Origin of the sequence: Mycolicibacter senuensis, from assembly GCF_002101885.1 — a bacterium.
In the GTDB taxonomy this organism is placed as follows: domain Bacteria; phylum Actinomycetota; class Actinomycetes; order Mycobacteriales; family Mycobacteriaceae; genus Mycobacterium; species Mycobacterium senuense.
On record NZ_LQPS01000033.1, the window covers coordinates 1 to 56049 of the forward strand.

The 56049-nt window shown below is 67.6% G+C and carries 56 protein-coding genes and 2 pseudogenes (1 of these 58 only partly in view); 28 read left to right on the forward strand and 30 right to left on the reverse strand.

Features of this window, described 5'->3' with window-relative positions; all coding sequences use genetic code 11:
* Positions 1 to 187 precede the first annotated feature (187 nt).
* A complete protein-coding gene (locus AWC24_RS09000) occupies positions 188 to 1438 on the forward strand; it encodes an HNH endonuclease signature motif containing protein (protein WP_085084091.1) in 1251 nt (416 codons plus the stop codon).
* A gap of 86 nt (positions 1439 to 1524) precedes the next feature.
* Here the strand turns inward: AWC24_RS09000 and AWC24_RS09005 are convergent, their stop codons facing one another.
* The 9 genes from AWC24_RS09005 to AWC24_RS09045 are packed head-to-tail and all read right to left on the reverse strand — an operon-like array spanning position 1525 to position 11453.
* On the reverse strand, positions 1525 to 2349 hold the full coding sequence (locus AWC24_RS09005; RefSeq protein ID WP_085084093.1) for an alpha/beta fold hydrolase: 825 nt from the start codon (positions 2347 to 2349) through the stop codon (positions 1525 to 1527).
* A 10-nt stretch (positions 2350 to 2359) separates the two neighbouring features.
* Entirely contained in the window at positions 2360 to 3118 is a 759-nt protein-coding gene (locus AWC24_RS09010) for an alpha/beta fold hydrolase (protein WP_085084095.1), read from the reverse strand.
* Positions 3119 to 3136: 18 nt separating this feature from the next.
* Positions 3137 to 4126, reverse strand: coding sequence for a cyclase family protein (locus AWC24_RS09015; protein WP_085084097.1), 990 nt, complete (start codon positions 4124 to 4126; stop codon positions 3137 to 3139).
* Positions 4114 to 4950, reverse strand: coding sequence for a coniferyl-alcohol dehydrogenase (locus tag AWC24_RS09020; protein WP_085084099.1), 837 nt, complete (start codon positions 4948 to 4950; stop codon positions 4114 to 4116). Before AWC24_RS09020 ends, AWC24_RS09015 begins: the two co-directional genes overlap by 13 nt.
* Entirely contained in the window at positions 4947 to 6260 is a 1314-nt protein-coding gene (locus tag AWC24_RS09025; protein WP_085084101.1) for an LLM class flavin-dependent oxidoreductase, read from the reverse strand. Before AWC24_RS09025 ends, AWC24_RS09020 begins: the two co-directional genes overlap by 4 nt.
* Positions 6257 to 8002, reverse strand: a complete 1746-nt coding sequence (locus AWC24_RS09030; protein WP_085084103.1) for an FAD-binding protein — start codon at positions 8000 to 8002, stop codon at positions 6257 to 6259. Before AWC24_RS09030 ends, AWC24_RS09025 begins: the two co-directional genes overlap by 4 nt.
* Positions 7999 to 8949 (reverse strand): 3-carboxyethylcatechol 2,3-dioxygenase, encoded by a 951-nt coding sequence (locus tag AWC24_RS09035; RefSeq protein ID WP_085084105.1) that lies wholly within the window; start codon positions 8947 to 8949, stop codon positions 7999 to 8001. Before AWC24_RS09035 ends, AWC24_RS09030 begins: the two co-directional genes overlap by 4 nt.
* Entirely contained in the window at positions 8885 to 10588 is a 1704-nt protein-coding gene (locus AWC24_RS09040) for a bifunctional 3-(3-hydroxy-phenyl)propionate/3-hydroxycinnamic acid hydroxylase (protein ID WP_085084107.1), read from the reverse strand. The genes AWC24_RS09035 and AWC24_RS09040 overlap by 65 nt, the downstream gene beginning before the upstream one ends.
* Before the next feature lies 1 nt (position 10589).
* Positions 10590 to 11453: an alpha/beta fold hydrolase gene (locus AWC24_RS09045; protein WP_085084109.1), complete on the reverse strand. Its 864-nt coding sequence runs from the start codon at positions 11451 to 11453 to the stop codon at positions 10590 to 10592.
* Between the two features lie 137 nt (positions 11454 to 11590).
* Between AWC24_RS09045 and AWC24_RS09050 the strand changes: the two genes are divergently transcribed.
* The 5 genes from AWC24_RS09050 (at position 11591) to AWC24_RS09070 (ending at position 15981) form a co-directional block, all read left to right on the forward strand.
* Positions 11591 to 12292: an IclR family transcriptional regulator gene (locus tag AWC24_RS09050; RefSeq protein WP_085084342.1), complete on the forward strand. Its 702-nt coding sequence runs from the start codon at positions 11591 to 11593 to the stop codon at positions 12290 to 12292.
* Positions 12293 to 12321: 29 nt separating this feature from the next.
* Positions 12322 to 13962 (forward strand): FAD-dependent oxidoreductase, encoded by a 1641-nt coding sequence (locus tag AWC24_RS09055; RefSeq protein ID WP_085084111.1) that lies wholly within the window; start codon positions 12322 to 12324, stop codon positions 13960 to 13962.
* A gap of 97 nt (positions 13963 to 14059) precedes the next feature.
* A complete protein-coding gene (locus tag AWC24_RS09060; protein WP_085084113.1) occupies positions 14060 to 14491 on the forward strand; it encodes an Rv2576c family protein in 432 nt (143 codons plus the stop codon).
* A 96-nt stretch (positions 14492 to 14587) separates the two neighbouring features.
* Positions 14588 to 15382, forward strand: coding sequence for an Rv1363c family protein (locus AWC24_RS09065; RefSeq protein ID WP_085084115.1), 795 nt, complete (start codon positions 14588 to 14590; stop codon positions 15380 to 15382).
* The gene (locus tag AWC24_RS09070) at positions 15379 to 15981 is read left to right on the forward strand and encodes a twin-arginine translocation pathway signal (RefSeq protein WP_085084117.1); all 603 of its coding nucleotides are present in this window, start codon (positions 15379 to 15381) and stop codon (positions 15979 to 15981) included. Before AWC24_RS09065 ends, AWC24_RS09070 begins: the two co-directional genes overlap by 4 nt.
* Positions 15982 to 15984: 3 nt before the next feature.
* Here AWC24_RS09070 and AWC24_RS09075 read toward each other — a convergent pair whose 3' ends face one another.
* The 13 genes from AWC24_RS09075 to AWC24_RS09135 form a co-directional block, all read right to left on the reverse strand.
* Entirely contained in the window at positions 15985 to 16443 is a 459-nt protein-coding gene (locus tag AWC24_RS09075) for a hypothetical protein (protein ID WP_085084119.1), read from the reverse strand.
* A 38-nt stretch (positions 16444 to 16481) separates the two neighbouring features.
* Complete coding sequence (locus tag AWC24_RS09080) at positions 16482 to 16901, reverse strand: hypothetical protein (protein WP_085084121.1); 420 nt, start codon at positions 16899 to 16901, stop codon at positions 16482 to 16484.
* Between the two features lie 15 nt (positions 16902 to 16916).
* Positions 16917 to 17423 carry an Rv2253/PknI dimerization domain-containing protein gene (locus AWC24_RS09085; RefSeq protein WP_085084123.1) on the reverse strand — a complete coding sequence of 169 codons (507 nt, stop codon included), beginning with the start codon at positions 17421 to 17423 and terminating at the stop codon, positions 16917 to 16919.
* Between the two features lie 17 nt (positions 17424 to 17440).
* Positions 17441 to 18991 (reverse strand): MCE family protein, encoded by a 1551-nt coding sequence (locus tag AWC24_RS09090; protein ID WP_085084125.1) that lies wholly within the window; start codon positions 18989 to 18991, stop codon positions 17441 to 17443.
* Complete coding sequence (locus AWC24_RS09095; RefSeq protein ID WP_085084127.1) at positions 18992 to 20155, reverse strand: MCE family protein; 1164 nt, start codon at positions 20153 to 20155, stop codon at positions 18992 to 18994.
* Complete coding sequence (locus tag AWC24_RS09100) at positions 20152 to 21600, reverse strand: MCE family protein (RefSeq protein ID WP_085084129.1); 1449 nt, start codon at positions 21598 to 21600, stop codon at positions 20152 to 20154. Before AWC24_RS09100 ends, AWC24_RS09095 begins: the two co-directional genes overlap by 4 nt.
* On the reverse strand, positions 21597 to 22691 hold the full coding sequence (locus tag AWC24_RS09105) for an MCE family protein (protein ID WP_085084130.1): 1095 nt from the start codon (positions 22689 to 22691) through the stop codon (positions 21597 to 21599). The genes AWC24_RS09100 and AWC24_RS09105 overlap by 4 nt, the downstream gene beginning before the upstream one ends.
* 46 nt (positions 22692 to 22737) lie before the next feature.
* Positions 22738 to 23766 carry an MCE family protein gene (locus AWC24_RS09110; RefSeq protein ID WP_085084132.1) on the reverse strand — a complete coding sequence of 343 codons (1029 nt, stop codon included), beginning with the start codon at positions 23764 to 23766 and terminating at the stop codon, positions 22738 to 22740.
* Positions 23763 to 25064, reverse strand: a complete 1302-nt coding sequence (locus AWC24_RS09115) for an MCE family protein (RefSeq protein WP_407663479.1) — start codon at positions 25062 to 25064, stop codon at positions 23763 to 23765. Before AWC24_RS09115 ends, AWC24_RS09110 begins: the two co-directional genes overlap by 4 nt.
* A 63-nt stretch (positions 25065 to 25127) precedes the next feature.
* A complete protein-coding gene (locus tag AWC24_RS09120; protein WP_085084134.1) occupies positions 25128 to 26294 on the reverse strand; it encodes a thiolase C-terminal domain-containing protein in 1167 nt (388 codons plus the stop codon).
* Positions 26291 to 27481: an OB-fold domain-containing protein gene (locus AWC24_RS09125; RefSeq protein ID WP_085084136.1), complete on the reverse strand. Its 1191-nt coding sequence runs from the start codon at positions 27479 to 27481 to the stop codon at positions 26291 to 26293. Before AWC24_RS09125 ends, AWC24_RS09120 begins: the two co-directional genes overlap by 4 nt.
* An 8-nt stretch (positions 27482 to 27489) precedes the next feature.
* On the reverse strand, positions 27490 to 28695 hold the full coding sequence (locus tag AWC24_RS09130; RefSeq protein ID WP_085084138.1) for a CaiB/BaiF CoA transferase family protein: 1206 nt from the start codon (positions 28693 to 28695) through the stop codon (positions 27490 to 27492).
* Positions 28692 to 30218 (reverse strand): aldehyde dehydrogenase family protein, encoded by a 1527-nt coding sequence (locus tag AWC24_RS09135; RefSeq protein WP_085084140.1) that lies wholly within the window; start codon positions 30216 to 30218, stop codon positions 28692 to 28694. The genes AWC24_RS09130 and AWC24_RS09135 overlap by 4 nt, the downstream gene beginning before the upstream one ends.
* Positions 30219 to 30454: 236 nt before the next feature.
* On the opposite strand from AWC24_RS09135, the gene AWC24_RS09140 reads away from it, so the two are divergent.
* The 4 genes and pseudogenes from AWC24_RS09140 to AWC24_RS09155 all read left to right on the forward strand — a co-directional run bounded on the left by AWC24_RS09140 (position 30455) and on the right by AWC24_RS09155 (position 33743).
* Positions 30455 to 31213, forward strand: coding sequence for an SDR family NAD(P)-dependent oxidoreductase (locus AWC24_RS09140; protein WP_085084347.1), 759 nt, complete (start codon positions 30455 to 30457; stop codon positions 31211 to 31213).
* Between the two features lie 40 nt (positions 31214 to 31253).
* Complete coding sequence (locus AWC24_RS09145; RefSeq protein ID WP_013830406.1) at positions 31254 to 32114, forward strand: mycofactocin-coupled SDR family oxidoreductase; 861 nt, start codon at positions 31254 to 31256, stop codon at positions 32112 to 32114.
* A 40-nt stretch (positions 32115 to 32154) separates the two neighbouring features.
* Positions 32155 to 32340 (forward strand): annotated as a pseudogene (locus AWC24_RS09150) (ferredoxin); the annotation flags it as partial.
* A gap of 62 nt (positions 32341 to 32402) precedes the next feature.
* Entirely contained in the window at positions 32403 to 33743 is a 1341-nt protein-coding gene (locus tag AWC24_RS09155; protein ID WP_085084144.1) for a cytochrome P450, read from the forward strand.
* Positions 33744 to 33824: 81 nt separating this feature from the next.
* On the opposite strand, the gene AWC24_RS09160 is transcribed toward AWC24_RS09155, so the two are convergent.
* Together AWC24_RS09160 and AWC24_RS09165 are read right to left on the reverse strand one after the other, a co-directional pair.
* Positions 33825 to 35000, reverse strand: coding sequence for an acyl-CoA dehydrogenase family protein (locus tag AWC24_RS09160; RefSeq protein ID WP_085084146.1), 1176 nt, complete (start codon positions 34998 to 35000; stop codon positions 33825 to 33827).
* Positions 34984 to 36006, reverse strand: coding sequence for an acyl-CoA dehydrogenase family protein (locus tag AWC24_RS09165; protein WP_085084148.1), 1023 nt, complete (start codon positions 36004 to 36006; stop codon positions 34984 to 34986). Before AWC24_RS09165 ends, AWC24_RS09160 begins: the two co-directional genes overlap by 17 nt.
* 283 nt (positions 36007 to 36289) lie before the next feature.
* Between AWC24_RS09165 and AWC24_RS09170 the strand changes: the two genes are divergently transcribed.
* Genes AWC24_RS09170 through AWC24_RS09185 form a run of 4 tightly spaced genes read left to right on the forward strand, consistent with a single transcriptional unit; the run spans position 36290 to position 39834 of the window.
* The gene (locus AWC24_RS09170) at positions 36290 to 37387 is read left to right on the forward strand and encodes an amidohydrolase family protein (protein WP_174813697.1); all 1098 of its coding nucleotides are present in this window, start codon (positions 36290 to 36292) and stop codon (positions 37385 to 37387) included.
* A 28-nt stretch (positions 37388 to 37415) separates the two neighbouring features.
* Positions 37416 to 38558, forward strand: a complete 1143-nt coding sequence (locus tag AWC24_RS09175) for an amidohydrolase family protein (protein ID WP_085084153.1) — start codon at positions 37416 to 37418, stop codon at positions 38556 to 38558.
* Positions 38559 to 38951, forward strand: a complete 393-nt coding sequence (locus tag AWC24_RS09180; RefSeq protein ID WP_085084155.1) for a Rieske (2Fe-2S) protein — start codon at positions 38559 to 38561, stop codon at positions 38949 to 38951.
* A 16-nt stretch (positions 38952 to 38967) separates the two neighbouring features.
* Positions 38968 to 39834, forward strand: a complete 867-nt coding sequence (locus tag AWC24_RS09185) for an alpha/beta fold hydrolase (RefSeq protein ID WP_085084157.1) — start codon at positions 38968 to 38970, stop codon at positions 39832 to 39834.
* 5 nt (positions 39835 to 39839) lie between these two features.
* Here AWC24_RS09185 and AWC24_RS09190 read toward each other — a convergent pair whose 3' ends face one another.
* Positions 39840 to 40304, reverse strand: coding sequence for a hypothetical protein (locus AWC24_RS09190; protein WP_085084159.1), 465 nt, complete (start codon positions 40302 to 40304; stop codon positions 39840 to 39842).
* A 29-nt stretch (positions 40305 to 40333) separates the two neighbouring features.
* Here AWC24_RS09190 and AWC24_RS09195 point away from each other — a divergent pair, with 29 nt between their 5' ends.
* The 7 genes and pseudogenes from AWC24_RS09195 (at position 40334) to AWC24_RS09225 (ending at position 46757) form a co-directional block, all read left to right on the forward strand.
* Positions 40334 to 41641, forward strand: a complete 1308-nt coding sequence (locus AWC24_RS09195; RefSeq protein ID WP_085084161.1) for an NADH-ubiquinone oxidoreductase-F iron-sulfur binding region domain-containing protein — start codon at positions 40334 to 40336, stop codon at positions 41639 to 41641.
* A pseudogene (locus AWC24_RS09200) lies at positions 41638 to 41832 on the forward strand (ferredoxin); the annotation flags it as partial. The gene AWC24_RS09195 and the pseudogene AWC24_RS09200, both read left to right, overlap by 4 nt.
* An 11-nt stretch (positions 41833 to 41843) precedes the next feature.
* The gene (locus AWC24_RS09205; protein WP_085084165.1) at positions 41844 to 43508 is read left to right on the forward strand and encodes a thiolase C-terminal domain-containing protein; all 1665 of its coding nucleotides are present in this window, start codon (positions 41844 to 41846) and stop codon (positions 43506 to 43508) included.
* A 10-nt stretch (positions 43509 to 43518) separates the two neighbouring features.
* Positions 43519 to 44397, forward strand: coding sequence for an alpha/beta hydrolase (locus tag AWC24_RS09210; RefSeq protein ID WP_085084167.1), 879 nt, complete (start codon positions 43519 to 43521; stop codon positions 44395 to 44397).
* Positions 44397 to 45215 carry an NAD(P)-dependent oxidoreductase gene (locus tag AWC24_RS09215; protein WP_085084349.1) on the forward strand — a complete coding sequence of 273 codons (819 nt, stop codon included), beginning with the start codon at positions 44397 to 44399 and terminating at the stop codon, positions 45213 to 45215. The genes AWC24_RS09210 and AWC24_RS09215 overlap by 1 nt, the downstream gene beginning before the upstream one ends.
* Before the next feature lie 118 nt (positions 45216 to 45333).
* The gene (locus AWC24_RS09220; protein WP_085084169.1) at positions 45334 to 46536 is read left to right on the forward strand and encodes a cytochrome P450; all 1203 of its coding nucleotides are present in this window, start codon (positions 45334 to 45336) and stop codon (positions 46534 to 46536) included.
* Between the two features lie 8 nt (positions 46537 to 46544).
* A complete protein-coding gene (locus AWC24_RS09225) occupies positions 46545 to 46757 on the forward strand; it encodes a ferredoxin (RefSeq protein ID WP_085084171.1) in 213 nt (70 codons plus the stop codon).
* On the opposite strand, the gene AWC24_RS09230 is transcribed toward AWC24_RS09225, so the two are convergent.
* From AWC24_RS09230 to AWC24_RS09245, 4 genes are all read right to left on the reverse strand, one after another.
* Complete coding sequence (locus AWC24_RS09230; protein WP_085084173.1) at positions 46754 to 47062, reverse strand: DUF1330 domain-containing protein; 309 nt, start codon at positions 47060 to 47062, stop codon at positions 46754 to 46756. The two genes, AWC24_RS09225 and AWC24_RS09230, sit on opposite strands and share 4 nt — an antisense overlap.
* Positions 47062 to 47271 (reverse strand): ferredoxin, encoded by a 210-nt coding sequence (locus AWC24_RS09235; RefSeq protein ID WP_085084175.1) that lies wholly within the window; start codon positions 47269 to 47271, stop codon positions 47062 to 47064. The genes AWC24_RS09230 and AWC24_RS09235 overlap by 1 nt, the downstream gene beginning before the upstream one ends.
* Positions 47268 to 48563 (reverse strand): cytochrome P450, encoded by a 1296-nt coding sequence (locus tag AWC24_RS09240; RefSeq protein WP_085084177.1) that lies wholly within the window; start codon positions 48561 to 48563, stop codon positions 47268 to 47270. Before AWC24_RS09240 ends, AWC24_RS09235 begins: the two co-directional genes overlap by 4 nt.
* 103 nt (positions 48564 to 48666) lie before the next feature.
* Positions 48667 to 49947, reverse strand: coding sequence for an amidohydrolase family protein (locus AWC24_RS09245; RefSeq protein WP_085084179.1), 1281 nt, complete (start codon positions 49945 to 49947; stop codon positions 48667 to 48669).
* Positions 49948 to 50215: 268 nt separating this feature from the next.
* On the opposite strand from AWC24_RS09245, the gene AWC24_RS09250 reads away from it, so the two are divergent.
* From AWC24_RS09250 to AWC24_RS09280, 7 genes are read left to right on the forward strand one after another with little or no spacing between them, the layout of a single operon-like run.
* Positions 50216 to 50761 carry a carboxymuconolactone decarboxylase family protein gene (locus tag AWC24_RS09250; protein WP_085084351.1) on the forward strand — a complete coding sequence of 182 codons (546 nt, stop codon included), beginning with the start codon at positions 50216 to 50218 and terminating at the stop codon, positions 50759 to 50761.
* Positions 50762 to 50765: 4 nt separating this feature from the next.
* On the forward strand, positions 50766 to 52061 hold the full coding sequence (locus AWC24_RS09255) for an aromatic ring-hydroxylating oxygenase subunit alpha (RefSeq protein WP_085084181.1): 1296 nt from the start codon (positions 50766 to 50768) through the stop codon (positions 52059 to 52061).
* Positions 52045 to 52368 carry a hypothetical protein gene (locus AWC24_RS09260; RefSeq protein ID WP_085084183.1) on the forward strand — a complete coding sequence of 108 codons (324 nt, stop codon included), beginning with the start codon at positions 52045 to 52047 and terminating at the stop codon, positions 52366 to 52368. The genes AWC24_RS09255 and AWC24_RS09260 overlap by 17 nt, the downstream gene beginning before the upstream one ends.
* Before the next feature lie 2 nt (positions 52369 to 52370).
* The gene (locus AWC24_RS09265) at positions 52371 to 53594 is read left to right on the forward strand and encodes a metal-dependent hydrolase family protein (RefSeq protein ID WP_085084185.1); all 1224 of its coding nucleotides are present in this window, start codon (positions 52371 to 52373) and stop codon (positions 53592 to 53594) included.
* Entirely contained in the window at positions 53578 to 54000 is a 423-nt protein-coding gene (locus tag AWC24_RS09270; RefSeq protein ID WP_013830431.1) for a nuclear transport factor 2 family protein, read from the forward strand. The genes AWC24_RS09265 and AWC24_RS09270 overlap by 17 nt, the downstream gene beginning before the upstream one ends.
* Entirely contained in the window at positions 53997 to 55118 is a 1122-nt protein-coding gene (locus AWC24_RS09275; RefSeq protein ID WP_085084187.1) for an acyl-CoA dehydrogenase family protein, read from the forward strand. The genes AWC24_RS09270 and AWC24_RS09275 overlap by 4 nt, the downstream gene beginning before the upstream one ends.
* A 2-nt stretch (positions 55119 to 55120) precedes the next feature.
* Positions 55121 to 55924, forward strand: coding sequence for an acyl-CoA dehydrogenase family protein (locus AWC24_RS09280; RefSeq protein WP_163705579.1), 804 nt, complete (start codon positions 55121 to 55123; stop codon positions 55922 to 55924).
* Between the two features lie 26 nt (positions 55925 to 55950).
* Here AWC24_RS09280 and AWC24_RS09285 read toward each other — a convergent pair whose 3' ends face one another.
* Positions 55951 to 56049, reverse strand: the 3' end of a protein-coding gene (locus AWC24_RS09285; protein ID WP_085084353.1) for an acyl-CoA dehydrogenase family protein. The gene runs 1077 nt beyond the window's last position; 99 of the gene's 1176 nt are visible here — the last part of the coding sequence; its start codon lies beyond the right edge, outside the window; its stop codon occupies positions 55951 to 55953.

Below are 56049 nucleotides of genomic sequence, written 5' to 3' on the forward strand. Positions count from 1 at the left end.
GGAATCACTTACAGATCCCTTCCTGACACCTCCGGAGGTGTTTGTGAAGGACTACCCCGATCTATATCAACCGCCGCCACGACAGGGCGTCCAGCAGTAGCCGGTCGGCCTGCGCGGGTTGTTCGATCTGCGGTCGGCGCCACCGTGATGCCCGAGGCTTGTCAGACCCGACTGCGATGATGACGTCATGTCCTCGACCGCAGCTGCTGACACCACGGAATTGGGTCCGTGCCAGCGTCTTGATGGGCTGTTCGAGGAGTTGGCGGAGTTGACCGGGCAGCGCAATGCCATCGACGGGCGCATTGTGGAGATCGTCGCAGAGATCGAGCGCGACAAGTTGTGGGGTAACACCGGGGCACGCTCAATCCCGGCACTGGTGGCCTGGAAGACCGGGGTGTCACCGAGTAATGCCCACACCATCGCGACGGTGGCGCACCGGCTCGCGGAACTTCCGCGCTGCGCACAGGGGATGCGGGACGGCCGGGTGTCACTGGACCAGATCGGGGTGATCGCCCAGCGCGGCGGCGACGGCTCCGATGAGCACTACGCACCGCTGGTCGGGGTCGCCACCGTCACCCAGCTGCGCACCGCGGTCAAACTCGAACCACGACCCGACCCCGATCCACAGCCCGAACCGCAGCGCTCCATCACCAAGACCAGCGACGAACACAGCAGCTGCTGGCGCATCACACTTCCGCACTGCGACGCGGCGAAATTCGACGCCGCCCTGCAATCCCACCTCGATGCCCTGATCACGCAGTGGAAACACGACCACGACGACCCCGGCCGGTCAGCAGAACACGCGCCCCCGTTGCCGACAACCGCCGATGCGTTCATGAACCTGATCGAAGCCGGCTGGGACAGCGAGGCCGCCCGCCGCCCCCACGCGCAGCACACTACCGTGGTGGTCCACCTCGACATCGAACAACGTGCTGCGGCACTGCACCTGGGCCCACTGCTGACCGACGCCGAACGCCAATACCTGACCTGCGACGCCACCTACGAGGCGTGGTTCGAGCGCAACGGCGAGCCCATCGGCGCCGGCCGCACCACCCGCGCCATCAGCCGCCGGCTGCGCCGCGCACTCGAGCACCGCGACCGGACCTGTGCAGTACCCGGTTGCGGGGCCACCCGCGGCCTGCACGCCCACCACATCCGGCACTGGGAAGACGGCGGGCAAACCGAGCTGGACAACCTGGTCCTGGTCTGCCCCTACCACCATCGGCTGCACCATCGCGGCATCATCACCATCACCGGGCCCGCCGACCGGCTCGTCATCACCGACAACACCGGCCGGCCTCTGAGCAACGCCGCACTAGCCCGCCCACCCAAGCAGCCCCCGCCCACCGTCGCACCCTGCCCCGGACCCACCGGCGAACGCGCCCAATGGTGGTGGTACCAACCATTCCAACCACAAGCACCACCAGCCACCAACTAGATCAGATATTTCGATCGCGTTTACCGATCGTGATCACAGCGAGCAAATCACCGGGGCGGCAACCAAACCCGCCTGACGGCGGCGGATCACCCGGCGCAGAATTCCAGCAGTAGCCGGTTGACCTGCTCGGCCTGCTCGAGCTGCGGGCAGTGGCCGGCGGCATCGACGACGGCGGCCCGCCCGGCGGGGATCTGCCCGGCGATCTGTGCCGCCCAGCCGGACGGCAGCAACTTGTCGCAGCCGCCCTCGACCACCAGCGCCGGCGCCGAGATACGTTCGTACGCACGGCTGCTCGATGCCGGTGGCGGCGGCTCGGCACCGGGCCGACGGAACCTGGCCGCCGCGATGGCCTCCCACGCCCCCGGCGCGGTGCTCGACTGGTACCGCCGCCGCACGTAGTCCTCGTCGGCCGGATAGGCCGGGTCGTGGAACAACGCCTCGACGATCCGGCGCATCGCGGGCATCGTCGCGTCATAGTCGTAGAGCGCAGCCATGTGCTCGTTCTGTTGGATCTCGCCGCCGCCGCAGATGGCGACCAGCCGGCGTACCGGCAACAGCGGCGCGTCCGAGGTGGCGTCGACCAACAGCATGATCGCGCCCATCGAATTGCCGACGAAATCCGCCGTTTCGACACCCAGCTGGGCGCAGAACCGCGCGACGTGGCGAATCCGCATCCCGCGGCCGTCGTTGAAGTCGATGACCTTGGCCGATTCGCCGAACCCGAGCAGGTCCGGCGCCAGCACCCGATGACGCTCGGCCAACGCGGGAATGGTGTGTTCCCAGCCGATTTCAGCGCCCGCACCGAACTCGCCGCCGTGCAGCAGGACCACCGCCGGGGCGGCCGGGGCGCCCGCCTCCAGGTAGGAAGTGATCAGGCCATCCACCAGGACGGTCTTGCGCTCAACCAGCAAAGTCAACTCCTCAGTCAGGGATCAGCGGGCCGACCGGCCGGGTCGTGGTGGCGTGCACCAGCAGTTCGGCCAGTTCGGCGGGGCGGCTCAGGAACGGCGAGTGCGAGGCGTCGATGGTCAACGGCTCGACGCCGAGGCGTCGACAGACCAGGTCAGCCAGCCATCGCGGATAGGCACGGTCCTGCTCGCAGCGAATGAAGCTGCGGCCGATATCGGCCGCCCAGAAGTCAGGAACCGATACCGGCGCCACCGTGGTTTCGCCGAACCGTTCCGGCCCGAGCCGTTCGAAGGCCCACCGCAGCGTCTCGTCATCGCAATCGTGGTAGAAGTACTGCCGCGCGCCGTCGATGCCGGCGAAGGTCATCGTGCCGTCGTCGGCGAAGTGCAGATGGCTCAGCATGTCAGCGGCCGCGGTGTCGAAGAACTCGGCGCCTTCGCTGCCCATCGTCATCGCATCGGTGTAGCTGCGGCCCTCTCGGGGCAGCGCGGCGGCCAGATAGACGATGTAGCGCACCAGGTCCGGTGCGCTGTCGGCACCCAGGGTGGCGTCGAAACCGCCTCCGGAGTGCCCCACCAGGACGTCCCCGGGCTGCAGCACCTGCGCGACGGCCTCCCGACGGTTGGCCAGGGTCGACTCCTCGTCGAGCCGGGCACCGTGTCCGGGTAGGTCGATGGCGATGGCGCTGTGACCGATCCGCTCCAGCTCGGCCATGGTGCGCTCCCAGCACCAAGCGGCGTGAAATCCGCCGTGTACGAATACGAATCGCATGATGGCCGTCTCGCCCGCCTACTTGATCGCGATCGGGTTCACCGGCGACCCGACCCCGCCGGTCACCCGCAGCGGCGGCGCCACCAGTTGGAACTCGTAGACGCCGTCCGCGGCGCAATCTGCGGCGAGTGCGCCGAGGTCCCAGTACTCCCCGAGCATCAACCCCATGTCGCGCAAGCACAGCATGTGCATGGGCAAGAAGGTTCCCTCGACACCGGAGACCGGGTTCTCGACCATCAGGTTGTCGGCCGCCACCGCGGCGACGTCGTGCTGGTGCAGCCAGGTAGCGCACCGCCAGTCCAGTCCGGCACCCGGTTCGGCGCCGTCACCGGTCTGTGAAAACCGTTGCCACCAGCCGGTTCGGACCAGGACGATGTCGCCGGGCTCGATCGTGACCTGCTGGGCCCGGGCGATGTCGTCGAGTTCGTCCGGGGTGATCGGGGTGCCGAGTTCCAGGAACGTCTCCGCGCCGCGGTGAGCGACCGCATCGAGCAGCACGCCGCGGGAGGTGATGCCCTTGCCGTCGACCTTGTCGATACCGCAGTGGTAGGCGCCCAGGCTGGTCACCGAGCCGGCCGGGAAGCCGTTGTAGAGCCGGTCGTCGTAGTAGACGTGGGACAATGCATCCCACTGGGTGGCGGCCTGCAGCGGCATGACGATCATGTCGTCGTTGAACCGGAAGGGATTGTCGACGAAGAACTCGCTCAGCTGCTGGGCCACCACGTTGCGCTGCCACTCCGGGCCGTACTGCGCCAGCGTGTGCACGTCACCGCCGTCGACGGTCATCACGTGAATCGGGTTGTGGCGGAACTGGAACGCGCCCTGCGGGCCAGACGAGCCGAAGTCGACCCCGAGCGGGAAGACCTTGCCGTGCCGTACCAGCGCGGCCGCGGCGGCCACCTTCTCCGGCGTGATGAGGTTCAGCGTGCCCAGTTCGTCGTCGTCACCCCAGCGCCCCCAGTTGCGCACCGCCTCCCCGACCCGGCGGAACTCGCTCAAGCCGGCCATGCACACGGCCCGTCCGGAAGCGTTGCCGCGATGCGGCTGCCGAGGTTGCCGCCGTCGACCCAGAGCACCTGTCCGGTGATGTAACCGGCGGCCGGACCGTTCAGGAACACCAGTGGTGCGGCCTGTTCGGCTGTGCTGGCGACCCGTCCCAATGGTTTGGGGATGTCATCGAGATAGCGCTGACCGTAGCTGCTGCGCAACTGATCGAGGATCGGGGTTTCGGTGACCCCGGGCGCGGTGCAGTTGATCCGGATACCGCGCTGCGCCAGCCGATCGGCGTGGATCATGCCGTAGAGGATGATCGCTTCCTTGGACAGCCGGTAGCCGCCGTCGGCGAGCGCCTCGGGATGGGCGCGGCACCACTGCAATCCGGCGGCCACGTCGCCGGTATGCAGCAGGCCGGATGTGGCCGTTGCGTTCTCCCGGTAGGCCGCGGCGGCCAGCGAGGAGACATTGGCGATCGCCGATCCGGCCGTCATCGCCGGCAGCACCGCCTCGGTGAGGTGACGCATGCCCAGAAAGTTGATCGTGACCACCCGCTCGGGATCCCCGATGCCCGACGACACCCCGGCGACGTTGAACAGTGCATCGACTTCTCCGGCCGCTCGGATCGCCTGCGCCGCCTGATCGATGGACACCGGATCACTCAGGTCCAGTCGATGGAAGTCGTCGAGCGCGCCGGCGGGCTCGGCCAGGTCCAGACCGGTGATGTGGGCGCCGAGCTCACCTAGCTGGGCGACCAGCTCCGCGCCGATACCCGACGCGCAGCCGGTGACCACCGTCCGTCGGCCGTCGTATCGCCAAAGCCCGGCGGGTGCGGTCATTGTTGCCCGCGGTCCCGCTCTTCTTTGGCGAGCTGCGCAGCCTGCACCCGGCCCTCGTTCATCTCGGCCATGGCCTCGGGGATTTCGGTCGCGGTGAACTTACCACCGCGGCCGGTCGGCAGCCCGCCGAACGAGTAGGACTCGTCGAACTGCGGCGCGGTCGACGCCGAACGGCGAGCCTCCAGTTTCTCCAGCACCGGCGCGAGCCTCTTGGCCTTGTCGGCGACCGCCTTCTCGTCGCGTTCGATGAACTCGGGCAGCACCTCCTTGCCCATCAGCTCGATGGCCTCCATCGTGGCCTCGTGGCTGCGCGGGTTGAGCAGCAGGATGAGCTCGTCGACGCCGCTCTCCTCGTAGCCGCGCAGGAACTCCCGCGTGGTCGCCGGGCTTCCGATCGCACCGCGACCCGGCCCGTAGGCCAGCGTCGGATCCTTCTCGACCTCTTCGAGGTAGCGCTCCCACACCCGGGTGCGGCCCGGAGTGTGCTCGCCGGTCATGTAGTAGTGCATGATCCCGAACGAGAAGAACCCGCCGCCGACTCCGAGCCGCTGCAGCGCCTGCTCGTCGCTGGGTGCCACCATCATCGACAGGTCACCGCCGATCGCCAGGATATTCGGGTTCACCTGCGGGGTGACCGGGACGCCGTTCTCCTCGAGCTCCTTGTAGTACCCGTTGACCCGCTCGGCCAGCGGTCCCGGGCCGGTGTAGGCGAAACTCAGTGCGCCGATGCATTTCTGGGCGGCCATCTGCACCGAGGCGGGCCGCGTGCAGGCCACCCAGACCGGCGGGTGCGGCTTCTGCATCGGCTTGGGGATCACGTTACGGGCCGGCATCTGCACGTGCTGGCCGTCGAAGCCGGTGAACGGCTCCTCGGTCATACAACGGATCGAGACCTCCAGCGCCTCCTCCCACTGGGCGCGTTTGTCGGCCGGGTCGATGCCGAATCCGCCGAGCTCGGCGATCGAGGATCCTTCACCGGTGCCGAACTCGACGCGGCCGCCCGACAGCAGGTCCAGCGTGGCGATCCGTTCTGCCACCCGGGCGGGGTGGTTGACCACCGGGGGCAGGTGCATGATCCCGAACCCGAGCCTGATGTTCTTCGTCCGCTGGCTGGCGGCGGCCAGGAACATCTCCGGCGCGGTGGCGTGGCAGTACTCCTCCAGGAAGTGATGCTCGGTGAGCCACACCGTGGAAAACCCGGCCTTATCGGCGGCTTCCACCTCGTCGAGCCCATCCTGGAAGAGAATGTGCTCGTCGTCGTCGGACCACGGCCGGGGCAGTGCGAATTCGTAGAACAGTGAGATCTTCACGGGTTACCTCCTTGGAGTTTGGTTGCAGACTGTGAGCCGAGAGGTCGGCGATCAGCGTGGATATGTTGGGCGGCAACGTAGCCGAACGTCATCGCCGGTCCGATGGTCGCTCCGGCACCGGCGTAGCTGCGGCCCATCACCGGAGCCGAGGTGTTGCCCACCGCGTACAGGCCGGCGATCACCGATTCGTCGGCGCGCAGCACCCGGGCGTGCTCATCGGTGCGCAGGCCGCCCGAGGTGCCCAGGTCCCCCAGGATGATCTGGAACGCGTAGTAGGGCGGCTTGCCGAGCGGGTACAGGTTGGGGTTGGGCAGCGTCGGGTCGCCGTAGTAGTTGTCGTAGGCGCTGTCGCCGCGGTTGAAGTCGTCGTCGTGGCCGGATCGCGCCAGCTCGTTGAACCGCTGCGCGGTACGCTCCAGCCGGTCGGGCGGGACGCCGATCGCGGTGGCCAACTCGCCGAACGACTTGGCGGCCTTGACCACTCCCGAGTCCAGCCAGGCCTGCGGGATCTTGCGCCCGGTCGGGACCGGGGCGCCCGGGATCTTCGGGATCGGCAGGTGCCCGGCGACGACATAGCGGTGGAAGGACCGCTGGTCGGTGATCAGCCAACACGGGATGTGGGTGACGCCGGAGCGCTGCCCGTCGATCATGGCGTGCGCGAAATCCATGTAGGGCGCGGCCTCGTTGATGAAGCGCTGCCCGTCGCCGTTGACGATGAATTGCGACGGCATCATGCGTTCGTTGAGCATGAACTGCAGTCGGCCGTCCGGCCAGCAGATGGCCGGGAACCACCAGGCCTCGTCCAGCAGTTCGGTGGCCGCCCCGACGCGCTCCCCGGCCCGGATCCCGTCGCCGGTGGCCAGTGGATTGCCGAAACTCCAGTCGTGTTCCAGCACCGGCTGGTACTCCTTGCGCCACGCCATGTCGTGGTCGAAGCCGCCGCTGGCCAGGATGACGCCGTGGCGCGCCGAAATGCGCTGCGGCCGGCCGTCCCGTTCGACCACGGCTCCGGTGACCGCGCCGGAGGCGTCGGTGATCAGCTCGATCATCGGGGTGTCGAGCCAGAGCGGGATGTCGCGTTCGACCATCGCCAGCCGCAGCCGGGCTGCCAGGGACTGACCGATCGCGGCCATCCGGTCCCCGAATACCCGGGCGCGGAACATCCGCCACAGCAGCTTGAGCAGCACCGCCTTGCCGCGCCACGACTGCCGCACCTGGTAGAACAGCCGAAGATCCTTGGGGCCGAACCAGATTCCCTTGGGCGCCAACGCCAGCGGGGCCAGCAGATGCTGCTCCTGTTCGCCCAGCCTGCGCAGGTCGATCTCGGGCACGTTGATGGTGCTGCCCAGCACCGAGCCCCCGGGCAGTTCCGGATAGTAGTCGGCGTAGCCGGGCTTCCAGATGAACTCGAGCCAGGGGCTGGTCTGCTCCAGGAACGCCATCATCTCCGGCGCGGCGTTGACGTATTGCCGCAGCCGCGCTTCGCTGACCAGACCGCCGGTGATCTCGCGCAGATAGCCGACGACGCCCTCGGGGTCGGGGGCGTAGCCCTCCCGGCGTTGCGCCGGCGCCCCGGGCACCCAGATACCGCCGCCGGACAGCGCGGTCGATCCGCCGAAGTACTGCGACTTCTCCACCACCAGGGTGTCCAGCCCACGGGCGTCGGCGGCCAGCGCGGCGGTCATCCCGCCCCCGCCGGAGCCGATGATCAGCACGTCGACGAAGTGGTCGTTCTCAGTCACGGGCCCACCTCCACCGGTTGCGCGGTGCGGACGGCGAATCCGGCGATCAGCTCCGGGGACGGCCGGTAGTAGTGGTTGGCCGTGCGGTAAGGCCCCTGCGCCGCCAACGCACCGAAAGCAGCTGCCCAGGTGCGGATCTCGTGCGCCGATCCACCTCCGGCCTCGGTGATGTAGGCATTCGACCAGTCCGCCAGGTCGTCGAGCCGGCCGCTGTCGAGGATCGACAGGAACCGTTGATCGAATTCCGGGTTCAGCGGCGCGAGGTCACCGGTTCCCGCGGCGAAGTCGCGGGCCGCCGCCATGACCGTGTCCTGGCGGGCCATCCGCTGCTCGGCGCTCATCGGGGTGCCGTGCAGAATCCGGTCGCGAGTGACTGGTGGCGCGGTCGCCAGGGTCGGGATCGGCGGATCGTGCGACAGCCCGCCGGATCCCAGGATCAGCACCCGAAGGTCCAGGGTGGCCAGGTAGGCGCCGACCGCAGCGCCGAGGGCGCGAGCGCGATGTAGCGGCCCCAGCGGTGCGGCGACGGCGTTGATGAAGATCGGGATCACCGGGCATGCCGTGGCGTCACCGAGCAACCGCTCCAGCGGCTGCACCATTGCGTGATCGACATCCATGTGAGCCGAGACGGCCACATCCACACCGTGTTCCAGCACCGCGGCCGCACATTCGCCGGCGAGGCCGGCGGCGACGTTCAACGGGCCGGCGTAGGTGCCGTAGTCGCCGACACCGTGCGCGGCGGTGCCGATGCAGAACGGCGGCATCAGTCGCAGGAAGAACCCGTTGTAGTGGTCCGGCGCGAACACCACCGTCAGCTGCGGGTCGAAGTCGGCGACGAACGCCGCCGCGTCGTCGACGGCGGCCTCGATGTCGGCCATCAACTCAGGTGGTGGTCCCGGCAGATTCAGCAGCGGGCTGTGGGACATGCAGCACAGGGCCAGTGGCATCGGCGGTGTCACCCCCTACGGTCAGCGTCAGGACGTCGAAGAGCCGGGCGCTCACCTCGGTGGCGCGCTGGGCGATGCAGGCCGCGGCGATGCAGCGGTCGGGGCGCAGGAACACCACCGACTCGGTGTGCCGGTCGAACCAGGCCTTCAGCTCGCCGGTCCGGTCACCGACGATGCTGACGTCCGGATCATCGAGCTGGCCGGGCGGAGTCCAGTGCAGCTGAGTCAGCGGCCGGATGGCGATGAAGCCGGCTCCCAACGCCTTCCACCGCGCGAAGGCCTCCTCCCCGAGCAGGGCGCGGGGATTGTTGTTCCAGGCCAGCACCGCGAACCCGGTGCCGATCACGTCGTCGAGAAGCAGACCCGTCCCGGTGCGGGTGTCCACCCGGGGCTGAATGAACAAGGTCCCGGCCGGCGAGTCGGCACGCTGCGGCTGGTCGTGAACGACCGCACCGTGGTCATAGCGCGGCATCGGCTTGAACCGCATCTCCAGCACGTAGCGTTTGAGCGTCGGCACCGCTGAGGCGGCCCGGATCAGCCGGTCGCGCGCCGCGGCGACCCGTCGGTTGGTCGGGGAGATCACCCGGCCCACCATCGTGGACAGGTCGATCATGGCGCGGGCATGCTTGCGCCGTTCGGCGTCGTAGCTGTCCAACAGGCCCGGTTCCGCCTGCCCGCGCACCACCGCGGCCAGTTTCCAGCCCAGGTTCATCGCGTCGCGGATTCCGCTGTTGTACCCCTGCCCCTGCCAGACCGGCATCAGGTGTGCGGCGTCGCCGGCCAACAGCATCCGGCCGCGGCGGAATGCGCCGGCGATCCGGGAGTGGTGGGTGTAGACCCGGTGGCGGATCACGTCGACATCGTGCGGATGCGGTAGAAACGGCGCCAGCATCGCCGCGACGAATTCGGGGTCTTCGGCCTGCTCGTCGGTTTCGTCGGCGTGGATCATGAATTCGAAGCGCCGGATGCCGTGCGCGATCGAGATGGAAGCGTAGGGCCGTGCGGGGTCGGCCCCGACCTCGCTGTTGGGATGACCCAGCGGATCGTTGGCGAGATCGATGACCAGCCAGCGGGTGGACGAGGTGGTGCCATCGAAGGACACCCCCATCAGCCGGCGGGTGGCGCTGCGGCCACCGTCGCAACCGACAACGTAGCGGGCGGTCACCTCGGTCGGCTCGCTGCCGCCCAGCTGCACCCTGACTCCGTCGGTCTGTTCGGTGCAGCCGGTCATCGGGTGTCCCCACAGCACCCGGACGTGGTCGAAGCGTTCCAGCCCGCGGAGCAGTTCGGCGTCGACCAGTGGTTGAACGAAGCCGTTGCGCTTGGGCCAGCCGAAACACGCGTCGGCGGGCGCCATCTCGGCCAGCAGCCGCCGTTTGCCGTCGAAGAACCGCAGGATCTGGTTCGGCACGGTGTGCGGCAGGACGGCATCCACCAGCCCGATCGCCTGGAACGTGCGCAGCGATTCGTCGTCGAGCCCGACCCCCCGGGGATAGTCGATGAGTGTGGCGCGGTCCTCGACCACCAGGGTCCGGACCCCTCGCAGGCCGAGGATGTTCGCCAGCGTGAGGCCCACGGGCCCGGCGCCGACGATCACCACGTCGACGTCGTCGTCGGCTGCCCTCGTTTCAGCGGTCACGCTAACGCCCCAGCAGGAATTCCAGGTGGAGGCGGTTGAAGGTCGCGGGATCTTCGTACTGCGGCCAGTGGCCGCAGCCCGGCATCAGCTCGAACCGGGCACCGGGGATCATCGAGGCGATCCGCTTACCCTCCTCAACGTCGGCCGTCGGGTCGTCACTGGTCCAGACCACCAGCGTCGGCGCCGTGATCTTGCCGTAGTCACCGGGCCCCAGCAGATTGCGGGCGCGGATCTCGGGATCCTGCAGCGCCATGATGTCGCGCATCGCGTCGATGAACCCGGGCAGTCGGTAGATCCGCTGTCGGCTGGCCACGATGTCGTCGTAGCCCTTGGACTTGTCGGCCATCAGCCACTTGATGCGGGCCTGCACCGTCTCCCAGTCGGGGTTCTCCACCGCCGCCATCGACAACGTGATGATCCGCTTCATCACCTCGGGATCGGCCTGCGAGCCCCCCGCGGTGTTGAGCACCAGGCGCTGCACGCGGTCCGGGTGATCGATGGCGGCGCGCGCCGCCACCCAACCGCCGAGTGATTCACCGCTGATGCTGGCCTGCCCGGCGCCGATGGCGTCCAGCACCGCGGTCAGGTGCGCCACGTAGTGGGGGATCTCCAGCGGATGACCGGGTTTGTCGGTGTAGCCGTGACCCAGCATGTCGATGGACCAGGTCCAGAAGTGCTCCGCGTGCGCGGCCAGATTGCGGACATAGGCTTCGGCGTGGCCGCCGGAACCGTGCAGCAGCACCAGCACCGGCTTGCTCGGGTCGCCCGCCCGAAGGTAGCGGGTGCGCACCCCACCCGCATCGAGATACCCCTGCTCGAACGCAACGCCCTGAAGATCACTCCAGATGCTCTCGAACTCCGGCACCGGCCACCTCTCCCTGCGCTGTCGCGGAAATACCATTCTCATTTTCCGATATCAGAACGTGCTTTTATCGCACATGGATGTACGTTATATTGAAGAGCATCACTCTCAGATGAGTGGATGTCAAGGAGGCCGAGCTGATGACCAGGCGGAAGCCCGCCGGCGCCGTCGACGCCGCCCCGGGGTCGCAGACCCTGGCCCGGGGACTGGCCGCATTGCAGGCGGTGGCCACCACGCCCGACGGGCTGACCATCCAGCAGGTCGCCGACCGGATCGGCGTCCACCGGACCATCGCCTATCGGCTGCTGAACACGCTGACGAGTCACCGATTGGTGGCCAAGGGCGAAGACGGCCGGTTCCGCTCGGCAGCGGCCTTGGCCGTCCTCGGCGCGTCGTTCGACAACAACGTTCGCCAGCTGAGCCTGCCGACGCTGCGCGCGCTCGCCGACGAACTCGGCACCACGGTGTCGCTACTGGTGGCCGAGGGTGACCAACAAGTGGCCGTCGCCGTCATCGTGCCGACCCAGGTCGGCTATCAGTTGGCGTTTCACGAGGGCAGTCGCCACCCGCTGAGCCTCGGCGCCGCCGGAATCGCGCTGTCGGCCGCCATGCCGCGGCGCCCCGACGAGCGCGACATCGTCCCACAGACCCGCGAGCGCGGCTGGGTGGTCACCCACGGCGAGATCGAGCCCGGAACGTTCGGGCTGGCGGTTCCGGTCCGTCGCCGCCCTCCCGCGCCGCCCACCTGCATCAACCTGATCTCACATCGCGAGGACGTCGTGTTGCGCGGTCGGGATGCCGTGCTGGCGGCGGCCGACAAACTGTCTGAGATCCTCAGCTGAAACCCGCTGTGCCCGAAAGGAAAACGTCATTGACAGTCGGTGATTGGGACGACGAGATCGACGTAGTGGTGCTGGGCACCGGCGGAGCCGGGCTCACCGCCGCGCTCACCGCAGCGGTCAACGGCGCCTCGGTCGCCGTCTACGAGAAGTCCGCGACCGTGGGAGGAACCACCGCCGTCTCCGGTGGTATCGCCTGGATTCCCGCGCATACCCGGGCTCCCGGCTTGACCGTCGAGGCCGCCCTGGACTACCTGCGGGCGCAGTCGTTCGGTGCGATGGACGACGAGCTGGTCTCGACGTTCGTGCGCACCGGCCAGGAGATGGTCGACTTCGTCGAAGCGCACAGCGACGTCCGCTTCGAGGTCGCGGCCGGCTTCCCCGATTACAAGCCGGAGCTGCCCGGCGGACGTCCGTCCGGTGGCCGCTCACTGAGCCCACTGCCCTACGACATCTCCCGGCTGGGTTCCTGGCACGACCGGATCACCGCGTTCCCGGCCGACTACAGCAACGTCGGATTCGACGCCGAGACCCGCGCCCGGCTGCACGCCGACATAGACAACACAGCGGACACCGCTGCGGGCAATCTGTGCGTGGCCGGCACCGCTTTGATCGCCGGGCTGCTCAAGGGGCTACTGGACGCCGGGGTGGCGCCGGCGACGGGCTGTCGTGGCGTCGAGCTCATCGGCGATCACGGCGACAGCGGTAGGGGCGGTGTGGCCGGCGTCCGCGTCGACGCCGGCGGCACGTCTCGGCGGGTGCGCGCCCGCCGCGGCGTCATCCTGGCCAACGGCGGCTTCGAATGGGACACCACCCTGGTGGAGGCCTTCCTGCGGGGGCCGATGCGGGGCGCGGTGTCACCGCCGCACAACACCGGCGACGCGCTGCGCATGGCGATGGCGCTCGGCGCCGACCTGGCCAACATGGGCGAGGCGTGGTGGGTTCCGATCGTCCGAATTCCCGGCGACACCATCGACGGCCAACAGCGCAGCCGCAGCGTGCGACTGGAGCGCACCCGGCCGCGCAGCATCATCGTCAACCGGTCCGGGCGGCGGTTTGTCAACGAGGCGTGTGACTACAACTCGATGGCCGGCGCATTTCACTACCTGGCGCCGCGCGGCGGCTACGTCAACGATCCGGCGTGGATCGTCTTCGACGCCGAGCATCTGCGCCGGTACGGATTCCTCGGCGTCGCCCCCGGCGGCACGGCACCGGAGTGGTTCTGCGAGTCGCCCGACCTGGCAGCCCTGGCCGGCAAGACCGGCATCGACCCGGACGGTCTGGCTCAGACCGTGGCGTCCTGGAACCGCGGCGTGGCCGCCGGCACCGATCCCGAGTTCGGGCGCGGCGCCAGCGCCTACGACGGGTACTGGGGCGACGACCAGGCGGACACCCCGGCCGGCCGCACGCTGGGTCCGCTCGACACCGGGCCGTACTACGCCGTGCCGCTGTCGGTGGGAGCGATGGGCACCAAGGGCGGTCCGCGTACCGACGCCGACGGTCGGGTGCTGCACGTCACCGGACAACCGATCCCCGGCCTGTTCGCCGCGGGCAATGCGATGGCCGGGGTGACCGGGCGGGCCTACGGGGGCGCCGGCGGCACCATCGGACCGGCGATGGTCTTCGGCTTCCGTGCCGGACGCGCGGCGGCCACCGGTGATTCGAGCGTCTGACGAGCCGCACAATCGCCCGCCGCCACCGAACTGGAAATGCTATTCTTCTGCACAAAGAATTTGAGTCTTTGGCAGGTGAACGCACCCGGAGGTGCCCGTGACAACCAGGAAGTTCTCGGCGTCGCCCCTGGTTCTAGGCCTGGCGTTTACCGGTGTGCTTGCCACCGCGGCGCCGGCAGCCGCCGACGACTCCGCACCACACCGGGTGCGCTACTTGGTCAGTGCGACCGAAACCGCCCAGGCGAACGTCTACTACCGTGAAGCTCAGCCGCCCAACTTCGGCGAATACAGCCACAACCCATACCAGTACAGCCCGCGTGCGGACGTCACAATCGGGCCGAACCAGCCCTGGATCTTCGAGACCACCCTGGCCGACCCGCAGGACTGGGCGATGGTGGTGGTGTCGTTGCCCGGGATGCATCCCCAACTCGCCTCACCCGGGTTCGTCTGCGAACTGCGCATCGACGACGTCGTCGTCGCCACCGACGCCGGCACCAAGGGGGCGCTCTGCTCGCTCCGCACCTGGTGAGAGACCTGGTGCTACCGTTTCGGAGCGGGCTTGCGAGGGTGCTTGGCCTTGTGGGGGACCCTGCCGGAGCTGGGTGGACAACGGACAGGAGGGCATATGCCGTCGCGTGATCCGGCGAAACCGGCCGGTGGTGGAAAGCATGCCGCCAAGCGCACCTCAAAAGATGCGCTGACGCTGGCAGAAGCCGAGGCGAAGGCCGCCGAGGCTGCAGCGGAGTTGGCCCGCGCCCGCGCGGAGCTGCTCAAGGCGCAGCAGGGCTCCGAGTCGGAATCCGCCCAAGCGGTCGACCTGGAAACCGCACCGGACGTCAAGCCTGCGGGAATCGAAGCCGATGATCTGGCGCCGGGTGCCGGCGAAGCTGCCGTCGATGAACCGGCTGAACAGCCGCGCAAGTTCATCGGCATCCGCAGACAACTGGGCTGGGTGGCGGCGACGCTGGCCGTACTCGCCATCGGCGGTTTCCTCGCCGTTGATGTGCTGATGCTGTCCCACCATCGCGACGTTGCCCTACGCCAACATCAATTGGGCGAGTACGCCGCGGCCGCCCGCCAGGGCGTGGTCACGCTGATGTCACTGAACTACGAGACAGTCGACGACGACGTCAACGCGATTCTGGAAAACTCCACCGGTGAGTTCAAGAAGGATTTCGAAGCCCACGCCGGCGACTTCGCCAAGGTGGCCCGCGAGTCCAAAACCGTCACCTCGGTTGACACGGTGGTCTCCGGCGTGGAATCGATTTCGGACAACGAGGCGGTGGTGCTGGTCGCGGCCACCACCAAGGTCACCAATGTCGCCGGAGCGAAAGAGGAACCGCGCAGCTGGCGTCTGACCGTACACCTGGCCCGCGAGGGCGATCAGGTCAAGATGTCGAAGGTGGACTTCGCGGCATGAGCGAACCCGACGAGGACGACGTGACACTCGAGGCGGCCGTCGACAAGTCCGTGACCGTTGAAGCCGACGAGGCCTCGGAGCCTGCCGAGGAATCCCAAGCCGGCCCGACGGTCTCAACCGCGCGCTGGATCGCGGCCACGCTGGGGGGGCTGCTGTTGGCGTCGGCGGGGCTGGCCGGCTGGCTGTACTTCGGGGTGCTGCGGGCCGATCAGCAACTCGGTCCCGCGGCCGAGCAGGCCGTGATGGCCGCTGCCGCCGACGGCGCGGTCGCCGTATTGACCTACGCGCCGAAGACGATGGAGCAGGATTTCGCCGCCGCCGAGAGCCACCTCACCGGTGACTTCCTCTCGCATTACACCGATTTCACCCAGAAGGTCGTCACCCCGGCGGTCAAAGAGAAGGAAGTGCAGACGATCGCCGCCGTGGTTCGCAAAGGCATCGTGTCGTTGCGGCCCGGCTCCGCCGAAGTGCTGATCTATCTCAACCAGACCACGATCAGCAAGACGAACCCCGACGGCTCCTACTCGATGAGCAGCGTCAAGGTCGGCTTGGAGAAGCACGGCGGCCGGTGGCTGATCTCCTCGTTCGATCCGGTGTAACCGCTACATCCGGACCAGCGCGAACGTCCAGGTGTTCACTCCCGCGGGACCGTTCATACAGCCCACGTCGAAATGGGATTCGACGACGCCGGCCAACGTGTTGGCATCCCAGGTGTAGGTGTCACGGGTCGGCATGGAGGGCCCGAACGGACAGTTCAGGCCGTTGGGGTAATCCGAGGTGAACGAGTACTGCCCGTTCACCAGCCGGGCGGTGCCGCCGTAGTATCCGCGGCCGAAGAAATGCGGCCGGTCGATCGCGCTGATCTGAACGCACCCGGCCGGCAGGTCATCGAATTTGCCGATCGTCTCGCACGGGTAGGCCGCCCACACCCAGGATGCGTCGGTCCATCGGTTGCTCAGCACGTCATAGTTGCCGTAGCGCATATCGGCCGCGGCGGGCGGCGCCACGGCCGTGGCAACCGCGAGCGCGCCGAGCGCTGCACCGACAGTGGTTCGCATCATGGGCCGAACTCCCTCGACTTGCCAGGACTGGTGTACCGCTACAGGTCTCCGCGACGCCACAACGACTCGCCATCGGCGACACAGGTCAAAAACAGCCCGTCGGGTGCCTGCGCCACCTCGCCGGAGTACTCGTCGCACTTGCTGTTCTCCTCCTTGACGCCGTGCATCTCCGGAGAGCGGAACCAGCGCGGCTCGTAGCGGCGCGGCGACGCGCAGTACACCAGCCTGCCCGGCAGTGTCGACGGCCCGGCAACAGCGGACCCGAAGACGAAGTAGGTGGTGTTAGAGCACGGCGCACCCAGCACAACATTCGGCGCGATTCCGGGTGTGCACGCCGGGACGTCGCACATCGGCACGTACGGGTCGGCACCCGCCGGCGCCGGGGGCGTCACAGCGGCGACCGTGCCCGCGGCAAGTACCGCCGCGACAAGCGCTTTCGTCATGTGAGTGGTCTGCATGGTCTTCCCTCCCGCCTAGAGCCGCTGCACGCTCAGCGGCATGAGGATCACCGTGGGCTGGTTGCGTCCGCACGCACCCGAGACGCCGATCGTCCGGTCGTAGCCGACCAGTAGGTCGATATTGCGTTTGTCGTACTGGCCGTTGAGGTCGCCGCCCTGGAACTGGTAGCGCTGCCGGCCCGGCGAGGTGGTGCCATCCGGGCAGGTCTGCCAGTTCTCGTGGAAGCGGTCGACGATCCACCGCGAGGTGCGGAATTCCAGCGGCGCGGTCCAGCCCTGGTCGCTGCTGACCTGGCCGGTACAGAAGTGCGCGTTCTCGCAACTGGAGCTGAACGTCCACACCGATGAGACGGTGGCCTCGTTCATGAATACCTCGTTGGTCTTGGCCCAGTCCCCCTTCGAGATGACCCGGTAGGGGCCATTGAGCTCGAAGCCCAGGGCGGCCTGCGCGGGCGGCGCCGGGGCGGACGCCACGACAAGGCCGAAAGCCGCTGCGGCGACGGTCAACTCAAGTGCGCGCATGTTTTGTCCTCCTTCGGCTAGGACGGCATCAGGTCGGTCCACGTCTTGGGACTCGATCCGGGCACCAGGTTCGTCTGCTGCTCGTAGCGCCCGTCGGGTGTCATGTATTTGCCCGTGTTCGGGTCGTAGGGCAGCACCGCGACCGATGGTCCCGGGCCGGCGTTCGCCGAGGGAGCCGCACCCGGTGCTTCCGGGGGCGGCGCCGGCACCACCGGCCGAGGGGAATCCGGCGACGTGCCAGACGGGGTGGCCCACGGCGGCAGCGGTGTGCCTCCGGTCGGGGCGAAGATCCGGTCGTTGAAATCGACCCGGTCATCGACCGGGATGCCCTGCTTGACCAGGTTCGGGTCGAACGGCATGGGGCCGGTGAGATGCTGGCGCATCGCGATGGGCACGAACCCCTTCGGGTCATCGCAGAGCTCGACCGTGGGCGCGCGCTTGCCCGGATGCTCGATACACGGGAAGTTGCGGGCGCCACGCACCGACACCGGTGAGTCCTGCGGCAGTTTGCAGTACAGGCCGTCGGGGGTGTCGATCGTGGTGGTGTCGGCCGGCGAGCGCCAGGATGACGGCGGCAGAAACCCGACGGTGCACGGGTTGGGGTCACCGAAGGTCAGGGTGAAGTCGCCCTGCGGCAGACCGGTCGGGTTGTTCTTGGGCAGCCCGAACGACTGTTGGGCGGCAATGTATCCGGGCAGCAGCACCATCAACTGCTCCAGCGACGGGTTGTAGACCATCAACACCTGCCCGAGGGTGTTCAGGTTCGCCAGCAGAATCGGCAGGGTGGGTTTGAGGTCCTGCATCAGGCCCGATACTTCGTCGGCGAATCCGGGGCCGCGCTGCAGGATGGCGCGCAACTGCGGGTCGTTGACCGCGACCTGTTCGGAGATCCCGGCCACGCTGCGCGCCCAGGTCCGGATCGCATCGGTGCTTTTCTCCTGGGAGTCCAACAGCGGCGCAGCGTCATCGACCAGCTTGCGTACCTTGTCCGAGACCCGGTTGGCGTCACCGCTGATGGTGGTCGCCGAATCCAGCAGTGATTGGAAGTCGTAGCCGGCCCCGTCGAAGGCCTGGAAGGTCTCGTCGAGCAGGCCACTGAGCCGGTCCTTGGGGATACTGTCGACCAGGGCACTGACCTGATCGAGCATCGGCCCGACCTGTTGGGGCACTTGCGTGTCGGACGCCGCGATCACCGAACCGTTCTGCAGGTAGGGACCACCGTCGCTGCGCGGCAGCAGGTCGACATACTGCTCACCGATCGCCGACACGCTGCGCACCGCGGCCACCAGGTCGGCCGGGATCTTCGGCGATCGATCCAGCGACAGCGTGGCACGCACACCGTTGCCGGTCAGCGCGACGTCGGTGACCGTGCCGATCTGCACCCCGTTGTAGGTGACATTGGAGAATCGGTACAGCCCGCCGGTCTCCGGCAGGTCCAGCTTGACCGTGACCCGGCCGATCCCGAGCAGGGTCGGCACCTGCATGTAGCCAAAGAGCATGGCTCCGACGCCGATCACCGAGGCCACCAGGAACAGGATCAGTTGGATCCGCACAAAGCGTGTCAGCATCTAACCACCGCCTTCCGAGCCGAGCGCGCCCGGCGGTAAGCCTTGGCTCGACGACCGCAGAATCGGCTCTTGCAGCGGGTCGTAAGAATAGTTCAGATACCACGGGTCACCGGGCGCCGGAACGAGTTTCGCGTCTTCGTCGCCCCACTGGGTGCCGGCGAACAGCGCCCGCTTGAGCCGCGGTTTGGTGAGGTCGAAGACGGCGAACAGGTTCAGGAAGTCGCCCCGCACTGCGCGCTCGATCGCATTGGGGCCGTAGGGGAACGCGGAGGCGTAGGCCACTGCCGAGTTGAGCTCCGGGCCGATATCGGCCAGCGAACGCAACGCCGGTTCGATGTGGATGAGGTCGGAGACCAGTTGGTGCCCGGAGTCGTTGACCAGGCCGGCCGACAGGTCGCCGAACTGGCCGAGTTTGGTCATCGCGGTGACGAACTTGGGGCGCTCCTTGATCAAGACGTCGATGGCCGGCGGAATCTTGTCCAGCGCACGGTGGATGGTGTCGCGCTGTCCGGCGAAAGTCGTGGCCGTCCGGTTCATCTCACCGATGGCCTCGACGATGTTGTTCCGCTGCCGGTCCAGCGCACCGGTGAAGTTGTCCAGCCGGACGATCAGATCGCGAATGTCGGCTTCCCGTCCCGCCATGGACGCGCTGAAGTTGTGGATGATGTCACCGATCTGGCCGAGCCCGCCCCCGTTGACGATTACCGCCAGCGACGACAAGGTCTGCTCGGTGGACGGATAGGTCGACGAGTCGCTCAACGGGATGGTGGATCCGGAGGTCAGCCGCCCCGTCGGCTGCTGTCCGATCGGCGGATTGAGCGCCAGGTGCATCGAACCGAGCAGGCTGGTCTGCCCGACCGTCGCGACGGCATTGGCCGGGACCTCGACGCCGGGGTTGACCGCGATGTCGACGTTGGCATGCCAGTTGCTGACGGTCATCTTGCCGACGCTGCCGATCACCACGTCGGAGAGCAGCACCGGCGAATTCGATTCCAATGTCCCGACATTGGCCAGCTGCACGGTGAAATGCTGCGCCCCGGAACCGCGGCCCTGAACACCGGGCAGCGCCACCGAGTTCAGCCCGCCGAAGGCGCAGCCGGTCGTGGTGACGGCGACCAAAGCCGCGACCGCCGCGCCGCGCCGCAGGGAACGAAGACCGATCATGGCGTGGGCCCCCCTTCCGCGGGCAACGGACCGGGCGGCGGCCCGGGCGGCGGCGGACCGCCCGGCAGCAGCATCCCGTCGAACGTGGTCGGGCTCGGCAGCGGCACTCCAGGGTTCAGTGGCGGTGTCGCCGCGGCCGGCAGTCCGTCGGGCGCAAGGGAACCGCGCGGTTGCAACGGATCCGTCCATCCCGGCGGGGGTGGGACGTCGCCATGCAATCCGGTGTAGGCCGAGATCGACGGCTCTTGTTCCGGCAGGCTTCCCGGGTGCTCGGCGTGCGGCATCAACGCCGGATCGGTGTAGATCAACTTCTCCGGGCTGGCCGCCTTGGTCAGATACGGAGATATCGGCAACGGCATCCCGTTGAAATTCAGCAGCCGCATGGCCGGCCCGAGGTACCCCTCGCACAGCTTGCCGGTCTCCGTCGACGTCACGTTTCCGATCGCGCCGGTCATCGTGCAGATCGCCTGAACCGGGTTGCTGAAGTTGGCGAACGCAAACGAACCCACCGGGGTCCCGCTGGTCACGTTGTACATGTTGAGCGTGTTGGCGATCGCATTCGGGGTGATATGCAGAATATTGCGGATCGCGTTCTTCGAATCGGCCAGCGTCTGACTGACATTGGCCACGCCCCGCAGCGCCTCGGCGGTTTCGGCGCGGCTCCCCGCCACGAAATCCCGCACGGTGTCGATCGCGCCCGCGAAGTCGGTAAGAGCGGCATCCAGGTTGGATCGGCTGTCGTTGACCACACTCGTCAACGTGGCGAGCCGCGACTCGAACACCACGATCTGCTGATCGCTGTCACGCAGCGCCGTCATGAACGTCTGTAGGCCCGAGATGATGTCGACGATGTTGCCGCTGCCCTCGGCGAAGATCCGGGCCACGCCGGAGAGTTGCGCCAACGTCTCGCGCAGCTTGGCGCCGTTGCCGTCCATCGCATTGGCCGCGCTGTCGATGAAGCGCGACGCCGACGTTCCCGAAACACCGCTGCGCGGGCCCAGTTCCGCGGCAAGCCGGTTCAACTGGGTCTTGACCTCATCCCACTCGACCGGGACCGCGGTGTGCTCGCGCGGGATCACCGCGCCATCAGCGAGGGTCGGCCCATCGCCGCGGTGGTAGGCGGGGGTCAGTTGGACGAACCGCGCCGCTACCAGGTTGGGCGCGACGATGACCGCTTTGGCCGCAGCCGGGATCGGTACCTTGTGGTCGACGCGCAGGGTGAGCTTGGCCTGCGTGCCCTGCGGTTCGATGCGGTCGATGGTGCCGACCTTCACCCCGGCGACCCGGACCTCGTCACCGGGATAGATGGCGGTTGCGGTGGAGAAGTACGCGGTGATCCGAGTCGGTTTCAGGACGGTCTGACGAACCAGGATGCCGGCGCCCGCCAGCAGCAGCAGCGCCGCCAGGGCGACAGCCGCGATCCGCAGTGGTTTACGAGTCTTCATCGGGGCGGCAGGTCTCCTGGTTGCGGAATCCCATTGATCGGGAACGGCAGTTCGGCACGCGGCCCGGCATTGTCCGGCGGCTGTCCGGCGTCGACGCCGCGCCGGAAGCCGAAGATGTAATCGAGGAACGGCTGAAGCAGCTGCGGCAGGAACAGGTTCGGCACATAGGCGCTGTAGTAGGCCCCGTTGGAAACCGTCTCACCTTGGGTGAGTTCGTATTTCGCCAGGCCGGGCAGCGCCTTGGCCAGGTTGTCCCGGTTCTTCTCCAGGATCTTGTTCAGCTCGATGATCTTCGCCAGCGTCGGTTTGAGCTGGTCGTTGTTCTGGGCGACCAATTCGGACAGCTGCCGCGAGATCGCCGACGTGCTGGCCAGCAGGTTGACGATCGCCTGCCGGCGGGTGTTGAGCACGTCGACGAGACTGTCGGCGTCCAGGATCAGCGAGTTGATCTGCTGGCTGCGTTCGGAGAGCACACCGGTGAGCTCGGCGGCCGATTTCAGCAGGTCGGCAAGGCCCTCATTGCGGCTGTTCACCGCGCGGGACAGCCGGCTCAGGCCGTCGAACGTCGGCCCCAACTGGGGAGCGATCTGGTCGATGGTGTCCGAAAGGGTGTCCAGCGACCGGTTCAGCGACTCGGTGTCGGTGCCGCCGGTATTGGAGGTCAGTTCACCGACCACATCGACCAATGAGTACGGCGACGATGTGCGGGTGAGCGGGATGACCTCGAGCGGGCGCAGCTTGCCGCTGCCCGCCGGCTCCACCGTCAGCACCCGCTCGCCGAGCAACGACCCGGTGCGGATATGCGCGGTGGTCTGCGAGCCCAGCGGGTACTTGCCGGCCAAGGTGAACGTCACCAGGGCGTCGCCGTTGTCGAGTGCGACATCGGTGACCGAGCCGACCTTGATCCCCGACAGCGTGACGTCGGCACCGGCGCTCAGGCCGCCGGCTTCGGCGAACTTGGCCTGGTAACGCACGCAGGTGGCCCACTGGATCAACTGCTCGGGCTGCAGTCCGATCGCGACGACGAAGGCTACGACCACAATGCCGATCAGGCCCATCCTGCTCAGCTGGCTGCCGCGGTATTTCAGCATCGGCGGGCCCCCCGCCGTAGGGGCGCGGCACCGGGCAGCACGGCGCTCAGTCGGTGTCGCTGCATCGGCCCTCCTCCGCTTTGATCCAGGGGAACACCGCCGTGCGGCCCTGGGTGTCGCTGACCCGGATCTGCACAGCGCAGAGGTAGTACTGGATGAACCCGCCGTAGGCGCCGAGGCGGATGGCCTTGCGGTAGTTCTCCGGCGCCTTCTGCAAGGACATATCCAGGCCGGCCAGGTCCGCGTTGATGGCGGTGGTCAACCGATCGACCTGAGTGATGGTGTTGGTCAACGGATCGCGCGCGTTGCCGAGCAGATCGGCCAGTGATGCGGTGCCGCGGTCCAGGGCCGTCACCGCGGTCCCGATCGGGTCGCGGTCGGCCGCCAAGCCGGCGACCAGTTTGTTGAGTCGATCGATCGCCCCGGAAAACCGCTTGTCGCCGTTGGACAGGGTGGCCAGCGTGGTGCGCAGTTGGTCGATCAGGGACTCGATCACCTGGTTGTTGTCGGCCAGCGAGCTCGAGAACGACGACGTCCGAGACATCAGGGAGTCGATGGTGCCGCCTTGGCCCTGCATGATCTGGATCAGCGAGGCGGTGAGCGAGTTGACGTCCTGCGGATTCAGCCCGCGGATCACCGGCTTGAGGCCGTTGAGCAACAGGTCCAGATCCAGTGCCGGCGCGGTCCGCTCCAGTGGGATCTCCGAGCCCACCGGCAACAGCCGGGTGGAGCCCGGCCCGTCCGTCAGTTCCAGGTAGCGGTCGCCGACCAGATTCAAGTAGCGCACCGAGGCCTGCGTCCCGGTGGTGAGCGAAATATTGCGGTCGGCCTGGAATTTCACCAGCACCGTGCCGTCTTTGCGGAGCGATACGCCTCCCACCGTGCCGACGCGGACGCCGGCCACCCGCACGCTGTCCCCGGATTTCAGCCGGGAGGCGTCGGAGAACACCGCCTGGTAGCCCACCGTCGGACCGGTGCGGACCTCGGCGAAGATGGCGAACAGAAATATCGTCGCCAACACCATCACCGCGGCGTAGATGCCGAACTTGACCAGGGGTCCCAACGAGCGCGTCATCCCGGCATCCCCACCTGGGCGCTGTTGCGCGGCGGCCCGCCGATCGGTCCGAACAGCGCCTGCTTGAGACCGTCGGAGTTGAGCAGGATGCCCTGGTTGCCGTATTCGTACGGGTTGGCTCCGGTGTCGGCGATCAGCGCCGGCACCCGGTATTCGGGCGGCACGTCGGGCAGGCCCAGTTCCGTGCAGTAGGAGCGGTCGGAGCGGGCCGCCACCTTCGGCAGGTGGTCGGGGTAGCGGTAGCGCTCCTTGGCCAACGTGAAGCTGGCCGTGATGATGATGCCGGGCACATGGAACGGCGTGGACTTGGCGAAGGGCACCAAGCCGCCGATCGAACAGCCGAGTTCCTCGTGATATTTGTCCAGCAGCTCAGCGGTCGGCTCCAGCACGTGCGTCAGGTCGGTCAGGGCCTGCCGGTTCTCGCCCAGCACCTCGTTGCCGGTATTGGCCAGCCCGATGGCACTGAGCAGGAAGGTGTCCAAGCTGTTGCGCTCGGCCACGATGCTCTCGCTCATGGTGCTGGTGGCGTTGAGGGCAGCGGTGAGGTCCGGTGCCGCGTCGGCGTACGACCGGAACACCGGCGGCATCGTGGCGGCCTCGTGCTCCAGCGTGCTCAGGCTGGGCTCGATCTCGGCCAGCAGCTTGTCGAAGTCGGTGAGCGCCTGCCCGATCTTCTGCCCGCGCCCGTTGAACGCCGTCGAGACCGCGCTCAGCGTTTCGTTCAGCTTCTTCGGGTCGATCTTGTCCAAGACCCTAACCAGCTGCTGGAACACCGTGTTGATCTCGACGGTGACGTGTTCGCCCGCCAGCACCTGACCGGCGTGCAGTCTGGTCGCCTCCGGATCCGGCGGCGCCACCAACTCGACGGACTTGGCCCCGAACACCGTCGTGGAAGCGATCCGGGCGGTGACGTTCGCCGGAATCAACCGCAGTTGGTCGGGTTGCATCTCCAGCCGCAGCACCGCGGTGCCGTCCGGTCGAGGATCGATGGCCCCGACCTTGCCGACCTGGACCCCGCGCAGCTTGACCTTGGCGTCGGGATACATCACCAGACCGGCCCGCTGCGACAGCACCGTGACCGGCACCGTGCGGGTGAAGCTGTCCCGGAACAGCGCGATCGGCAGCCCGACGAGGGCCGCGATCGTCAGGATCGTCAGCAGCCCGATCATCGGCCGCACATAGGTCGGCGGCTCTCGCCGCTGGCCGGTGGGCCGATGCCGCCCTGCGGCAGCCCCCCGTTGGGTCTGCTCGTCGCGTTCCCGGTCCATCGGTGGATCTGCGGTCGCCCCGAGAACCATTACCGCACCGCCGCCCAATTATTGACGGCTGCGTCAACTGGGGTCGAAAGCGCCGACCCGCCGCTAAACGCCACCGCCGCCCCCTTCCACGATGGTGACCGCCGCCACCGCAGTTGGCCCTCCGATGTTGTGCGCCAAGCCGATCCGGGCGCCATCGACCTGATTGACCGCGGTACCGCGCAACTGCTCGAAGAGTTCTACGCACTGTGCCACACCGGTGGCCCCCGGCGGGTGGCCTTTGGACTTCAAACCACCGCTGGGGTTGACCGGCAGCGCGCCGCCGACACTGGTCACCTCGACTTCGAGCAACTTGTGGGCCTCGAACCGTTCGGCGAAGCCGAGGTCTTCGTAGCTGATCATCTCCACACCGGTGAAATAGTCGTGCACCTCGGCGACATCGATGTCCGACGGCGTCAGCCCCGCCATGGCGAAAGCCTGCTTGGCGGCGCGCAGCGTCGCCGGAAAGGTCGTCATGTCCCGCTTGTGCTGGTGCATCACCGCGTCCAGGCCCAGGCCCACCCCGCGGATCCACACCGGCCGATCGGTGAAGCGATCCACCACATCCTCGGCGGCCAGCACCAGGGCGGCGGCGCCGTCACTCTGCGGGGCGCAGTCGTACACCCCGAACGGGGACGCCACCATGGGCGCGTCGAGGGCCTGTTGGACGGTGATCTCGAAACGCAGCCGCGCGCGGGGGTTGCTGACCCCGTGCCGGTGGTTCTTCACCGCCACCATCGCCAGGTGCTCGCGGGTAGCGGGCGACTCGTGCAGGTAGCGCCGTACGTGCAGGGCGAAACCGGCTGGCGCGACCAGCCCGAGCGGGTAGTCCCACGCCATGTCGCGCGCGGTTTCCTCCCAGGCCCAGAGCATGTCCTTGGTGGCGGTCTCCCGCAGCTTGTCGGCACCGATGACCAGCGCCACATCGACCGCCCCGGACGCGACGCCGAACAACGCGTTGCGGACCGCGTCATTGCCGGTGGCGCAGGAGTTCTCCACCCGGGTGACCGGTAGATCGGGCAGACCCAGGGTGTCGGCCAGGATTCCGGACGGAAAGCCGTCGGTGGTGCCGAGCGCCCCGAACCAGGCCGCCTGCACATCGGTTTTGGCCAGGCCCTTGTCCACGCTGGCGGCACACTCGGCGAAGGCCACCGGCAGCAGGTCCTTGATGCCCAGCGCGAAGTGCTCCCGGAACGGCGTCATGCCGGCGCCGACGATCGCGACCCGTTTCATGCCACCGCCTCGGGTTGTTCCGACGGGTCCAACGGTTCGAAGGCATACCCGTAGTCGGGCACCCCGGAGCGCACCGCGACCCGGCGCAGCACCAGCCGGCCCCGGTCACCGATCCAGGCGCTGCCGGCCGGAGCGCCCGTCACCTTCACCAGCGCGCGAACCGCCACGTCGTCGAGCTCGACGATGACCAGCGAGTACGGGGTGGTCAGCCCGGGCACCGGGATCTGTACGGTCACCTCGGTGTAGACCGTGCCGACGCGGGGCAGCTCAACGAGCTCGTAGTTGGTGCTCAACGTCGAGTCCTCGCCGACGCGGTAACGCGGCGGGAAGTCGAGTTCGTCGCTGTCCGGATGCTTGCCCGCCTCCCAGCGGACCTTGGCTTCGAAGGCACGCTCGTAGGCGGCCAGCGAGATCGGCAGGTCCGCGCCGGGAGTGTGCACCCACTCGGGGATCGGCCGGGCCGCCGGTTCGTGCCGGTGCACCGACGCCTCCCCTTCGACCACGGTGATCCCGGACAGGTTGGCCTGCTCGGCCGCCAGCAGCGGGCCCACGGTCTGCGTCTCGGCCAAGACCGCCAGTGCGAACAGCCCCGAACTGGCACCGGTGGTCGGCAGCGGAGCCGGCTTACCGGTGCATAGTTCGATCGCGCGGTCATGTTCCACCCCGGCGAGCATCACCGGCATCTCAGCCCAGGCCGCCACCAGCGACGCCACCACGCCGCGCTCGTAGAGCAGCCGCGGGTCGCCGTAGTCGTGCACCACCCCGTCGTTGCGGGTACGTACCGGCAGGCTGCGGGCGATACGGGCCGCGGTCCGGATACGCAGCCCGTTCTCGGCGGTGAGCACCGACGCGGCTCCGGCCGGGTCCAGGTCGACCCCGATGATCAGCGTGCGCGGCCGGGCCGAGCTGAGCGCGTCCAGGGCGGCCGGGGCACCGCCGAGGCGCTCGACCACCTCGAGTTCTGGATCGAGGCCCAGGCCGGCCAGCAGCACCGCGGCGTTGCTGCTGTCGGTCAGCGGAAAGTCACGACTGACCACCACCAGGCGCTCCACCGCGCCACCGCCGGTCAACGCCGCACGGCCGGCCTCGACGGCCAGCGTGATGGCATCCTCGTCGTCACCGGCCAGCCGGCGCTGCGGAGTTCCCCAGCACGGCAGGTAGGTACCGATCGAAGCTACGTGCGGCATCGCGTGGCCTAGGTGACCGCGCCGGCGGTCTTGAGTTCGATGATCCGGTCCCAGTCCAGGCCGAGGCCGGTCAGGATCTCGTCGGTCTGCTCGGCGAAGCCGGGCGCCGGACCGGTCTGCGGCGCGGCGACGTCGAACTGGACCGGGCTGGCGACCAATTCGAGTTCGCCGGCCCGGACCAGATACTCGTTGGCGCGGATCTGGGCGTCCTCGGCGGCCTGCAGCGTGTCCTGGACCGGCGCCCACGGCCCGGCCAGCGTCGCGAAGCGTTCGCTCCACTCGGCCAGGGGGCGTTTGGCCATCGCCGCGGACAGCAGTTCCACCGCCGCCGCGGTGTTCTCGGCGATGGCCTCCACGGTGGCGAACCGCGGGTCGTCGATGAGCTCCTCGAGGTCCATGTGCCGGCACACGTCGGCCCAGAACTTCGTCGGCTGCATCATCACGAACGAGATGAAACGCCCGTCGGAGGTGCCATACAGGCCGGTCAGCGGGTTGACCGGCGATCCGTGCACGCCCGGCACCGGTGCTTCCAGCCGCTGGCCCAGGTGATGGGTGAGCGCCACGGTGTGCCCCATCGCCCACAGTCCGCTGCCCAGCAGGGAGACGTCGACGATCGACGGTTCCCCGGTGCGTTCCCGTTTCAGCAGGGCCGCCGCGATCCCGCCGGCCAGGTTGGTACCGGAGATGGTGTCGCCGTAGGCGGGCCCGGGCGGGGCGATCATGCCCTCGGTGCCGGGCGGGGTGATGGTGGCTGCCGTGCCGGCGCGGCACCAGAAGGCGGTCATGTCGTAACCGCCCTTCTCCGCCTCGGCCCCCCGCGGGCCGAGCGCACTGCCGCGGGCATAGATGACCTTCGGGTTGATCGCCCGGATGTCGTCGACGTCGATGCCGAACTTGCGTCGATGTGCCGGCAGGAAACTGGTCAAGAACACGTCGGCGCGGCGGGCCAACTCGTAGAGCACCTCGCGGCCCTCGGCCACCGACATGTCCAGGCCGATGCTGCGTTTGCCGCGGTTGGCGTGCTCGATGTTGGGGTTGGGGTCGCCCTCGACCTTCAGTTGGCCGGTCTGGCGCAACCCGCGCTGCGGGTCGCCGGTCACCGCGTGCTCGACCTTGATGACCTCGGCGCCCCACTCGGCGAGTACCGCGCCGGCCGACGGCACGAAGCCGTACATCGCGACTTCGAGTACCCGGATGCCCTCCAGTGGCCTCATCCGGCCGCTCCCACCGGCGCGGCGAAAGTCTTGGACTCCATGAACTCCTCCAGCCCCGCGACACCCATCTCGCGGCCGATGCCGGACTGCTTGTAACCGCCGAACGGTGCGTCCGGGCTGAAATAGTTGCCGCCGTTGATCGAGAACGTTCCGGTCCGGATCCGGCGTGCCATGGCCACCGCGCGGCCCTGACCGCCGAAGATCGCGCCGGATAGCCCGTAGATCGAGTTGTTGGCGATCCGTACCGCGTCGTCGTCATCGTCGTAGCCGATCACCGCCAGCACCGGCCCGAAGACCTCTTCCTGAGCGATCTCGCTGTCCGGGTCGACTCCTGTGAGCAGCGTCGGGGTGTAGAAGAAGCCGGGATCGACCTTCTCGCCGCCGGTCACCAGGGTGGCGCCGGCGGCCACCGCGCGCTGCACCATGCCGTCGACCTTGTCGCGCTGCTTGGCGCTGATCAGCGGGCCCATATAGGTCTTGGGATCGGTCGGGTCGCCGTAGCGCACATGCGAGAAGTTGGTCTTGATCAGCTCGACGATCTCGTCGTGATGACTGTTGGGCACCAGCAGTCGCGACGTCAGCGCGCAGCCCTGGCCGGCGTGGGTGACCATCGAGAACGAGGCGAAGACCGCGGCCATGTTGAAGTCGGCGTCATCGAGCACGATCGCCGCGGATTTGCCGCCCAGTTCCAGGAAGACCCGCTTGAGGGTCCCGCTGGCGGCGGCCATGATCGCCCGCCCGGTCGGGGTGGACCCGGTGAAGGTGACCATGTCCACGTCCGGATCAGTGGTCAGCGCCGCGCCGACGGCCGGGTCCGACGCGCTGAGCACGTTGACCACCCCGGCCGGGATGTCGGTGTGGTCGGCGATCAGCTCACCGAGCGCCAACGTGATCAGCGGGGTGTCCGGAGCGGCCTTGAGCACCACCGTGCACCCGGCGGCCAGCGCCGGAGCCAGCTTCGCCAAGGCCAGCTGGTTGGGGTAGTTGTAGGCGATGATCGCGGCGACGACGCCGGCGGCTTCCTTCTCGACCCAGCGGTGGTGCAGCATGCCGCGGCTCTCGATGTTGCCGAGGTCTTCGGTCATCGGATAGTCCTCGAGCAGATCGGCGTAGTAACGCACGATCGCGATCGGCTGGTCCAGCTGGGCGCCCTGGGTCAGCGCCGCCGTTGCCCCGACCTCGGCGATGGTCAGCGCGGCCAGTTCGTCGCGGTGCTCGAGGAGAGCCCGGTGCAGCTGATCCAGGCAGCGGAGCCGCAGCGCTCGGTCGGTCGCCCAGTCGCCTGCGTCGAAGGCCCGCCGCGCCGCCGCGACGGCCGCGGCGGCCTGCACGGTGTCGGCCTCGGGCGCGTAGCCCAGCACCTCGCCGGTGGCAGGGTTCAGCGACGGGTAGGTCCGGGCGCATGTCTGGTCCGAGCCCACCAGCTCGCCGTCGATCAGCAGGCGCCGGGCGGCGACGTGCTCGGTGGCCTCCGCGCCACCGGGACCATCGGTGATGGTCGCTGCCGTTTCCTGCGAACCCATGCAAGCCTCCCGCCGGGTAACTACATTCTCATGTGCGGCGAATCATACATCTCAAGAGGGAGAATTCAAGCGGGAAAAGGAAGCCGTCCATACCGCAGATCTGCCCTACGCCGAGCCTGCGATGCGGCATCATCCCTGTTGAGAGCGGTTTCGCCGGAACCTTGCCAGAAACACTTGTACGAGAGTACGATTCTCACGACTTGGAAAGGGGATTCTTTGTGGCCGAGACGGACCTCGTGCGAACGGCTGTCGTCACCGGGGGCGCCTCGGGCATCGGCGCGGCGGTGGTGAACCGCTTACGCGCTGCCGGCCATCGAGTGGCGATCATCGATCTCAAACCCGGCGGTTCAGCGAGCCTCGACGGAGGAGAGGCGAAGCTGGGACCGGCGCATGCACCCGGCGATCAGGAGTTGGCCTTCGCCGCCGACGTCACCGATCGCGGGCAGATCGACACGGCGCTGACGCAGATCCGCGAACAGCTCGGACCGGTCGGCATCCTGGTCAACGCCGCGGGGCTGGACGGCTTCAAGAAGTTCAACCACATCAGCTTCGAGGATTGGCAGCAGGTCATCGACGTCAACCTCAACGGCGTCTTCCACACCATCCAGGCGGTGCTGCCCGACATGGTGGCGGCCGGCTGGGGACGCATCATCAACATCTCCTCGTCGAGCACCCACTCCGGAGTTCCTTATATGGCGCACTACGTTGCGGCCAAATCCGCAGTGAACGGACTCACCAAGACGCTGGCCCTGGAGTACGGACCCAACGGAATCACCGTCAACGCCGTGCCGCCCGGCTTCATCGACACGCCGATGCTGCGCAATGCCGCCAGCCACGGATTCCTCGGCGACATCGACGACAACATCGCCCGAACCCCGGTGCGCCGCATCGGCAAGCCCGAAGACATCGCGGCGGCGTGCGCCTTCCTGGCATCCGAGGAGGCCGGCTACATCACCGGGCAGATCCTCGGTGTCAACGGCGGGCGCAACACCTGACACTCGCCATACCGACGGTGCATCAACGAAAGGAACAGCTGTGGGACGCGTTGCCGGAAAGGTCGCATTCATCACGGGGGCCGCTCGCGGGCAAGGGCGCAGCCACGCGCTGCGGCTGGCCGAGGAAGGCGCCGACATCATCGCCGTCGACCTGTGCCAGGACATCGAGACCATCGGCTACCCGATGGCCCGGCCGGAGGACCTCGAAGAGACCGCCAAGCTGGTCGAGAAGACCGGGCGCGGCATCGTCACCGCGCAGGCCGACGTACGCGACGCGGCGGCGCTGAAGACCGCGCTGGACGCCGGGCTCGCCGAATTCGGCAAACTCGACATCGTCGTCGCCCAGGCCGGGGTGGCCGGCATGAAGGGCAACCCGCCGCTGCAGGCCTGGATCGACGTCATCAACACCAACCTGGTCGGCACCATCAACGGCATCCAGGTCGCGCTGCCCCACCTGGGCGAGGGCGCCTCGATCATCGCCACCTCGTCGGCGGCCGCGCTGATGGACGCGCACCAGAAGGCCAACCCCGGCAACGACCCGGGCGGCATGGCCTATATGACCTCCAAACGCCTGATGGCGCAGTACGTGCACGACCTGGCCACCGAGTTGGCGGTCCGCGGCATTCGCGCCAACGTCATCCACCCGACCAACTGCAACACCGACATGCTGCAGAGCGAGCCGATGTACCGCTCCTTCCGGCCGGATCTGGACCACCCGACGCGCGCCGACGCCGAACCGGTCTTCTACGTGCAGCAGGCGATGAAGGTGCCCTTCATCGAACCCGAGGACATCTCCAACGCGGTGCTCTGGCTCGCGTCCGAGGAGGCCCGGTACGTCACCGGCATGCAGTTGCGGGTCGACGCCGGCGGATATCTCAAGTGGTACGACTACCACGTCTGAGGCGTGAATCACGGAGATTGACACGTTCGATAGGAGCAGCATGAAAGTTTGGGTTGACCCGGATCGCTGTCAGGGCCACGGCCTGTGCAAGATGATCGCGCCGGATTCCTTCGACCTCGACGACATCGATGGTCACTCCACGGCGGTCAGCGAGGACGTCGTGGCCGACCAACAGGAAGTGGTGATCGAAGCCATGCGATCGTGCCCGGAACGGGCGATCTTCGTCGACGGAAAGGACTCCACCGGCCAGGTCGCAACCGGTGCGGGGCAGCCAGATTGGACCGCGCAGTGAACGAGCAGAAGAAGCAGCGCCACTACCACTTCGACCGCCATGCGCCGGAGTACCGCGATCGGTTCCTCGACATCACCGACGAGATGCAGGCCAAGTGTCCGATGGCCTGGACCGACACCTACGACGGACACTGGGTGGCGGCCGGTGCCGCCGAGGTTTTCGAACTGGCCCGGTGCCCGCACGTCTCCAACGACCACGACATCCACAATGAGCGTCGCGGCTACAAGGGCATCTCGATCCCGCCCGCCAAACGCGCCCAGAACCGGGGTGGCGTGCTCGAGATGGACGGCGAGGAACAGCAGTTCTACCGAGACCTGCTGAACCCCTACATGTCTCCGGCGGCCATCAAACGCTGGATTCCCCTCATCGACGAGATCACCCGTGCCGCGATCAACGAGAAGATCGAGGAAGGCCAGATCGACTTCGTCGACGACCTGGCCAACGTCGTGCCGGCCGTCTTCACGCTGGCGATCCTCGGCATCCCGCTGAAGAACTGGACCATCTACTGCGAGCCGGTACACGCCGCGGTCTACACCCCCGAGAACGACCCGGACTCGGTGCGCGTCGCCGAGATGCACCGGCAGATGGGCCTGGACCTGGCCACCAATTATTTTGAGGTCAAGCAGAATCCGCGGCCGGGAATCGTCAACGCTCTCACCCAGGCGGTGCGGAACGGTGAACCGATTCCCGACCTCGACGGGCTGTCGATGGTCGGCGTGGTGATCGGGGGCGGATTCGACACCACCACCGCGCTGACCGCCCACAGCCTGGAGTGGCTGGGCGAGCACCCGGCGGAACGGGAGCGCCTCAGTCGCGAGCGGGAGAAGCTGTTCAACCACGCCACCGAGGAGTTCCTGCGCTACTTCACACCGGCCCCCGGCGACGGGCGCACCTTCTCCGAGGATGTCGAAGTGGCCGGAGTGCAGGTCAAGGAGGGCGAACGGCTGTGGCTGTCCTGGGCGATGGCCAACCGCGACCCGTCGGTGTTCGAGGACCCCAACCGCCTCATCATGGACCGCAAAGGCAACCGGCACTTCAGCTTCGGCCTCGGTGTGCACCGCTGCATCGGCTCGCACGTCGCGCGTGCCGTGTACAAGTCGATGATGCTCGCGGTGCTCGACCGGATGCCGGACTACCGTTGTGATCCGGCCGGCGCGGTGCACTACGACACCATCGGTGTCATCCAGGGCATGCGCCACCTGCCGGCCACCTTCACGCCCGGCAAGCGCATCGGCCCGGGGCTTGACGAGACGCTGGCGAAACTGCAGCGGATCTGCGACGAGCAGGAATGCGCCCGCCCGATCACCGAGCGCAAGGAAACCGTCGTCATCGACTGAGTTCCCGCTGCCCGAGCAGTCACAAAAGCCCCCGATTCCCAACGGTTTCGGGGGCTTTTGCGACTGCTCGCCGCGGGAAACCTAGCCGCGCGGCAGGCCCAGCACCTGCTGGGCGACGATGTTGCGGTGGATCTCCGAGGTGCCGCCGGCGATGGTGCCCGAGAAGCTGCGGGCATGGCGCTCGAACCAGCTGGCGAAATAGCTGTCGAGGTTCATCGGCGCATACGGTCCGGAATTCGCCGGATGGACCAGGCCCGCGGCCCCGGTCGCGTCCAGCGCGTGACCGGAGGCGAACATCTCGGCCTCGGAGCCGAGCAGCTTGAGCACCGACAGGGCAGGCACATCCTCCTCGCCGCGAGCGGCCCGGGCCAGCGCCCGTGAGCCCAGCAGGCGCAACGCCTGGTAATCCATGACGGCCGTAGCGAATTGGTCGCGCTGCAACGCATCGTCGGGGCGGAAGTCGGCGATCACGTTGTCGAGCCGGTCGGCGAAACCCAGCCACATCATGGTGCGTTCGTGCCCGAGCGATCCGTTGGCCACCCGCCAACCGCCGTGGAGCGGCCCGACGAGATTCTCCCCCGGCACTCGCACATCGGTGAAGAACACTTCGTTGAAGTCTTTGTCGTCGATGCCGCAGATGGTCGGGAACGGCCGGCACACCACGCCGGGGGTGTCGGTGGGGATCAGCAAGACGCTGATGCCCTTGTGTTTCGGGGCATCGGGATCGGTGCGCACGAACGTCAGCAGCACATCGGCATCGTGAGCCCCGGAGGTCCACACTTTCTGTCCGTTGACGATGAAGTCGTCACCGTCACGGTCGGCCCGCGTCCGCAACGACGCCAGGTCCGAGCCGGCGCTCGGCTCGCTCATGCCCAGCGACGCGGTGATCTCGGCGCGCAGAATCGGCACCGCCCAGCGCTGCTTCTGCTCGTCACTTCCGAAGGACAGCAGCGAGGCCGCAATGATGTTGACGCCCTGCGGGTTGAAGCTGTGATAGATCCGGCGCCGGCACAGCTCCTCCAGATGGACGAACTGCTGCAGCAGCGTGGCGTTGCGACCGCCGAACTCCGGTGGGTTGCCGGGCAGCAGCCAGCCGTTGTCGAACAACAGCCGCTGCCAGCGGCGCGCCCACTCCGGCATGTGCGACACCGACCGTGGCCGCTCCGAAGTGTCGGCCTCGTCGGGCAGATTCGCGTCGAGGAAGGCCGCGAACTCGGCGCGGAACTCCTCGACGTGCGCGTCAAATGTGAGTTGCAAGGTATTCCTCGGCGATGGCCGCGCGATGCTGTGCGGCGCCGCCCAGCATCAGTTCACCGGCTTTGGCTCGCTTGAGCGCGAACTGCAGATCGTTCTCCCAGGTGAACCCCATCGCGCCGAACAACTGCAGCCCGTGCCGGAAGACCACCGACTGGCATTCTCCGGCGGCCGCCTTCGCCATCGCCGAGGCCATCCGGCGACGCGGGTCGTCGGCGGCGATCGTCAGCGCCGCGAAATACGCCAGCGCACGGGCACGCTCGATCGCCACGTGCATGTCGGCCGCCTTGTGCTGGACGGCCTGGAACGAGCCGATCGGTACACCGAACTGCTGACGGCTGCGTACGTGCTCGAGCGCCAGGTCGAGGATGCGTTGACAGGCGCCGACCATGGTCATCGCCATCCCGGTGAGCGCGACGTGGCGCGCCCGCTCGACACTGGCACCGCCGCGCATCCGGGCGCTGTCGGGCACCTCGACCCCGGCGAAGGACACATCGGCCACGTGCAGCGTCGGGTCGAACACCGCGGACTTGCGCGCGGTCACCGCCGCGGCGTCGACGACGAACACCCCCGCGTCGGCGACCACCGCCAGCCGGTCGGCCCGGTCGCCGTCCAGCACGTGCAGCGCGGTTCCGTCCAGCACCCAACCGGCGGCATTGCGGTGGGCGCTCACCCCGCCCAGAACCGCCGCCCCGGTGGAGCCGTCGGGTCGGTGGTGCTCACCGACCAACGGCGCGAACTGGGTCATGGTGGCCAGAAACGGCGTGGGGTCGGTGGCGCGGCCGAGTTCTTCGAGAACGATCGCCAGCTCCACCGCGGTTTCCGGCTCGTGCAACTCGGTCCAGCCCAGATCGACATAGACCTTCCACAACGAGTCCACGGCAGCGTCGTCGCCACCCTCTGATCCTTCTATGACACCGCGCACCAGCGAGGGCGAGCACTGCTTGCCCACCACGTCGCGCACCGTGCCCTGCCACAGTCGCTGATCCTCGTCAAACTCCAACAGCATTGCAGTCACCTCCTCCACAGGCCGGTCGAGAATAACATTCTCGTTAGCGAATGTAACGATCTCGCCGCGAGATGCCGAGCTGTCCCAACGTATCGCGGGCTCACCGCGACCATGGTGGCGCCGGCCTGCGCAGGCCGCGCGACCAAAATGCGAGAATCCAGTTCTTGCAAGCAAAGAATACAGCTATACAATGGTCGGCATCGGGACTCGGCTTCCCGGCGATTGACCACGGCGCACCCCGCGGCGGGCGCGGGGTCGGGCGACACGACGAAGGACGGCGTTGATGATCGAGCATCCGGATGGCACCCGCACCCCGGTCATCGACGCCAGCGTGCACATCTTCGCCGCATCCAACAAGGACCTGCGCGGTTTCCTGCGCGAGCCGTTCAAGAGCCGTGGCTTCCCGGACTACGAGATGGACTGGTACGGCGCACCGGGCGGCGAGTACGCGCCCGGCACCGAGGGGCCGCAGCGCCAATATCCGGGTTCGGACCCCGACGTGGTCGCCGGGCACCTGTTCGATGATCGCGGCGTCGACGTGGCGATCCTGCACCCGATGACCCGCGGTGTCATGCCGGACCGGCACCTGGGGTCGGCGCTGGCCGCCGCGCACAACGAGATCCTGGTGTCGCGCTGGCTGGACCACAGCGCGCACGGGGAACGCTTCCGCGGCACCATCCGGGTCAACCCCGACGACATCGCCGGGGCGCTGCGTGAGATCGACCGATGGAAGGACCATCCCCGGGTGGTGCAGATCGGCGTTCCGCTGCAATCGCGGGAACTCTTCGGCAAACCCCAGTTCTGGCCGTTGTGGGAGGCCGCCGTCGAGGCCGGCCTGCCGGTGGCCGCACACATCGAGGTGGGCTCGGGGATCGCCGCCTCACCCACGCCGTCCGGGGTGCCCCGCGTCTACGAGCACTACGTCAGCTTCATGGCGTGTAACTACCTGTACCACCTGATGAACATGATCGCCGAGGGCGTCTTCGAGCGGATGCCGGCACTGAAGTTCGTCTGGGCCGACGGCGCCGCGGACCTGCTGACGCCGTTCATCTGGCGGATGGACACTTTCGGCCGGCCGCATCTGGAGCAGACACCGTGGGCGCCGAAGATGCCCAGCGACTACCTGCCCGACCACGTGTACTTCATCCAGGGCGCCATGGACGGCCCCGGCGACACCGACTTCGCCGGCGAGTGGTTCGGCTTCACCGGCAAGGACGACATGGTGATGTACGGCTCCAGCTATCCGCACTGGCAGCACAACGACCTGTCCGTCCCGCATGCGCTCAGCGCCGAGCAACGCGACAAGCTGTGCTGGCGCAACGCCAGCCTGCTCTACGGCATAGAAGTCCCGGCCGTACCGGCCGCCGCGAGCGCACACTAGAGAGCAGTTGGGATCAAGGGAGACCACCATGACCGTGACAGCCACAGAGCGCAAGCCGGCGGCCGAGCGCATCGCCGTGCGGTGTGTGGATTCCGATGTTCACCCGGTGCCGCGGCGCGGCGAACTGACTCAGTACATCCCGGAGCCGTGGCGCAGCAAGTACTTTCTGACCCGACGCGTCGGTGAGCAGATCTACTACGACGCACCGGACTACGCCCACGCGTTCGCGATGCGCGTGGATGCGTTCCCGGCCGACGGCGAGTTCCCGGGCAGTGACCCGGAGTTGGCGTTCAAGCAGCTCATCATGGCGGCGGGCTCGGACTTCGCGATCCTGGAGCCGGCCGCCTACCCGGCCCGCTTTCCCGAAGCTCAGCAAGCGATGTCGGCGGCGCTCAACGACTGGCAGGCCAACCACTGGCTGGACAGCCATAACAACTGGCACCAACGGTGGCGCGGCTCGATCTGCGCCGCCATCGAGGACCCGGCAGGGGCGGTCGCCGAGATCGAGAAGTGGGCCGGACACCCCTACATGGCCCAGATCCTGATCAAGGCCGAGCCGCGGCCGTCATGGGGCGACCCCAAGTACGACCCGATCTGGGCGGCGGCCACCAAACACGACATCACCGTCAGCTGCCACCTGTCGCGCAGCCACCACGAAGAGCTGCCGATGCCGCCGGTGGGCATGCCCAGCTACAACCACGACTTCATGGTCACCTACTCGCTGCTGGCGGCCAACCAGGTGATGAGCCTGGTGTTCGACGGCGTCTTCGACCGCCACCCGAACCTGCGCATCGTGCTGGTCGAACACGCCTTCACCTGGATCCTGCCGCTGATGTGGCGGATGGACGCCATCTACGCCGCGCGCAAGTCGTGGCTGGACATCAAACGCAAACCCAGCGAATACGTCAAGGACCACATCAAGTTCACCACCCAGCCGCTGGACTACCCCGAGGACAAGACCGAGTTGACCCGGGCTCTCGAGTGGATGGAGTGCGAGAAGATCCTGCTGTACTCCTCGGACTACCCGCACTGGACCTTCGACGATCCACGCTGGCTGGTCAAGCACCTGCCGAAGGCGGCTCGCGAAGCGGTGATGTTCCGCAACGGGCTGGCGACCTACCACCTTCCGGACACGGTTCCGGCCCTCGAGGGTCAGGTGCGGGTGTTCTGAATGAGCGAAGAGGAACAGCGGCCCCGGCTGGCCCAGGGCCGCGAGCACATCGTTGCCACCGTCGACGAAATCCCGCCCGGCACCCATAAACTCGTGCCGATCGGTCATCACGGCGTCGGGGTCTACAACATCAACGGGACGTTCTACGCGATCGCGAACTTCTGTCCGCACCAAGGCGGCCCGTTGTGTTCCGGACGGCTGCGCGGGCGCACCGTCGTCGACGAGAGCGCACCGGGTGACGCCACCATGGTCCGCGACCTCGAGTACATCTACTGCCCTTGGCACCAATGGGGTTTCGAGCTCGCCACCGGCACCACCGCGGTCAAACCGGAGTGGAGCATCCGCACCTACCCGGTGCGCGTGGTCGGCAACGACGTCCTGGTCCAGGCCTAACACACGGGAGTAATCGGTGCCCTCTGTCGCAATCAACGGCGGGAACGTTGTCTATGAGATCCTCGGCGACACCGGCGATCTGATCGTGCTGACGCCCGGCGGCCGGTTCTCCAAGGAGATTCCCGGCCTACGCCCGCTGGCCGACAAACTCGTTGACGGCGGCTACCGGGTGCTGTTGTGGGACCGCCCCAACTGCGGGGCCTCCGAGGTGCAGTTCTACGGCCAATCCGAATCGCACATGCGGGCCGAAACCCTGCACGGGCTGCTGACCGCGCTCGACACCGGGCCGTGCATCATCGCCGGCGGCTCGGGCGGCGCACGAGACTCGATCCTGACCACCATGCTCTACCCCGAGCTGGTCACCAAACTGGTGCTGTGGAACATCGTCGGCGGCGTATACGGCACCTTCGTATTGGGCTCGTACTACGTGGTTCCCAGCATCCTGGCAGTGCGCGGCGGCGGGACCCGGGCGCTGCTGGGCGTGCGCGAATGGCAGGAGCGGATCGAGGAGAATCCGGCCAACAAGCAGCGACTGCTCGACATGGACAGCGACGCATTCCTCAAGGTGATGCTGCGCTGGCTCAATGCGTTCGTGTCCAAGCCGGGCCAGACGATTCCCGGGGTCGACGACGAGATGTTCGACCGCATAACGGTTCCCACACTGATCATCCGCGGCGGCGAGAACGATTGGGACCACCCCAAGCGCACCTCACTGGAGGTGAACTGTTTGATCAAGGGATCCGAACTGATCGACCCGCCGTGGCCGGAGGACGCCTGGGAGCGGGCAGGCGAAGAGCGGGCCGCCGGAAAGGTGAGTCACTTCAACATGTTCGACACCTGGGTGCTGGCCGCCCCGGCGATCCTGGAATTCCTGGGGCGCTGATGAGCTCAGCGGGTGTGGAGGTGGACCTCGCAGTTCAGCGATGCCTCCAACGCGGTGTGGATGCGGCTCTCGCCGACCCGCGCCACGTCCGGTTCGTCCATCGTCACGTGGACGACGTCCAGGCCATCCGCTCCGACCGTCCGGGCGATCTCCCCGGTCAGCCCCAGCCCGGCGAGGACCCCGTGCACGTCGTCGTCGGTGCCCCGGCTCACGTAGGTCACCACGCCGGCCGCCGGGTTCGTGCCGAACGCCTTGGCGCACAGTTGTATACCGGTATCCACAATGTCGGGGCCGGTGATCAGCAGCCGGACCTGGCGCCGGCCCACCGGCATGGCCGCAAGGCTGGTGTCCACCACGTCGATCCCGGATCGTCCGGCCAGACCTCGCAGCGTCGCCATCCCGGCCGTCAACTGCTCGGGTGTCAGCCGCCCGGTCGGGTCGACGTCGATGCGCACCACCGCTGTTCTCACGACCGCGAGCCTAGCCAAACGAGGTGGCAATGACGACCAGCAGCACGCCCACCGCCGATGTCGGTGCCTTCACCATCGCCGCCTGGCCGGGTTGCACCCCGCGACTGCTGCGTGAGGATGCAGAAGACGGCGCGTCGTACGTCGCCGACGGCGGCTACCAGCCGCTGACCGACCCGGAAGCCCTTCTCGCCGAGGTTGATCGCAGTGGGCTGCTGGGGCGCGGCGGGGCGGGTTTCCCGCTGGCCGTCAAGTTGGCCTCGGTGCGCGACCGGGCCTTGCGCGGCCGGGACGCCGTCGTCGTCGCCAACGGCGAGGAGGGCGAACCGGCGTCGATCAAGGACCGCTGGCTGTTGCGCCACCGCCCGCATCTGGTGCTCGACGGGTTGCGGCTTGCCGCGCAGATAGCCGGGGCCTCGCGGGCGTATGTCTATGTCTCCGATCCGGCGGCGGCCCGTAGCGTCGAGGACGCGCTGGCCGAGGTCGCGGCGGAATCACTGGGCGGGCTGACGATCAGCGTGTTCACCGTGGACCCGGGATATGTGGCCGGTGAGGAGACCGCCGCGGTGCGGGCCATCAACGGCGGCCCGGCCAAGCCGACCGACAAGCCGCCGCGACCCTACCAGCGCGGGGTCGCACAACGCCCGACGCTGGTCTCCAATGTCGAGACGCTGGCGAACCTGCCATATCTACAGCGGCACGGCGCGACGGCGTTCCGCTCCGCGGGTACCGGTGCATCTCCGGGAACGTTCCTGGCCACGGTGACCGGCGGCGGCCGCGCGCCGGTGCTCTACGAACTTCCGCACGGTGTCGCCATCACCGAACTGCTTGACGTGCATGGGATCCCGGCCGAGCAGGTGCGTGGGCTGCTGATGGGCGGGTACTTCGCCGGGCTGCTCAACCGCGACGGGCTGGAAGCCACCCTGGACCACGAGACCCTGCGCGCCGGCGGCAGCGGCCTGGGCTGCGGGGCGATGACCGTTCTCACCGACGACTGCCCCGTCGCGGTCGCCGCCTCGGTGCTGGCTTACTTCGGGCGGGAGAACGCCGGACAGTGCGGGTCGTGCTTCAACGGCACCGTGGCGATGGCGGCGGTGGCCGAGGCGCTGCGGGACGGGGTCGCGACCGCCGAGGATCTGGCGCGACTGCAGCGGTGGGCCGGGGTCTTACCCGGGCGCGGCGCCTGCGGGACGCTCGACGGCGCCACCACGGTGGCGGCCAGCCTGCTGACCCGGTTCCGGGACGTGGTGGCCGACCACCTGGCCGGCAGTTGCGATACCTGCCGAGGCGGCGCCTACCGGGCCGAACGCCCCTACGCGATCGAGGAGTTGACGGCATGAAGATCCGGCTGGATCGCACGATGTGCGACGGGTTCGGCTTCTGCGCCAAACACGCGCCGAAGTACTTCTCGCTGGACGACTGGGGGTATGCGTCGCTGACCGGCGACGGCACGGTGGACGAGGCCGATGAGCGTGACGTCATGCGTGCCCTGCTGGACTGCCCGGTGCACGCCATCATCGAGATCACCGAGGACGACGACCAATGAGCGCACCGGGACGGCCGCTGCCGGCGATCACCATGGACAACGAGTTCTTCTGGACCTCGGGCGCCGACGGCGTACTGCGCCTGCAGAACTGTCGGGACTGCTCCGCGCTGATCCATCCGCCGCAGCCGATCTGCCGGTACTGCCGGGGCACCAACATGGGGGTGGCCGAGGTCTCCGGGCGGGCCACGCTGGCCGGGTTCACCGTCAACCACCGGTTCAGCTTGCCCGGCTTGCCGGCGCCCTACGTGGTGGCGCAGGTCGCGATCGACGAGGATCCCCGGGTTCGGTTGACCACCAACATCATCGAGTGCGACGCCGATCAGCTCGAGCTGGGCCAACAGGTGGAGGTGGTGTTCGAGAGCATTGAGGACGTGTGGCTGCCGCTGTTCCGGCCGGTGGCTCAGGGCGCGGCAGGCTCGGCGAGCAAACCGCTGCCCGCCGATGAGATCGCGCCCGAGGACTTTGCACAGCACGTGCGCCCGATGGTGAGCGCCGACAAATTCGAGGACAAGTCGGCGATCACCGGGATCGGCGCTTCACGACTGGGCCGTCGGCTCATGGCTGCACCGCTGGCGCTGACCGTGGAGGCATGCCAGGCGGCCATCGCCGATGCCGGGCTGACCTTCGATGACATCGACGGGCTCTCAACGTATCCGAGCTTGGACGTAGCCGGCATGGGCGAAGGCGGCGTTACGGCGTTGGAGGGCGCGTTGGGATTGCGCCCGACATGGATCAACGGAGGCATGGACACCTTCGGGCCTGGTGGCTCTGTCATCGCCGCGATGATGGCCGTTGCCACCGGACTGGCGCGCCATGTGCTGTGTTTCCGAACCGTCTGGGAATCAACGTTCAGCGAGCTGCTCAAGGCCGGCAAAGCCTCCCCCCCGGGCGGACGGCGCACGAACAGCTGGCAGATTCCGTTCGGTGCCACCTCGGCGGCGCACACGCTGGCGCTCAACGCCCAGCGGCACTTCCACCGCTACGGCACCACCCGCGAGACGCTGGGCTGGATCGCGCTGAACCAGCGGGCCAATGCCGCACTCAACCCGACGGCGATCTACCGCGACCCGATGACCATGGACGATTACCTGTCCGCCCGGATGATCACCACGCCGTTCGGGCTCTATGACTGCGATGTCCCGTGCGACGGCGCGGTGGCGGTGATCGTCTCCGCGGTGGACGCCGCCCGTGACCTGGCCAAGCCGCCGGTGCTGGTGGAGGCGGTCGGCACCCAGATCATCGAGCGGACGGACTGGGACCAGAGCACCCTGACCCACGAACCCCAGGTGCTGGGTCAGGCCGCCCACCTGTGGTCGCGGACCACCCTGCGCCCGGCCGACGTCGACGTCGCCGAGCTCTACGACGGGTTCAGCTTCAACTGCCTGTCCTGGATCGAGGCACTGGGCTTCTGCGGCATCGGGGAGGCCAAGAGCTTCCTGGACGGCGGGGCCAACATCGCCCGCGACGGGGTGCTTCCGCTGAACACCCATGGCGGCCAGCTCTCCCACGGCCGCACCCACGGGATGGGGCTGATCCACGAAGCGGTCACCCAGTTGCGCGGTGAGGCCGGCGCACGCCAGGTGAGCGGCGCCCGGGTGGCGGTGACCAGCAGTGGCGGGCTGACCCCCAGCGGGGTCATGTTGTTGCGGGCCGACTCGTGAGGACCGCCGTATGAGCGAGGCCGTTCGCGCGCGCACGGTCAATGCCGGCGGGATACCGATGTCGGCGCTGCTGGCCGAAACTCCCGATCCGCACGCCGTGGTCATCGCCCTGCACGGCGGCGGCACCACCTCGGTGTACTTCGACTGCCCGGCCCAGCCCGAATTGTCGCTGTTGAGAACTGGTGCGGCACTGGGTTACACGGTGATCGCATTGGACCGCCCGGGCTATGGCACCTCGGCGCTGTATCCGGAGGCGGTGACCGACCCACAACAGCGTGTCCGATTGGCCTATCTGGCCGTCGATGCCGTCCTCGGCGACCGGCCGCGGGGCGCCGGGCTGTTCATCCTGGGCCACTCCAACGGCTGCGAACTGGCGATGCGGATGGCGGTCGACGCGCGTGGCGCCGAATTGCTCGGGCTCGAACTGGCCGGCACCGGGCTGCATTACCAGAGCGCTGCACGGGACGCCTTGAGCACGGCCGGACCCGGGCGGCGTCCGGTCGGTCTGCGTGAGTTGCTCTGGGAGCCGGCGACGCTGTATCCCGAAGCGGTACTGCGCGGCATCACCAGCTCATCGCCGGGGTCACCGTACGAAGCCGCCATGGTGGCCGGTTGGCCGCGGCAGGATTTTCCGTCGCTGGCCGGTCAGATTCGGGTGCCGGTGCGCTTCACCTTCGCCGAGCACGAGAAGATCTGGCAATCCGACGCGGATGCGCAGCGCGAGATTCGCGACATCTTCACTGCCACAGCCAGCTTCACCACCAATCAACAGGCCGGGGCCGGCCACAATCTCAGCCTCGGCTTCAGCGCGGGCGATTACCACCGCTCAGTGTTGTCATTCGTCGACGAGTGCGTGGCGACCGCCGCGCGGGATTCGGAGGTCAGTTGATGCGGGTCGGTTTCATCGGACTCGGCAGCCAAGGTGCGCCGATGGCGCGACGCATCATCGAGGGCGGCTACTCGACGACGCTGTGGGCGCGCCGGGCCGGCACCCTCGAGTCCTTCGCCGACACCGAGGCGCGCGTCGCGGACTCGCCGGCGGACCTCGGTCGTGCCAGCGACCTGGTCTGCTTGTGCGTGGTCGGCGATGCCGACGTCGAGCAGGTGGTGCAAGGCGAGAACGGCGTGCTGGCCGGGATGCAGTCCGGCGGCATCATCGCGATTCACAGCACGGTGCATCCCGACACCTGCCGCCGGTTGGCCCAACACTGTGCGGACCGGGGCGTGGCGGTGATCGATGCACCGGTCAGCGGCGGCGGGCCGGCCGCCGAGGCGGGAACGCTGCTGGTGATGGCCGGCGGGGACGAGGACGTGGTGCAGCGGTGCCGGCCGGTGTTCGAAACCTATGCCGACCCCGTCGTGCATCTGGGTGGGCTCGGATCGGGCCAGCTCACCAAGTTGCTCAACAACCTGCTGTTCACCGCGAACCTGGGTACCGCCGTGACCGCGCTGGCACTGGGCGAACAACTCGGGGTGTCGCGGGAGCGACTCGCCGAGGTGGTGAGCCGCGGCAGTTCGAACAGCTTTGCGCTCAACAGTGTCCGGGGCTCGGGCGGCACCCTGGATCGCCTTGCCGGGCTGGCCGGGTCGCTGTTGCAGAAAGACGTGCGCCTGGTGGCCGATCTGGCACAGCAGGCGGCGGCGACACCGGGTGCGGTGCTCGACGCCGCCGACGCCGCGCTGTCGCTGATGAATCATCCGCGGTGATCGCGACGACTTTCCGAATCCCCTTCCGGGATAGGCCCGTATGTCTTACAGTTGGGCATACGGTCTGACGGCTGTTCACCACATTTTCCAGCCGCGTTCTGCCGCTGAGGAGGAGTCAATGACCAAGCCGAAGCTTGTCTTCGATCCGTTCTCCGAAGAATATTTCAACGATCCCTTCGACATCTATCGGCGAATGCGCGTCGAAGCCCCGCTCTACTACGACGAGCAGGAGGACTTCTACGCGCTGAGCCGGCACGAGGATGTGGCGGCGGCGCTGAAGGACTTCGAGACCTACTCGTCGGCTCGCGGCTGCGACCTGGCGATGGTGCGCTCGGACGAACCGCCGCAGAAGTCGATCATCTTCATGGATCCGCCGGATCACCGGCACATGCGCAGCCTGCTCAACAAGGCGTTCACCCCGCGCGCGATGCAGGCCCAGCGAGCCACGGTCATCGAGCAGGTCGAGCGGTTCCTCGGTGCCGCCAATCCGGATCATTTCGATGTGGTGCAGGACTTCTCCGGACCGTTCCCGGTGGAGGTCATCACCCGGATGGTCGGGGTGCCCGACGAGTTCCGGCAGCAGGTGCGGCACTGGATGAACATCTCGCTGCACCACGAACCCGGGCAGATCGAGATCAGCGACGTGAACATGCAGGCCAACATCGATACCGCGATGTATTACTACGGGTTGGTGCAGGAACGGCGGGCCAACCCGCAGGACGACATGCTCAGCAGGCTGATCGCCGCCGAGGTCCCCGGCGACGACGGTCAGCCGCGCCGGCTCGACGATATCGAGATCACCGGCTTCGCCGCGCTCTTGGGCGGCGCAGGCGCCGAGACCGTCACCAAGCTGGTCGGCAACGCCGCGGTGCTCTTCGCCCGACACCCCGAGCAGTGGCAGAAACTGCTCGACGACCGCAGCAAGATTCCGGCCGCCGTGGAGGAGTTGCTGCGCTACGCGGGGCCGGTGCAGTACAACGTGCGCTACACCCTCAAGGAGGCGCATGTCAGCGGCGGCACCATTCCGGCGGGCAAGCCGGTGTTCTTGCTGAACGCCGCGGCGAACCGCGACCCGGATGCCTTCACCGACGCCGACACCTTCGACATCGACCGGGATCAGACCGAGGCGCAGCACCTCGGCCTCGGCTATGGGATCCACAGCTGCCTCGGGGCGGCCCTGGCCCGGATGGAGAGCACCATCGCGCTGGAGCGATTGCTGGACTTCATGCCTCGTTACGAGGTGAATTGGGATGGCCTGCAACGGGTTCACATGCAGAACGTCGCCGGCTGGCAGAACGTTCCGGTCCGAGTCATCCGGTAGGGGTAGCGATGGCCACACGACGGCAGGTGGTAGTCGATTACGGGCTGTGCGAAGCCAACGCGATCTGCATGGGCATCAATGCCGACGTCTTTCACCTCGATGACGACGACAACCTGCACATCCTGCAGCCCGAGCTCACCCCGGAGACCGAGAACGATGTGCTCGAGGCGGTCCGCCGGTGCCCGCGGCAGGCGCTGTCGATCGTCGAGGAAGGCGGCTAGCGCGCCGGGAATCCGGAGAGGATGACCGCGTTGCAGTCGGCTGCGGCCTGCCGCAGTTTCGCCGCCTGCTGGTAGCCCTCGGAGTGGTACCAGGCCCGGGCGGCATCCACCGACTCGAATTCCAGTACAACGGTTTGTGTTCCGTGCCAGTCGCCTTCGACCACCTCGGCCTTGGTGTCGACCGCCAGGATCTTCGCGCCGCCCGCTGCCATCGTCGGCTGGGCGGCCTTACCGTAGGCGATCATGCCCTCCGGGTCGTTGATGGCCTCGGTCAGAATGACATAGCCCTTGGGCCCGTTGGACATTAGCTCTCCTCTTGCGAATCGGTGACATCGTCGATGGCGCGTTCCGGGCATTGCTTGATGGCGTCACGAACCGCGTCCTCGAGGTGCGCCGGCACCTCGTCGACGGTGACCTCGGAATAGCCGTCGTCGTTGATGGCGAAGACCTCGGGGCAGATCGTGGTGCAGATGCCATGGCCGGCACAGCGATCCGGGTCGACCCACGCTTTCATCGCGTTGCCTCCCCGGCCGGGGTGAACTCCAGATTCAGGTCGATCAGACCACGCAGGATGTAAGTCGGAATGTAGCTGAAACGTCGTGCGCCGGGCGGGCCGTGCAGCTCTTCGGAGATGCGGATCTCGGCCGTTCGATCCAGCAGCCGCTCGAGCGCGATGCGGGTCTCGGCCCGGGCCAGCGGCGCCCCGGGGCAGCTGTGGATTCCCCGCCCGAACGTGATGTGCTGGCGCGCATTGGCGCGGGCGGGGTCAAACGTGTCCGGGTCGGTGAAGCGGCGCGGGTCGCGGTTGGCGCCGGCGGCCAGCACCATCAGCGTCGTGCCGGCCGGGACTGCGACCCCGCCGACCTCGGTGTCGACCCGGGAGAGCCGGAAGTCGCCCTTGACCGGGGTCTCGAAGCGCAGCACCTCCTCGATGAAGTTGGGGATCAGTGACCGGTCGTCACGCAGCCGCTGCTGGATCTCGGGGCTCTCCCCGAGGATCTTCAGCGCGGAGCCGAGCAGTCGCACCGTCGTCTCCTGGCCGGCCGAGTAGACGTTGGCGGCCACCCGCGCCACGTCCATCGGGTCCGGGATCGAGCCGTCCGGGAACGTCGCCTCGGCCATCCCGGTGAGCACGTCGCCGCGTGGCCTACGGCGACGGTCGGCGATGTAGTCGGCGAAGGTGGCGTAGAGGAACTCCAGCGGACTGTGCGCCAGCGCCTTGGCATCGGTACTGCCGATCCCGCCGCCGACGTTGCGATACATGTTGTTGACGAACTCGTCGCGGTCTTCATCCGGGACGCCCAGCAGGTCCGCGATGACCAGCAGGGTGAACGGGGCGGCGAAGCCGTTGATGAACTCTCCGGCGCCGGGGACGAGGAATCCGTCGAGCACCTGATCGGCCAGATCCCACATCGCGTCCTCGTTCTCCTTGAGGCGCTTGGGGGTCAGCAGGCGCATCAGCAACGCCCGGTGGTTGGTGTGCGTGGGCGGGTCCAGCGTCGGGAGCTGGTCGCTGAACGGCAGTTCATCGCGGTGCTTGTCGATCAGGCCGGCCACGCTCTCGCCCCCCAGGTCGCCGTCGAGTGGCACCGGGAAGCCGGGGAACGGGCCGGTCACCGCGATGCACGAGGAGAACACGTCGGCGTTGCCGGCCACGGCGCACGCCTCGTCCCACCCGGTCACCATCATCACGCCGTGGTGGGGCTCCCGGGTGACCGGCGAGCGCTCCCGCAGGGCACGCAGATAGGGATAGGGGTCGCCGACAACCGCCTGGTCGGTAAAGAAATCGATGTCATCCGGATTCATCACGAGCCCCGTTCCACTCCCTCGATCTCGTATCCGAGAATGTCATTCTCGGATACGATCGACACACTTTCACACCCGCGGGTGCCCGTCAACGCAGCCCCGCTCAGCTGTTCGACCGCGCGGCGTCCATCAGCGCATTCGCCTGCCGCTCACCGTGTTTGTGCTGGCTGAGCGCGCGAATCGACACGTCATGCCCCTCGGCGGCCTTCCGCAGCCCGCCCACCGTGGCCTGGTCACGCGGAATGTGGGCGAACGGGTCGAACGAGTACCAGCGCATCGCGTTGCGATGGGTCATCTTGTTGATGTCGTCATCGGGGACGTTGTTGGCGCTGAGCACATCCCAGAGTTCTTCGGGCGCCCCGGGCCACATCGAATCGCTGTGCGGGTAGTCGGCTTCCCAGGCGATGTTGTCGATACCGATGTCGTGCCGAAGTTTCACACCGACCGGATCGGAAATGAAGCAGGTCAGGAAGTGCTCGCGGAACACCTCCGACGGCAGCTTGCCGCCGAAGTCCTGCCCGGTCCAGACCGAGTGCATCTCGTAGGTGCGATCCACCCGCTCCAGGAAGTACGGGATCCAGCCGGTGCCGCCCTCCGACAGCGCGATCTTGAGGTCGGGATAGTCCTTCACCGGCTTGGACCACAACAGGTCCGCGGCCGCCTGCACGATGTTCATCGGCTGCAGCGTGATCATCACGTCCATCGGCGCGTCCGGCGCGGTGATCGCCAGCTTGCCCGACGACCCGATGTGAACATTGAGCACTGTGTCGGTGTCGCACAGCGCTTTCCACAGCGGGTCCCAGTAGGGGTCGTGGAAGCTCGGGTAGCCCATGGCCGCCGGGTTCTCACTGAACGTCAGGGCGTGCACGCCCTTCTTGGACACCCGTCGCACCTCGTCGGCGCACTTCTCGGCGTCCCAGATCACCGGTAGCCCCATCGGTATGAAGCGCCCGGGGTACGCCCCGCACCACTCGTCGATGTGCCAGTCGTTGTAGGCCTGCACCAGCGCCACCGAGAAGTCCGGGTCGTCGGTGGCGAACAGCCGACCGGCGAAACCGGGGAAGGACGGGAAGCAGATCGAGCCGAGGATGCCGCCGGCGTTCATGTCCTTGATCCGCTCGTCGACGTTGTAGCAACCGGGCCGGATCTCGTCGAGGCCCTGGGGCTCCAGACCGTATTCCTCCTTGGGCCGTCCCGCGACCGCGTTGAGCGCGACGTTGGGGATCACCACGTCGCGGAACTGCCAGGTATCGGAGCCGTCGGCGTTGTGCACCAGCCGCGGCGCGTCATCGAGGTACTTGCGCGGCAGGTGGTTGGCGAACATGTCCGGCGGCTCAACTGTGTGGTCATCGACGCTGACCAGAATCATGTCGTCCTTGTTCACGGCCCATCCTCCGATCCGGGTCCGACAGCGACGCCGGTCCCCTGACGCTTCTGTCGTCTCCAATGAAAACTAGCTTCCCCTTTTCGGAGAATCAACCTTCTGACCGTTGGGCGGTTCGGGCGCTGCCGGGCGCAGCGGCGCAACCGCGGAACGCGTCCGTCGGCACGGCCCTGCCTGCGTCGATAGCCGAGTGTTGACCAATCGCGGGAAACATGGAAATCTATTGGTCAAATATGAGAATGTGATTCTCGCAAACGAGGAGGAGCAGATGCGCCTGACGCCGCTGTCGGAGTCCCAGTGGGACGATGAGGCGGTCCAGCGCGCGCTCGCCCAGGTGCTGACCGCTGATCGGCGCAACCCGCGCGACGCCGGCTCCGCGATGACCATGCTGGTCCACCACCCGAAACTGGCCCGGGCATTCCTGAAGTTCAATGTCGAGCTGCTCTACCGGTCGTCGCTGCCCGCCAGCCTGCGCGAGCTCGCCATCCTGCGGACCGCCCACCGCCGCGGCTGCGAATACGAGTGGGTTCACCACATCACGATCGGCAAGGAAGCCGGTCTGACCGACACCGACATCGAAGACCTGCAACACGGCGCGGCGCGCGACGAGCTGCATCAGGCGGTGCTCACCGCCGCCGACGAGCTCGACGAGGATTCCCGGCTCTCCCCCGCCACCGAGGCGATCCTCACCCAACACCTCGACGAGCACCAGCTGATGGAACTCGTCTTCACGGTCGGCTGCTACAGCATGTTGGCCATGGCCTTCAACACTTTTGGCGTTGAACTCGATGAAGAACCCGAATCAGGGAGGTAATACCGTGGCCCATTTCCCCAAACCGGCAGCAGGTAGCTGGACACAGAGCTATCCCGAGCTCGGCACCGAACCGGTCGATTACACCGACTCGTTCGATCCGGCGCACTTCGCCGACGAGCAGGAAGCGATCTTCAAGCGCACCTGGCTACACGTCGGGCGAGTCGAGCGGTTGCCCAAGACCGGCAGCTACTTCACCCGGGAACTGCCCTCGGTGTGCAAGGGCACCTCGATCATCATCGTCAAGGGCAAGGACGGCGTGGTCCGGGCGTTCCACAACATCTGCCGCCACCGCGGTAACAAGTTGGTGTGGAACGACTTCCCGAACGAGGAGACCGAGGGCACCTGCCGCCAGTTCACCTGCAAGTACCACGCCTGGCGCTACAGCCTCGACGGCGATCTCACGTTCATCCAGCAGGAGGGCGAGTTCTTCGACGTCGACAAGAGCCAGTACGGGCTGGTGCCGGTGCGCTGCGAGGTCTGGGAAGGTTTCATCTTCGTCAACTTCGACGACAACGCCGGACCGCTCAACGACTACCTCGGATCCCTGGCCAAGGGTCTGGAGGGCTACCCGTTCGGCGAGATGACCGAGGTCTACTCCTACAAGTCCGAGATCGGCAGCAACTGGAAGCTGTTCCTCGACGCGTTCGTGGAGTTCTACCACGCGCCGATCCTGCACCAGGGCCAGTACACCAAGGAAGAAGCCGCCAAGATCCAGAAATTCGGCTACGAAGCGCTGCACTACGAGCTGGCCGGACCGCACAGCCTGCAATCGACGTGGGGTGGTCAGTCGCCGCCGGCCGACCTCAACATGGTCAAGCCGTTGGACCGGGCGCTGCGCAGCGGACTGTTCGGCCCCTGGGACAAGCCGGATCTCATTGCCGACATGAAGGAATTGCCACCGTCGGTGAACATCAAGCGAGTGCCGCAGTGGGGCATCGACTCCTTCGTGTTCTTCCCCAACTTCATGGTTCTGATCTGGGAGCCGGGCTGGTACCTGACCTACCAGTACTGGCCGACTGCTGCCGACAAGCACACCTTCGAAGCCAGCCTGTACTTCGTGCCGCCGCGAAATGCCCGGGAGCGGTTGGCCCAGGAACTGGCCGCGGTGACATTCAAGGAATACGCGCTGCAGGACGCCAACACCCTGGAAGCCACCCAGAGCATGATCGGCACCGAGGTCGTCAACGACTTCCTGCTGTGCGACCAGGAAGTCCTGATTCGACACCTGCACAAGACCGCCCGTGACTACGTATCCGAATACAAGAAGACCAAGGAGAACGCCAATGGCGCTACCGTCTGACTTCGCCGACCTGGAGCCCCACACCGAGTGGGCGCTGGCCACCGAACCGGAGCGCTACGCCAAGCGGCTGGCCTCCACCATGGGCGAGATGCAGGAGTTCTACGACGCCGCGTTCGGACGGCTGGAGGACGCGATCACCTACCTGGACAAGTTCGACCTGAATGATCTGCCCGAGGACGCCCGCTCGCTGATGCACATCATGCAGTCTTTGGTGATGGTGTCCTTCCCGATCGAGGCCTGGAAGCAGCCGCGGGTCCCGGACAGCGGCGCGGCCTGGATCGACTGCATCAAGGAACCGGTCGTCTAACGGTGCTGACGCTCAAGGCAGCCGGGCTGCTCGACGTCGACTCCGGCGAGATCGTCAGGCCCGGGATCATCCGGGTCGAAGGCGATCGGATCGTCGGGGTCGGCAACGCAGCTGACTCGGCAGACGAGGAGGTGCTGGACCTCGGCGACCTGATCCTGCTGCCCGGGCTGATGGACATGGAGGTCAACCTGCTGATGGGAGGCCGGGGCGAGAACCCCGGCCTCTCCCAGGTCCAGGATGACCCGCCGACCCGGGTGCTGCGTGCGGTGGGCAATGCTCGGCGCACCCTGCGGGCCGGCTTCACCACGGTCCGAAACCTCGGACTGTTCGTCAAGACCGGCGGCTACCTGCTCGATGTGGCACTGGGCAAGGCGATCGACGCCGGCTGGATCGAGGGACCGCGGGTGGTGCCCGCCGGCCACGCGATCACCCCGACCGGCGGGCACCTGGATCCGACGATGTTCGCGGCGTTCATGCCGGGCGTGCTGGAGCTGACCGTCGAGGAGGGTATCGCCAACGGCGTCGACGAGATCCGCAAGGCGGTCCGTTACCAGATCAAACACGGCGCACAGCTGATCAAGGTGTGCTGCTCCGGCGGCGTCATGTCGCTGACCGGGGAGGCCGGCGCACAACACTATTCGGACGAAGAACTGCGTGTCATCGTCGACGAGGCACACCGGCGCGGGCTGCGCGTGGCGGCGCACACCCACGGCGCGGAGGCGGTCAAACACGCGGTGGCGTGTGGGATCGACTGCATCGAGCACGGCTTCCTGATGGACGACGAGGCGATCGCGATGCTCGTCGAGCACGACCGTTTCCTGGTCACCACCCGGCGGTTGGCCGAGGCGATGGATGTCTCCAAGGCCCCGCCGGTGTTGCAGGCCAAGGCGGCCGAGATGTTCCCCAAGGCGCGCACTTCCATCAAGGCTGCCTACGAGGCAGGGGTGAAGATCGCCGTCGGCACCGACGCACCCGCGATCCCGCACGGCCGCAACGCCGACGAACTGGTCACCCTGGTGGAGTGGGGCCTGCCGCCGGCCGCCGTGCTCAAGGCGGCGACGGTGACCGCGGCCGAGCTGATCAACGCCACCGACCGGGGCCGGCTGGCCGAAGGCCTACTCGCAGACATCATCGGGGTACCAGGAGATCCGTTGTCCGACATCACCGTTACCCGCAACGTACAGTTCGTCATGAAAGGCGGTCAGGTGTATGTCAACAAGAACTGACGACCTCGTCGAGATCCAGCAGACGCTGGCCCGCTACGCGGTGACCATCACCCAGGGCGACATCGACGGACTGGTGGCGGTGTTCACCCCGGACGGCACCTACAGCGCGTTCGGAGAAACCTACTCGCTGGACCGGTTCCCGGTGCTGGTAGACGCCGCCCCCAAAGGCCTGTTCATGACCGGCACCCCGGCGATCGAACTGGACGGTGACACCGCGACCGGCACGCAGCCGCTGTGCTTCATCGACCACGCCAGCCACGACATGCGCATCGGCTACTACAACGACACCTATGTGCGCACCGCTGACGGCTGGCGGCTGCGAACCCGCAAGATGACCTTCATCCGGCGCAGCGGCGCCCACGATGCCGGACGGCCGCACGCAGTCGGCAGGCCCGAAGCGGGATGAGTGCGCTGCACGATCCCGCCGAGTTCCGCACCCGACTACGCGCCTGGCTCGACGCCAATGATCTGACGCCGCCCGGGGACGAATCGCTGGAATCGCAGATGCGGCAGTTCGCCCGCGTCCAGCGCGCGCTCTACGACGCCGGCTGGGGCCGTTACGGCTGGCCCGAGCGCGCCGGTGGCCTCGGCGGTCCCGACGTGCTGCGGGCCATCGTCGGCGAGGAGATCGTCGGTCGCCGACTGGCGGAGCCGGGACCATATTCCATGCTCGAGGTGCTCACGCCGACGATGATCGACTACGCCGGTCCCGAGCTCGCCGCCGAGATGGTCCCCCGACTGCTGCGCGGCGACGAGCAGTGGTGCCAAGGGTTTTCCGAGCCGGGTTCGGGAAGCGACCTGGCTTCGCTGACCACCCGCGCCAGCCCGCGCGGCGACCAGTGGGTGATCAACGGGCAGAAGGTCTGGACCAGCTTCGCCCAGCACTCGCAACGGTGCATTCTGCTCACCCGTACCGGCGACGCGGATACCCCCAACCACCAGGCGATCACGGCGTTCTTCGTCGACGTCGACAGCCCCGGCATCGAGGTGCGGCCGCTGCGGACCATGCACGGCGTCGACGAGTTCTGCGAGGTCTACTTCGACGATGTGGTCGTCGACGGCTCACGGATGCTGGGCAAACCCGGTGACGGGTGGCAGCTCGCCATGGACCTGTTGCCCTATGAGCGGTCCACCTGTTTCTGGCAGCGCATCGCCTACCTGTACTCACGCTTCGACGCGCTGATCGCCGCGGTGAAGCGCCGGGGCGCCGAGATCGACAACGACCTGGGCGCGGTGTATCTGGCGCTGCACACCTTGCGCTGCCGCTCCCGCGCCACCCAGCACCGGCTGGCCGACGGCCATCGGCTGGGCGCGGAGACCTCGATCGACAAGGTGCTGCTGGCCGCCGCCGAACAGCTGCTCTACGACACCGCGCGCGAATTGCTGCCGGGCACCATCGAGCTGACCGAGGGCGAATGGCGCACCGAGTACCTGTACTCGAGGGCCGCCACCATCTACGGCGGCACCGCCGAGGTGCAACGCAACATCATCGCCCGCCGCCTGCTGGACCTCGGGAAGGAGTGACGATGTCCACCGATATCGACGCGGCATCACTGGCCCTGTTGGAGGGCACCCTCCGCAAGACCATGCTGGGATGCTCCGGCGCCGAGCTGGACCACGCCCTGGCCGAACTCGGTTGGGCGGAAATGCTTTCCGAGAACCCGGATCTGGCGATCCCGCTGGTGTTCCGGCTGCTCGGCGAGACGGGTGCACACGCATCGGTGCTCAACGACGTCATCCTGGAGACCATCGGTGGCCTGCCCGGCGGCACGCCGCCGATGCCCTATGCCGGTGGCCGCTGGGTGATCTGGGAACGCGACCGGCCCGAGGGTGATGGCGCCCTCGGCGGGCTTCCGCTGCGCGAGGTCCCCGACGGCGAACTGATGCGACTCGGCGAGGCGCGTCGCGCGGTGTGCTGGTGGCTGATCGGCTCGGCGCGGGCAATGCTCGCCCTGGCCCGCCAACACGCGCTGGACCGGGTGCAGTTCGGCAAGCCGATCGCGTCCTTCCAGGCCATCCGGCACCGGCTCGCCGAGACCCTGGTGGCCATCGAAGGGGCCGAGGCGACCTTGACGGTGCTGACCGTGGAAAGCCCGGACCTGTCCTCGATGCTGGCCAAGGCCGCCGCCGGGAAGGCCGCGCTGACCGCGGCCAAGCACTGCCAGCAGGTGCTGGGCGGCATCGGGTTCACCGCCGAGCACGACCTGCATCGCCACATCGAGCGGGTGCTGGTGCTCGACGGCCTGCTCGGCGGTTCTCGCGAGCTGACCCGCCGGGTCGGCGGCGGTCTGCGGGCCCGCGGCTCAGCGCCGCGGCTGGCGCAGCTCTAGGCCTGCTCTAGGCCGCCGCCGGGCACTCAGCCCCGCGGCAGGCCCAACACCCGTTGCGCGATGATGTTGCGCTGGATCTCCGACGTGCCACCGGCGATGGTCCCCGAGAAGCTGCGCAGGTAGCG

What these genes read in the sequence shown, in the direction of transcription:
- AWC24_RS09070 (WP_085084117.1), top strand. Translation starts at nt 15,379, where the DNA reads ATGAGCGAACCCGACGAGGACGACGTGACACTCGAGGCGGCCGTCGAC.
- AWC24_RS09120 (WP_085084134.1), bottom strand. Translation starts at nt 26,294, where the DNA reads ATGAAACGGGTCGCGATCGTCGGCGCCGGCATGACGCCGTTCCGGGAG.
- AWC24_RS09215 (WP_085084349.1), top strand. Translation starts at nt 44,397, where the DNA reads ATGCGGGTCGGTTTCATCGGACTCGGCAGCCAAGGTGCGCCGATGGCG.
- AWC24_RS09000 (WP_085084091.1), top strand. Translation starts at nt 188, where the DNA reads ATGTCCTCGACCGCAGCTGCTGACACCACGGAATTGGGTCCGTGCCAG.
- AWC24_RS09075 (WP_085084119.1), bottom strand. Translation starts at nt 16,443, where the DNA reads ATGATGCGAACCACTGTCGGTGCAGCGCTCGGCGCGCTCGCGGTTGCC.
- AWC24_RS09205 (WP_085084165.1), top strand. Translation starts at nt 41,844, where the DNA reads ATGAGCGCACCGGGACGGCCGCTGCCGGCGATCACCATGGACAACGAG.
- AWC24_RS09105 (WP_085084130.1), bottom strand. Translation starts at nt 22,691, where the DNA reads ATGCTGAAATACCGCGGCAGCCAGCTGAGCAGGATGGGCCTGATCGGC.
- AWC24_RS09135 (WP_085084140.1), bottom strand. Translation starts at nt 30,218, where the DNA reads ATGGGTTCGCAGGAAACGGCAGCGACCATCACCGATGGTCCCGGTGGC.
- AWC24_RS09195 (WP_085084161.1), top strand. Translation starts at nt 40,334, where the DNA reads ATGACGACCAGCAGCACGCCCACCGCCGATGTCGGTGCCTTCACCATC.
- AWC24_RS09110 (WP_085084132.1), bottom strand. Translation starts at nt 23,766, where the DNA reads ATGACGCGCTCGTTGGGACCCCTGGTCAAGTTCGGCATCTACGCCGCG.
- AWC24_RS09010 (WP_085084095.1), bottom strand. Translation starts at nt 3,118, where the DNA reads ATGCGATTCGTATTCGTACACGGCGGATTTCACGCCGCTTGGTGCTGG.
- AWC24_RS09085 (WP_085084123.1), bottom strand. Translation starts at nt 17,423, where the DNA reads ATGCGCGCACTTGAGTTGACCGTCGCCGCAGCGGCTTTCGGCCTTGTC.
- AWC24_RS09035 (WP_085084105.1), bottom strand. Translation starts at nt 8,949, where the DNA reads ATGCCACTGGCCCTGTGCTGCATGTCCCACAGCCCGCTGCTGAATCTG.
- AWC24_RS09020 (WP_085084099.1), bottom strand. Translation starts at nt 4,950, where the DNA reads ATGACCGCACCCGCCGGGCTTTGGCGATACGACGGCCGACGGACGGTG.
- AWC24_RS09115 (WP_407663479.1), bottom strand. Translation starts at nt 25,064, where the DNA reads ATGGTTCTCGGGGCGACCGCAGATCCACCGATGGACCGGGAACGCGAC.
- AWC24_RS09015 (WP_085084097.1), bottom strand. Translation starts at nt 4,126, where the DNA reads ATGGCCGGCTTGAGCGAGTTCCGCCGGGTCGGGGAGGCGGTGCGCAAC.
- AWC24_RS09095 (WP_085084127.1), bottom strand. Translation starts at nt 20,155, where the DNA reads ATGATCGGTCTTCGTTCCCTGCGGCGCGGCGCGGCGGTCGCGGCTTTG.
- AWC24_RS09270 (WP_013830431.1), top strand. Translation starts at nt 53,578, where the DNA reads ATGTCAACAAGAACTGACGACCTCGTCGAGATCCAGCAGACGCTGGCC.
- AWC24_RS09260 (WP_085084183.1), top strand. Translation starts at nt 52,045, where the DNA reads ATGGCGCTACCGTCTGACTTCGCCGACCTGGAGCCCCACACCGAGTGG.
- AWC24_RS09080 (WP_085084121.1), bottom strand. Translation starts at nt 16,901, where the DNA reads ATGCAGACCACTCACATGACGAAAGCGCTTGTCGCGGCGGTACTTGCC.
- AWC24_RS09100 (WP_085084129.1), bottom strand. Translation starts at nt 21,600, where the DNA reads ATGAAGACTCGTAAACCACTGCGGATCGCGGCTGTCGCCCTGGCGGCG.
- AWC24_RS09220 (WP_085084169.1), top strand. Translation starts at nt 45,334, where the DNA reads ATGACCAAGCCGAAGCTTGTCTTCGATCCGTTCTCCGAAGAATATTTC.
- AWC24_RS09175 (WP_085084153.1), top strand. Translation starts at nt 37,416, where the DNA reads ATGACCGTGACAGCCACAGAGCGCAAGCCGGCGGCCGAGCGCATCGCC.
- AWC24_RS09125 (WP_085084136.1), bottom strand. Translation starts at nt 27,481, where the DNA reads ATGCCGCACGTAGCTTCGATCGGTACCTACCTGCCGTGCTGGGGAACT.
- AWC24_RS09230 (WP_085084173.1), bottom strand. Translation starts at nt 47,062, where the DNA reads ATGTCCAACGGGCCCAAGGGCTATGTCATTCTGACCGAGGCCATCAAC.
- AWC24_RS09180 (WP_085084155.1), top strand. Translation starts at nt 38,559, where the DNA reads ATGAGCGAAGAGGAACAGCGGCCCCGGCTGGCCCAGGGCCGCGAGCAC.
- AWC24_RS09165 (WP_085084148.1), bottom strand. Translation starts at nt 36,006, where the DNA reads ATGCTGTTGGAGTTTGACGAGGATCAGCGACTGTGGCAGGGCACGGTG.
- AWC24_RS09050 (WP_085084342.1), top strand. Translation starts at nt 11,591, where the DNA reads ATGACCAGGCGGAAGCCCGCCGGCGCCGTCGACGCCGCCCCGGGGTCG.
- AWC24_RS09250 (WP_085084351.1), top strand. Translation starts at nt 50,216, where the DNA reads ATGCGCCTGACGCCGCTGTCGGAGTCCCAGTGGGACGATGAGGCGGTC.
- AWC24_RS09225 (WP_085084171.1), top strand. Translation starts at nt 46,545, where the DNA reads ATGGCCACACGACGGCAGGTGGTAGTCGATTACGGGCTGTGCGAAGCC.
- AWC24_RS09065 (WP_085084115.1), top strand. Translation starts at nt 14,588, where the DNA reads ATGCCGTCGCGTGATCCGGCGAAACCGGCCGGTGGTGGAAAGCATGCC.
- AWC24_RS09210 (WP_085084167.1), top strand. Translation starts at nt 43,519, where the DNA reads ATGAGCGAGGCCGTTCGCGCGCGCACGGTCAATGCCGGCGGGATACCG.
- AWC24_RS09240 (WP_085084177.1), bottom strand. Translation starts at nt 48,563, where the DNA reads ATGAATCCGGATGACATCGATTTCTTTACCGACCAGGCGGTTGTCGGC.
- AWC24_RS09275 (WP_085084187.1), top strand. Translation starts at nt 53,997, where the DNA reads ATGAGTGCGCTGCACGATCCCGCCGAGTTCCGCACCCGACTACGCGCC.
- AWC24_RS09280 (WP_163705579.1), top strand. Translation starts at nt 55,121, where the DNA reads ATGTCCACCGATATCGACGCGGCATCACTGGCCCTGTTGGAGGGCACC.
- AWC24_RS09090 (WP_085084125.1), bottom strand. Translation starts at nt 18,991, where the DNA reads ATGCTGACACGCTTTGTGCGGATCCAACTGATCCTGTTCCTGGTGGCC.
- AWC24_RS09170 (WP_174813697.1), top strand. Translation starts at nt 36,290, where the DNA reads ATGATCGAGCATCCGGATGGCACCCGCACCCCGGTCATCGACGCCAGC.
- AWC24_RS09130 (WP_085084138.1), bottom strand. Translation starts at nt 28,695, where the DNA reads ATGAGGCCACTGGAGGGCATCCGGGTACTCGAAGTCGCGATGTACGGC.
- AWC24_RS09235 (WP_085084175.1), bottom strand. Translation starts at nt 47,271, where the DNA reads ATGAAAGCGTGGGTCGACCCGGATCGCTGTGCCGGCCATGGCATCTGC.